The sequence below is a fragment of the Streptomyces sp. SKN60 genome, from assembly GCF_026236535.1.
In the GTDB taxonomy this organism is placed as follows: Bacteria; Actinomycetota; Actinomycetes; order Streptomycetales; family Streptomycetaceae; genus Streptomyces.
This window is the reverse complement of sequence record NZ_JAHTMW010000026.1, coordinates 1-57,671: the sequence shown is the minus strand read 5'-3', so window position 1 is coordinate 57,671 and position 57,671 is coordinate 1. Positions and strand designations below refer to the sequence as shown.

The following is a 57,671-nucleotide window of genomic DNA, read 5'->3' as shown; positions in this document are numbered from 1 at the left end:
GAACGGACTGGACCTGCTCACAGACGTCGAGGCATTTCCCGAGGAACGCGTCCGCCTGTACGGCATGGCTCTCAAAGCGTATGCGCTGACCTGCAAGGGCCAGACAACTCGCGCCACGCGACTGGCAGAACACGCCTACGCAGAGCATGTTCAGGCCGACACGCGCATCGTCAACCAACACTCCCTCTCGCAGATCGGCCCGCTCAGCTACGCCTACCAAGAGCTGGGCGAACTGCGGCGCGCCCGACAGGTCGCAGAACAAGGATTCACCACAGCGCTGCAGATCCGGGCCTGGCAGCCAGCCCCCGGACCGGCGAGCATGCTCGGACGTACCCTATGGCTCGCCGGCTACGCGACGGAGGCCCGGCGCGCCTACGCCGAGTGCGTCGCTCTGATCCGGGACAGGCACGCAATACCCGCGCTGATGCGACTCGCCACGTCGGGGCTGGCCGCATCTTCCGCGCTGCTGGGAGACCTGGACACCGCCGAGTCCACCCTGGAGGACATGGCCAAGCACCCGGACATAGCGTTCTTTCCAGGGGAAGACCGCCTGGGACATGCCTGGCTGCTGGCCGCCCGAGGCCGTCTCGCCGAGGCCCGGAACATCTTGGCCGCTGCAGCCCAGACCGCCTACCAGACTGGCAGCCTTGCCTCGGAGGCGCTGCTGCTGACCGACGTGGCCCGTCTTGGCGGCGCCAAAGACGTCCAGCACCGACTCAACGAAATCGCCGAGCAATGCGACGGAGCGTTTGCCCCGGCCCGGGCACATCTTGCGGCCGCGCTGGCCGCCGACGACCCCGATCAGTTGCTGGCCGCCGCCGATGAGATGGAGGCCATAGGAGCGGACCTGATAGCCGCCGAGGCCGCAACCCAAGCGGCCAGAGCATGGCAACGCACCGGGCACGCCCGCAAGGCCGCCGCCGCAACCCAGCAGGCCCAAGCCTGTGCCGCACGCTGCCCCGGCGTCCGCACTCCACTGCTGACCATCGCCCAGACCGCTGCCGCGCTCACCGCCCGCGAGAAGGAGATCGCCCTCCTCGCCGCTGCCGGCACCGCCAGCAAGGACATCGCCAACACCCTCCACCTGTCGGTCCGCACCGTCGACAACCACCTCCAGCACGCCTACACGAAACTCGGCGTGACCACCCGCCGCGAACTCGCACACGCACTCGGCACAACACCCACCCGCCGCCCTGTGTAGATTGCCGCATCCGCCCGACAGCGAACACCCCGGCAATGGCGCTGCCCCGCTCCCGACATGATGGGGTCACTGCCGGACGTGCGTGTCCCGGATATCTCGGTGGAGGGCTGACAGGCGGTCCTTGATCTTGCGGCGGAGAAAGAGGTGTTCGACGTCTCAACTCTTCAGCGCAGGAGCCTCGTTGGTGCCCTGTCCTGCCGTACTCGACCTGCCGCATGCCCTGGTCGAGCGTGGTGTTCATGCGCATCGTCACCCGTGAGGGTGACCGACGCTGCAGGCTCCCGTCCCACCGGCGAGCTCTCGGCGGTCTGGTCCACGTTCGCCGGCACGAGACGCTCGCGCGGATCGCTGCCGGCTTCGACACATCTGTCGGCACTGCCCACGCCTACGTCACGGCCGTCGTCGATCACCTGTCCCGAAGGGCGCCCGGCCTCCTGCGGGTCCTGCGCGAGACGGATCTCGATCACGTCCTGCTCGACGGGACACTCGCCGAGTGCGACCGCGTCGGCGACAGCCGGGCCGACTTCTCCCAGGAGCACCGCCGCCACGGCGTGAACGTGCAGGTCGTCGCCGATCCCTCGGGCAAGCTGCTGTGGAACTCGCCCGCGCTGCCCGGCCGCACCCATGATCTGACCGCGGCCCGCACCCACCGCATCCTCCGGATCTGCGAACGCCAGGCGTTCTTGCGCTCGTCGACCGCGCCTACATCGGCGCCGGCCCCTGGGTGACCACGCCGATCAGACGGCTACCCGGCCGGGACCTCACCACGACCCAGCAGACGATCAACCGGGCCCTGTCAGCGGCACGAGCACCGGTCGAACGAAGCATCCCGCGACTGAAGTCCTGGCAGATCCTCCGCCGGACCCGCTGCAGCCCCAACCGCATGACCGTCATCGCCGGCGCCGTCCTCACCCTGGAACGGCAACGCCGAAAACGCTCACTGATCGGGGTGCGGCGATTTGATCGGATGCGCCGAGTTCTCACCGCCGTGGGGGGCCTTCGCTGGGGCGGGATCGGCGTTGATGAGTATCGATGACTCTCATCGTTCGGGACCGGCGACATTTATGTTCCCGGTGTAGCGCCCGCAAGGGGTGGCTCTTCTCGGAGGGAGGCGGCGAGTGGTGGCGATGACGTGGACGCGTTCGGGCCTGCGCCGGGGGCTGCTGGGCGTGATGGTGCTGGCTGTTGTGGCCGGTGGCGCAGCGGCTTGCTCCCAGGAGCGGGCCGCCCATCCCGGCAATGGTCGCGGTTCCGGCTCGGCTTCGTTGGCGCCTGTGCGTCCGCCGGTGCCCGAGCCTGTGGTCTCGGCTGCAGTGATGCCCCGTGTGGATGGCGAGCGCGGCAAGAACCCCCGGCTGGTCCTTCCCTCCAGCGCGCCCGGGGACACGTTCGTGGTGAACGTCGTCACCGCCGCCGGCGGTCCGGTGATCAAGGACGGAGACACGGTCACCGCCCAGTACTTGGCGAAGGTGTGGAAGGGCGGCAAGACCGTGCTGGACTCGCGTGCTTCCGGCGTGGGGCCGCAGGTTTTCGTCGCTGGCTCGCACGTCCTGTTGCCCGCCGTCGACAAGGCTCTCAATGGCCGTCGCCAAGGCGACCGGCTCCTGGTGGTCGTCCCGCCCGGCGAAGCCTACGCCACCGACCGCCTCAGTCAGGCCGGCGTCACTGCCAACGACACCGTCGTCTTCGTACTCGACATCGAAAAGGTTGAGGCCACCCCCACCAACTCCGCGCCCGCCACCCCCCAGCCCCCCCCTCAGGAACTGAGAGGGCGGTAAGTGACGTGCTGCCCGTTTCACGCTTGCAGCTGGGACTGTCGGGCTGGTGGTGGCCTCTCCGAGCGGCTATGGCCGTGGGTGGGTGAACAGCCTGCTCGGGCTCGATCAGGATCCCGCGTTCGACCAGCCGGTTGAGCTTCAGCCGGAGTGTTGACGTTGCTGGGCGTGATCTCCAGATCCATCGCCTCGCAGACTCCGGCAGCTTCGCGGCCGGCGCGCGCCGGCGGGGACGGATCAGGCAGCGCCAGCAGGGTCTTGCGGGTGATACGGACCTCCTCGGCGACCTGGTCGAACTCCTCCGATTACGCGGTGAGTTCCGCGATGCGTCCCCGGGGGGCCTCGGCCTGCGCGAAGAAATCGCGCTCTCGCTCCTTCGAAAGGGGGCTTTGTGGCTTACAGGTAAGAGATGTCAAAATTTCACATTTGTCTATTGAAGGGAATGCACTATGAGTGCGAGTAGAAGGCGATGGCGGTGGTCGGTGTTCCGGCCGTTGTCGGTTGTAAGTGCCGGGGTGCTTTTGGCTGGTGCTGTGCCGGGATTGGCGCTGGCGGTCGAGGACGCGGCTTCCGGTCCTCCGGTGTTGCCCAAGCCGTTGCCGGTTCCGGCCGATGCGCCGGCGGCTGCCTCGAAGGCAGGGGTGTTGCCGAGTTCGGCGGGTGTGTCGCCGCAGGGCCAGTTCACCTACAACATTCCGCTGGATGTTCCCAAGGGGCGGGCCGGTGTCGAGCCCCATCTGGCGCTGGGGTATTCCAGCGGTGGTGGGGACGGCGTGTTCGGTCTGGGCTGGTCCCTGGCGGGTATGGGTTCGGCCATAAGTCGCTGTGGCGCGAACATCGACACGGAAGGCACCCGCAGCGGGGTGCATTTCGACAAGAATGACCGCTTCTGCCTGGACGGGATGAAGCTGAAGAAGACCGGCCCTGTCGAGCCGGGGGGGTCGAACGATTATGGCGGCGACAAGACGGGGTATGTCACTGAGGAAGAATCGTTCTCGAAGATCGAATCCCTGAATTCCTCGGGGGATCTTGATCAGGGACCGGATACTTTCCTGGTATACACCAAGGATGGCCGGATTCGGACCTACAAGGCCCGCACCGCCATCCGTACCAGCGAGTCCGTGCGCCTGGCGTTTAAAACGCCGACATCGCTCGGTGAGCAGCGTGAAGCCTGCACGGGGGCTGCAGACGAAAATGCTCCTTACCATTGTGTTTTTACGGAGCTTAATGGGCAGAACGATTTGCGGAAGGCGGATGCTGGAGCTCTGAGTACGCCACGGATTTCGTGGGTGCTGGAGAGTGAGGAGGACCGCTCGGGCAACGGAGTGCGGTACAACTATTCGACCCTTCCGAACACTGCGGCCAGCGGCAACGAGTTTGTTCTGTCGAACATCCAGTACACCTTTGGGCCGGGGCAGACTGCTCAGCGGACAGTGGCGTTCGAGTACGAGGAGCGTGCGGACAAGACGTCCTCGTTCGTCTCGGGTGTCCAACTCAATCAGACTCAGCGGGTGAAGGCGATCAAGATGATCGCACCGAACCCGGGGGCCCCGTCACTGGTGCGCCAGTACAAGCTGAAGTACCTGGGGATCGGCACGGACTCGGAGAACCGGCAGCGCAGTCTGTTGTCGTCGGTGCAGGAGTGCGGCACGAAGGACGGATGTCTGCCGGCCAAGCAGTTCACGTGGTCTCCGTCCGCGCGGCCCAGCTTCACCACCGCCGACCTGGGTGCGGTGTCTCAGAGCACCGACAAGGACGCGATCGCTCCGGCCGGGGCGCGGGTGCAGGACCTGGACGGGGACGGCACGCAGGACTTGGTGTTCACCGGTGGGGGCGGCACGGGTGCTGTGGCCACCGCACGGCTGGGCCACCGGGACCAGGCCGGCCAGGTGACCGCCCTCGGCGACGCCTACCAGCTGACCGGGCACGGGGACTGGCCTGCTCTGCCGCCGAACCTGACCTTGCAGCGGCCCATTGACATCGACGGGAACGGCAAGACCGAGTACATGGCGCTGTCCGCCGGCCTGGACGGCGTGCACTCGGTGATCCTGCGCTGGGACGACAGCGCCCACCAGTTCGTGAGCACCGGACTCGAGTTCCCGTTCGCCAGCACCGAGAACCAGGGCCAGTTCGCCGACCTCAACGGCGACGGACTGCTGGACTACATCGCCATGAAGGGTGCCGCGGACACCGACAAGTTCACCTATGGCGTGCGCCTGAACCAGGGCGGCACCTTCGGCCCCGAGACCACCACGGGCCAGCTCCCCGGCGGCTGCGCCACACGGGTGGCCGACCTCGACGGAGACGGCCGCAGTGACCTGCTCGTAGACCCCAAACGACAGCTCGCTCGGACCCCGGCCTTCTCCATATTCGGCGGGGCCCAGTCGCAGTTCTACTGTGGCATGCCGTACGTAACCCCCAATTCGCTCATCAATGAGGACGGCAGGGCAGATTTCTCTGGGGCTACCTCCCAGGCGCTGTCTGCGGACGACCAGGGTGTGGTTCACGTCCGGAGTGATCTCGGGGCCGCTGAGACGAAGGACGAGGGGCCGGGCTGGAGGCTGCCGGTCGTCGGTCACCAGCGCGAGGGATTTCTCTCTCGCGCGCACCCTAGGGATGGCAGCATTGTATTCCCGAATATTTTCCTCGACGATCTCTACTTCAATGCACTGTACGACCACGAGAGCTTCCTCGGCGATTTCAACGGTGATGGCCTGAAGGATGAGCTGCTGGTGGACACCGAGCGGGCGTCCGACAGCGATCCCGCCCCGGGTGTACCGGCGAAGTTCGTCGATCAGACCACGATCATGTGGAACACCGGTAATGGTCTGCGGTGGGACGGCACGGTCGTGGATCTGCCGCATGATGTGCTGGCCGATATCCGGATCGCTGACATGAACGGTGACGGGCGGGACGACATCGTCTCGTTCTACAACACCAACCTGTTCCGCCAGGCAGACGATTCCGCAAGCTGTTTTCCCGAGACCTCTTTCAACAGTAATAGCGGTGCTGCCCCCAAGCCCCTCCCTCGTATGGACTACCACTGTCCGTATGAGGGGGTGACGGTCGGCACGGGCGGGCAGGACCGGATCAGCCTGCTGTACGCCAAGGGCGACGGCTCGTTCGTGACGGAGACGATGTCGACGTCGGCGGGTGTCCCGGACGCGAACCAGGGCCGCAAGTTCTCGCAGATCGGTGATTTCACCGGTGACGGCCGGCCGGACATCGTGAAGAACGATGGCCATCTGCAGGTGATGAAGCAGACGGCCGGGGTTCTGGTGGACCGGATTGTGTCGGTGCGCGACGAGAATGCCGCGTGGGACGAGGTCGGCCCGGTGTCGTACAGCACCGAGTGGACCGATCACCCGGAGAAGACGGACGGCGGCCCGTGCGCCGCGCCGCTGGTGTGCATCCGCACGGGTATGCCGGTAGTGCGGAAGGTCGAGTCCCGGACAGGGTCGTTCACCAAGGACGACAAGCCGGTGACGACGCTGTATGCGTACGCCGATCCGGTCTCGCACATCAGGCAGGGATTCCTGGGGTTCGGCCGGGTCATCACCTGGTCTCCGGACCAGCCGAGTGAGACGGTCACGACGTATGACCACAGCTCGCAGTACCTGAGCCACTACCCGTTGTCTTTCCGGCCCAAGGTGACCACCACGGTCACGCCGATACTGTCGTCGGCTGACGCCGCTGGGCACCCGGCCACCGCCAAGGCACGGGTCACCCGCACCACCAATAACGACGAGGTCCGCATCCTCCACGATGGCAAGAACTTCGCCGTGCTCCCGCATGACAGTCATGTGCAGGAATGGGACCAGCAGGTCAGCCTGCACTGGCAGGAGAACCTTTCCGGCATCGATGCGATCACGCACATCGGCGGGGTCCCGGACGACAATCCGGCATCGGTGGACCGCAGCGTCGACAGCGAGGTGCTGTCTGACGATTACGGCAACCAGACAGACACGAGCAGCTACACCACCGGTGGCGCTTTCACTCACACGCACACTGACTACGACCTGTCGGACCAGCGCAAGACAGACTGGCTGACCGGGCTGCCGACTCAGCAGGTCGCGGCTGCCGTGGAGGGTGCAAAGTCGCGGCTGGAAGCCGCGAACACCAGCTGCGGCTCCAGCGGATCGGCTACTGGACCGGCGATCACCTGCCGTACCACGGGCTACGAGTTCGACGGCAAGGGCCGGCTGACGGTGGTCGAGCAGCAGAAGAACGACACCGACGACCAGGTGCGGTCCAAGACGACATTCACCCTGGACCCCCAGCTCGGTGTGCCGACCATGGCAACCACCTGGGTGCCGGACCGCCCGGACCGTCCGGCCCGGGTGGACCGCGTGGATCACATCGAGTACGCCCCGGTCTTCCCCGGCCAGCCGGACGAGAAGATCTACGCCTCGCAGACCTGGTCGGAGCACGAGAACGCCGCGACCCGGCCGTCGCAGTGGCGGGCTGTTCACCCCGGCCTCGGGGTGACGGTGGCGACCGAGGACGTCAACGGGGTCACCACGTCGGCGAAGACCGACGATCTGGGACGAGTCATCGAGTCCAGCGGTGACGGCCGCCAGACCGTCACCACCTCCTACAACGCCTACCTGGTACCGGACACCGACAACGTACTGCGCACCAACGGTGTTCAGGTGAAGACCCTGACGGGCCCGAACAAGATTCCGTCCTCAGCCGTCAGTGACCGGGCCGGCCGGACGCGGATCGCCACCACCACCGGATTCGACGGCACACCGATCAGCAGCACCATCGACTACGACCACCTCGGCCGTCCCACCAAGGCATCCCGGCCATTCGCCGCTTCAGGCAGCGCCAGCAACTACACCACCACCGCCTACGACACCCTCGACCGGCCGCTGAAGGTCACCAACCCCGACAGCACCACCTCGACGAGCAGCTACGAGCGCACTGCTGAAACCGACGTGATCACCGCCACGGACGAGCGCGGCAACAAGACCAGGGCCACCAGCGACGTCAACGGCCGCCTCACGTCCTCGGACACCCTCTACAAAGCAAAGCCCGCGGATACCGAGCTCACAGCTGCCAGCACTACGTATCACTATGCGCCGTTCGGTCTGGTGGACAAGGTGACGGATGACAAGGGCAATGTCACGTCGACGGTGTTCGATGTGCTGGGACGCCCGGTCAAGTCGGTTGATCCGGACCGGGGTACTACCTCCAGCACGTATTACGGCGACGGATTGGTCGACACCCTCACTCATGAGGGGACCGGGAACAAGAGCACTTTCGGTTACGACGACCTGGGCCGCACCACTTCCCGGGAGGACTTGGACGCCGCGGGCAAGAAGGTCACCAGTTTCGTGTGGGATGCCGCGCACGGCATCGGCAAGATGCTGAAGGCCACCAGCCCGGACGGCATCGAGACCCTGTTCGGCTACGACAACCTGTCCCGCCCGAACAACACCCTGATCACCGACAACTCCACCGGTGGCAACGGCGCCACCTACGAAACCGTCAACACCTACGACAGCGCCGGCCGTCCCGACAAGCTCTTCTACCCCAACGCGCCGGGCAGGCCCCGTTTCACCCTGCAGTCCACCTACAACAGCAACGACTACCCCGTCGACGTCAACGACATCTCCGTCGACCCGGCCAAGCCCGTCACGCTCGCTCACACCGGGCAGCGCAACAACGACGGTGCCCTGACCGCCGGCAACCTCGGCGCCAACGTCCGCGTGACCAACACCTACGACCCCGCCACCGGCCGGCGCACTGATCAGTTCGTCAGCAACACCGTCAGCAACGCCACCCTGCAGAAGCTGCACTACACCTATTACGACAACGGCCTGGTCAAGACCCGAGACCAGGACGACACCAGCGGCAAGCGCAACGAGGCCTACCGCTACGACGAGTTCAACCGCCTCACCGGCTGGGACCTCACCAACAACACCGCCGCGAAGTCCACCACCGCCTACACCCTCGACACCATCGGCAACCTCACCGGCGTCGCCAACAGCACCGGCATCGCCCCCACCGAGGACCGCAACTACGGCAGCGCCTCAAGCGGCGCCGCAACCCGCAACGTCGGCCCCCACGCCCTCGGCGACAGCGACAGCCCCGATCCCGCCACCGGCGCGGAGTCCTACACGTATGACAAGCAGGGCCGGATGACCCAGGCCGACACCGAGAGCGGCACCCTGCGCAAGGTCACCTACACCGCGTTCGACCTGCCCAGGACCATCGTCGACATGGCCGGCAAGACCACCACCTTCGCCTACGACGCGTTCGGCACCCGTATCAAGAAGACCGGTCCCGACGGCACCACCCTCACCGTCCCCGGCCTCTTCGACAAGCGCACCGACCCCGCCGGCAAGACCACCTACACCTACTACATCGCCGGCGTCGGCCAGGCCGTCCACGACGGCACCACGACCAAGACCGAATACACCCTCACCGACCAGCTCGGCTCCACCGGCACCGTCCTCGACGCCGCCGGCAACAAGACCCAGGCCTTCTTCTACGACCCCTACGGCAAGCAGACCAACCCCGACGGCACCAAATACACCGGCACCACCCCCACCCAGACCCACCGCTTCACCGGCCAGGAACACGACGACAACCTCCGCCTCATCAACATGAACGGACGCGTCTACGACCCCTACGCCAAAACCTTCCTCACCACCGACCCCGTCACCGCCAACCACGCCTACGCCTACGTCAACTCCAACCCCACCAACTACACCGACCCCACCGGACACGACCCCATCCAGCCGGGCGAGTACGGCTGCTCCTTCAATTGTGGTGACACCACCGGCTACCCGATCCTTACGGCACCTGAAACCCCTGAGCTCGCCGACGTCCCCTTTAGCGGGCCACCGCAGGCCACGATCTGCGGCGTCGGCCAAAGCGGTTGGTGCACCCAGGCCAATAACGCCGGATCCGACGAAACCGGAATCACCCCGATAGCGGGCGACATCCGCGGCATGGCTGCCGACGACCTCTACGGAGGTGCCGAAGGCGCTGGCCCTATCCCCATCGACACTTTCACAGACGAGGAAATGGCAAACCTCGCAAGCACTAATCAATTGGTGGCACCTATCCGCAACGTCGCACAAACGCTCCTACTCGGTGAACTCGAAGCCGCCCTCAAGTCCACTCAGGCTTACCAGTCACTCCAGAAATCTCTTGGTGAACTCCTCGACGAGTTCAACAGTTACAACGGCTACACGCCTGAATCCGGATTTGCGCCTAGCCGCCTCGATCCGACCGGCCTCGTCGAAAACGCGGCAGGAACTGAAGTAAACTTCACGTTTGGTGAAATCAACTGCGCCCACTGTGCTATTGCCGGCGACGCCACGCTGGCTGGAAATCCAGCCATGGCTCTCGGTGATAAGTTCCATGTCCCGTGGACCGGTGCCGATGCAATTGACGCCTACGCGCTGAGCGTGGGCGAGACCGGCATAGCGATGCCCTATGAAAACATTGGTGACATTTTCCTGGCTATGCAGTACCACGGCCCTGGCGCCAGAGCGATCATTCAGGGGGAGTGGCTTGGAATTGCAAGCGACCTCCGGGGTGCCCACGTCTGGAATATCGTCAACGATGCTGGCGATATCAATTTCTGGGACTTCCAGGAAATAGCCAATCACGGCGGAATGGATCCGCTTAACCATTTCGGAGCCGATAAATATTACCTGACGATCACGCACCGCCCCAGGAGGTACTAAGCGCCATTGTTTCAGATTCTCAAAACTCGGACAGTAGATTCAGTGAAGGTCAAATGATCAGCGGGCCTCTTCGCCTGGTTCGCTGACTAGGCAGCGAACCAGGCCCCCTGACAGGCGGGGCTCTCGGGCCGTGCGACGAGAAGTCTGACTCTCGGCGTTACGGCCCGAGGGCCCCGCCTGGTCATCTCGTATCGTGTCCCGCCGACTTGCCGCTGAAGAAGCACAAACAGAGAAGTATCTTGCAGCCTGTTGATAATGAGAAGCTTGCATTCGGAGGAGTGGAGTAAGGAGGAAGAATACGCACCGGTAGGAGTATCCTCCCCCTGAAAAAATGAGACGAGTGAGTTTGTTGAGCGGTTGGTGCCGGACCGTTTGTGGGACCGACCCGCCCGCAGGGTGGCGGTTGGCGTCGAAGCCATGGAGATCGCGAATTCTTGGCCGCCAGCGTGTTCGTGGCCACGTCAGGCTGCGCGGTGGCTGCAGGCCGCGCGGATCCGCCGCCAGGCAAGCACTGCTGTTACCGGGTTGTCTTCCCACCACCGGCAGGTCCGAGCCGCCAACAGCCGACAGCCGGCAGACGAGCCCCGACGGCCCAACTGCCCTAACTGCGCCCGTACAACGGGGAACTGCAGGGCCAGATGTACTCGGTACTGAGCAGGAAGCCCGGCACTTCCCGCAGGGTGGCTGGGCGGGACCCGTCGATACTGGCGCGCTGATCACTCACTTGGCGGGCACGAATCCTCTGGGGAAGGTGTGACTCCGCGACTCCGGAGGCATCGAGGTGTGATGGGCGGCGTCCATCAGGCGTGGAGCAGGACACGGAAAGGCCCCCGCGCGATGCGAATCGCGCGGGGGTCAGCGGCTATTCGGCTTCGGGCCGAGGGATTACCGGTCTTCCAAATGGGCGCGGGTCAGGTTCGAGGTCGCCTGGACCAGGGCATAGTCGTCCTCAATCATCAACGGTGAGTACCGCCCCCGTTGCGTCAATGGCATCGAAGACCCGATGGGCCCAGGCGTCCGTGTCCGGCTGATTGGCAGTGACCCGAGCCGGGTGGGAGCGGTGCGGCCCATTCAGGTCCGGTGGAACCGCGGACCCCGAAGCTCAGCCAGTGCTCGTTTCCCCCGAGGGGAAGGAGGGGGATCGCCCATCGGTGTCACAGAAGAACTCGATGCCGAAGGCCGCTTCGAGGCCGGCCCGCAGGGCCTCCGCGAGGGTAACCCCAGGGACCTGCGACCCCCGGAAGCCGGCGTAGACCTTATATTCATTCCAGATGATCAGCCGCAGCTCACGTCGAAGGTCTTGTAGCAGCAGTATCCGATCAGTCGCACCTGGGCGAAGTCGCGCATCGCCCTCCAGGTGCGCAAGAACGTGTCGAGACTTCTTGGCCTCGGCCACGACTCACCTACATCCTCACCTCCTCGGAGATCGTTTACGGGACAGGCCTTAGACAAGCCCATCATCGCAGTCGCAAGGCATCTCTTCGTTCCTGGATCGGTCCTGCGTGAACATCAGCCGGTGGATCCGAGCTGAAGCTGAGAATCACCACAGTGAACGCCTCCGGGCGCGGGCGGACCGTCTCCGTCTACAGAGAGGCTGTTGATCTATATCTGAAGGATTCGCAGGGCACGTAGGAGTCTGTCGAGGATCGCGCGCCTTTCGCTGAACTCAGGTGCGGGAAACGCCATCGGGATTCAATCCAGACCAGCCAAGGCTGCTTTAGCCACCTGCAGACTCGTTTGCTTCATCGTGGGTGAGAGGACGTGCACTTGCAGGACTTCGTCTCCCTTGCGTATCAACGTAACTCCATCTTTGGACGCTGCATCGTCAGCGATTCCAGCAACTTTGTCAAGTCCGAGTGTGGCGGGATTGAAGAATTCCTTTCCGTGCCACGTTGCAAGATCGAGCGTTCCGGTGCCGACTACGCTCCCGTCAGGAAATTCATAAGTGCACGACTTGCCGCGAAACTGATCCGTCGGTCCTTTCGCTTTGACTACGGCACTCCCCAAGATGGCGGACAACTCGGCTTCGGGGACCAGTCTGCAAGGATCGCGAGGTGAATCATTGCTCTCAACGCTTCCCGCGGACGACGCCGGCCCCCTGCTGTCTATATGAGCGGGAGATGGTCGAGGACTCGGCGCATGACCTTCGCATCCTACGGAAACCAGAACGATCAAACCGACACATGTGCTCGCTCGGATCGAGCGTTGGAAAATACTCATACACACACTCAAGTGAAGAATTTGACTGCAATCGTGAGTATTTACTGCTCATGGATGCGGTGGCTGTAGTTCCGGTTCAGCGGCTTGCGGGGCCCAAGGTTGATGCGTTCTCAGGCTTCAAGATCGGTTGGAGGACGTGGTTGGTTCTGACCGGTAGTGGTCGGTCGCGGCGGTGATGTTCGTCCGGTCGGCCTGGTGGACGAGGCCGATGGCGAGGTTGCGGAGTGCTGCCATCGCGCGGTGCCGGTGCGGACATTTCGTCGTGCGGCTGGTGCGGCAGCGCTTGACCTCGATGGCCTGCGCGGCGTGGGGGAGGAGGGACGGGCTGGACGGTGCACACCTTGAGCCGGCGGATCTCGCGTCGGCCATGGCCCTGTTCGGGGGTGTGGTGCTGCAGCGGGACCTCGCGCCAGGGCGGATGCCGGAAGCTGTCGGCGGAGCTTCTTCTGGTTGCCCTTGACAACCAGGATGCAGTGGGGCGCTGATCCCCACCGACCGCATCAAGGCCGACGAGCCGTACTACTCGAACACCGGAAGCACGGGATGACGTGCAGGTCGTCGCCTGCCCGGACGGCACCCCGCTCTGGTTCTCGCACGCGACACCCGGCCGCACCACACCCACGACCCTGACCGCGGCTCGCGCCCACGGCATCGTCCAGGCGCGCCTGACCCGGCAGATCCTTGTGCTCGCGGACCGGGCCTACCGGGGCGCCGGCGCCACCGTGCGCACTCCCTACTACCACCACGGCATTCAGCCGGCGCACTACCAGCAGTTCACCCGGGATCACGCCCGGCTGAGGGCTTCGGGGGAACGCACCCTCGCGCAGCTCAAGCGGTGGCGCGTCCTGCGGCGGGCGCGGTGTTCCACCCGCCGTATCGGCACCATCAGCCAAGCCGTCCACAGGTTGCTGACCTGAGACTATTCCGGATGAAAGAGGTTCAGTGACAGGCAGTTACAGAGCCGACACGCCCCAAGAACTGGTATTTGAGTGGGTAATACTTATTGCGCGAGGGGTGGCGTGTGAGGAAAAATTCCATCGACTGTGCAGGAAGCGCCTACACAATCGCAGTACCCAGATATCGAATATTTGCCAATTCCAGTCGATGGTGCAATTCTTTTGACGTGCTTCACCTGCCGAGCCGGTTCTACGCATTTCACAGGCCCAATAGTGGTCGCGGCTTCCAATGCCGAATTTTCTGCCATCACGCAGCGCCCTTCAGTTAAGGTCTCGCTTCTTTCGCCGACCCTGTCGGAGCGTGGGACGTGATCGGAGATTTCCTGGAATTGACCTCGGCCCAGCTCGCCGTTTGGATCGGGCAGTACATGCGGCCCGAAAGTCCTTCGTACAACCACGGTATGGTCCGCTTGATCGAAGGGCCGCTGGATATCGACCGATTCGAGAGCGCCGTGCATGCCACGGTTCATGATGCCGAAGCGCTCAAGGTCGCTTTCGTCCTGGACGGCGACCGTATTGTCCAGGCGAGGAATGCCGTTCCTGCGCCCCCTCTGCAGATAATTGACATGCGCGGGGAAAGGGATCCTTTTGACGCGGCGACCCGGTGGTGCCAGCGGAATATGGGCACCTGTGCAGACCTAGCTCGGGGACCTCTTTTCGAGCACTCCCTTTTCCTGCTGGGGGCGTGCCGTTATTTGTGGTTCCAGAGGTTTCATCACATCCTCCTCGACGGCTTCGGCGAGCATCTCATAGCTGACCGGGTGGCCCAAACATATTCGACCAACGACGGCGACGCTAAGCCTTCTGGCTTCGGTTCGCTTGCATGCGTGGTGAACGATGAAAAGGCCTATCTGGATTCTCGACAGTGCACAGATGACCGAGAATTCTGGCTGGAGCGCCTGGCTCTCCGCGCTGACGCGCCTGTTTTGTCCGGGCGCTGCATCCCCCCGTCAGGGGTGCTGCGCCGCAGATCTGGCACGGTTGATGTCCGGGAGCTTGCGGCAAGGGGGCGGCGGGCTGGAGGATCATGGGCGCATGCGGCGCTGGCCAGCGTCGCGCAGCTCGTGGGCCGAGTCTCAGGAGCGGACGAAGTCATCCTCGGTGTCCCAGTACTGCCGCGTCCTGCGGACCCCTCGGTGGCTCAAGTGCCCAGCATGCGGATCAATTTCGTGGCACTCCCGGTGCCGTGCCATGACGGGCTCGATCTCGCTGCGATGACTCAGGAAGTCGTGCGGGAGATGCGGGACAACCGTGCTCACCGCCGGTATCCGATCGAGCGGCTGAAGCGAGATATGGACCTCGTCAGGACCGGCCGGAGGCTTTACGGACCGGTGGTCAACCTCATGCCCTACGCCCGGGACGTCGAATTCACCGGATGCCAAACCACAACGCGTGATCTGAGCAGGGGCACCAAGCTCCTCGAGGACATCGGAGTCCACATGTTCGCGCGTACTGATCGGCGCATCGAGATGAGTCTGGAAGCTAACGCGGAGGCTTGCTCAGATGGCGAACTCGATCAGCACTTCAACCAAGTAATAGAGAGCATGAACATGTTGGGACGCCTGTGATGTCAGTTTTCGACGGACACTATGACGGGACGCAGCCCCTCACAGAGATCTTTGACCATTGGTGTGGGCGGACTCCGGAGGCGTACGCCGTCCGCAGCAGCGGCCACGTGCTGACGTATGCGGAACTGGACCAGTGGGCCGAGTCGTTCTGCGCCCACCTTCTTCAGCGCGGAATCCGTCCGGGCGATCGGGTCGCGGTCTACGGTCCACGCTGCGCCGAGGGCATTGTGGCGTTCCTGGGTGTCCTGAAGGCCGGGGCCGTCTTCGTCCCGATTGACGAGAACCATCCAGCGGCCCGGGTAGTGACCATGGTCGAAGGGTCTGGTGCCTGCCTGATCTTCACGCTGCCGGGAAGTAAGAACCCGCCTGAAGAAGCCGCCGAGTTCCCGCCCGAGCGGAACGGCTCCGTCCTGCGGGCAGCGGTGCCGACAGCGAGTGGCGATGACCTGGCCTACGTGATGTTCACTTCAGGCTCCACAGGCCACCCCAAGGCTGTGGGCGTGCGACAGCGCAGCGTGTCGCGGCTAGTGGTCGACACCGACTACATCGAATTCCGGCCCGGGGACCGAGTCCTGCACGCGACATCTCCGTCTTTCGACGTGTCGATCTTCGACATCTGGGGGGCACTGCTCAACGGCGGATGCCTTGTGATCGCGGAGCCGAGCCGGGTCCTGTCCCCTGGATATCTGCATGATCTGATCCGGTCCCAGTCGATCGACGTGGCCTTCCTTCCGACCGCGGTGTTCCACCACCTGGCCGGTGAGGCACCGGAGACCTTCCGTGAGCTGCGTGACCTCGTGGTGGCGGGAGAGGTCCTCGACCCGGAACTGGTGCGCAGAGTCCTGTCGTGCGGTCCGCCTGACCGCTTGATCAATGCGTACGGACCGACCGAGAATGCTGTGTTCACCACGGCTTTCGACGCGCGTGAACTTGCGGCGGACGCCACCATGGTGCCGATCGGCCGGCCGATTGCCCGGACCACGTGCTATGTGCTCCGGGACGACGACACTCCTGCTGCCGTGGGCGAGGTGGGCGAGCTGGTCACCGGCGGGGATGGTGTGGCGGCTGGCTATCTGAACGATGCGGGGCTGACGGCTGAGCGTTTTGTTCCAGACCTGTACGGCCCGGATCCTGCCGCTCGGCTCTATCGGACCGGCGATCTGGCACTGCTCCGGCAAGACGGGATCCTCGAATTCCACGGCCGGCGGGACGGCCAGGTCAAGGTGCAGGGTTACCGGGTCGAGCTCGGCGAGATCGAGGCCGCTTTGATGCGGCATCCGTGCGTGCTCGAAGCGTCTGTCGTATGTGCCGCGGGATCGCTGGCGGCCTTCCTGGTGACGGAGGCGGAACCCGACGAGGCCGCGCTGCGGCGGGATCTGGCCAGGGTCCTGCCCTGGTACATGGTTCCCGAGATTTTCACACGCCTTGACCGGTTGCCGCTGAGCCCGCACGGAAAGGTCGATCGCACCGAGCTTGCGCGGATCGCCGCCGAAGGGCAGCCGCGCGTCGCGTCCGGAGCCGGGGCTGCGGAACAGATCAGCGCCATCTGGGCCGGGGTGCTGCAGGCTCATGGGCATGACGGTCCGGTCGATCCCGACAGCACGTTGTTCGCGCTTGGCGGGACATCCTTCGACGTTGTGCGTGTCCACTCGCGCGTGGTGACAGCTCTGGACCTGCCGGAGCTGCTTGCCCATGAAGTGTTCACGTACCCCACGCTTCGCGAATTCACCGCCCACGTCACCACTTTGCTCGCTCAGCGGGCCGGAAAGTAAAGCGAAATGACTGCTCAATCGATCGCCATCATCGGCATGGCCGGACGTTTCCCGCAGGATCTCGACGTCCGAGGTCTGTGGACGCGACTCCTCGAGGGCGGGGAGTCGGTGCGCCGGTTCGCAACGGAAGAACTCGTCGCGGCGGGTGTCCCGGACGCCGTGGCGGCCGACCCACGCTACGTGGCGTGGGGAGCCGACCTGCCGGGGGCAGACCGGTTCGACGCCGGATTCTTCGGCATTCCGTCGGGCGAGGCCCGCTTGATCGACCCGCAGCAGCGGATCTTTCTCGAGTGCGCGTGGACGGCGCTCGAGGACGCCGCTGTCCTTCCCACCGATCACGGCGGCCGGATCGGCGTCTTCGGCAGTGTCGGGGCCACCAGGTATCTGAAGCATCTTGATCACGAGAGCTCCTTCCCCGTGCGGGTCGGCACTGGCCCTGACTACCTGGCGACCCGGGTCTCGTTCCGGCTGGACCTGCGTGGTCCGAGCATGACCGTGCAGAGCGCGTGCTCGAGCAGCCTGGCTGCGGTCGACGCCGCCTGCCAGGCGCTGATCACCTCTCGTTGTGACGTTGCGCTGGCCGGCGGAGTCAGCCTGCGCTCTGCCCAGGGCGCCGGCTACCTGTACGAGGAGGGCGGGGCCTTCTCGCGGGACGGGCACTGCCGTCCGTTCGATGCCCGGGCTTCGGGCATGGTACCGGGCAACGGATGCGGAATCGTGGTCCTCAAGCGGCTGGCGGACGCCTTGGCAGACGGCGACCACATCTACGCCGTGATCGCTGCCTCAGGCACCAACAACGACGGCGCCCACAAGATGGGATATCTTGCACCCAGCGTCGCTGGACAGGCCCAACTCATCCGCCAGTGCCTGGACCGATCGGGTGTCGCACCTGAAGACGTCGGCTACATAGAGGCCCACGGCACCGGCACCCACCTCGGCGACCCGATCGAGGTCGCCGCCCTGCGCAGCGTCTACGACGCGCGAACAGCATCCGCTGAGAAATGCGGCCTGGGTAGCGTCAAGGCAAACATCGGCCACCTGGACGCTGCTGCCGGCGTCACCGGGTTGATCAAGACGGCGCTGATCCTTCGGCACCAGATCATCCCCCCGCAGATCAACTTCGACACGCCCAACCCGGGACTGCGGCTTGCTGATTCGCCGTTCACCATTCACACCGAGGCCTACCGGCCCGCCGCACCGCTGCGGGCGGCCGCGGTGAACTCCCTGGGACTGGGCGGAACCAACGCGCACTGTGTGCTCACCGCCCCACCGGCCACGCAGACCCGGATGAAGGCGGAGTCCGGTCCCGAGCGGGTTCTCCTCACTGTGTCGGCCAAGTCGCCGACTGCGCTGTCGGCCACGGCCGCCGGTCTCGGCCGACACCTGCAGAACACCCCGGACATTGACCTCTCGGCCGTCGGCCACACGCTACGCACGGGACGCACCCCGATGCCCTACCGGGCCGCGTTCCTGTGCCGGGACCGCGACGAGGCGGCTGAAGTCCTCTTGGCTGCCGGGGCAGAGCCCGTGGCGGACCGCGCTGTGACGGACCGGGCCGTGTTCATGTTCGCGGGGGCAGGGAGCCAGTACCCCGGCATGGGGCGCGGGCTCTACGCGGCAGATCCGGTGTTCCGCGCGGAGATCGACCGCTGCGAGGCCATCCTGAAGGGGACCGTCGGCCTTGACCTCCAGGCGGCCCTGGACGGCACCGGCCAAGAAGGCGTCCCCCATGTCTTCGCGGCCATCGTGGCAACCGAGTACGCGATGGCCCGCACGCTCATCTCGTATGGCGTGCGCCCAGCGGCGCTCATCGGGCACAGTCTCGGAGAGTATGTCGCGGCGTGCCTGGCAGGCGTGTTCCGGCTGGAGGACGTCCTCCCCCTTGTCGTGGAGCGGGAACGCCTGATGCTCAGCGCCGCTGGCACTGGCGCGATGCTCGGTGTGCCCCTCGACGAATTGTCGGCCCGCCAGTTCCTCACTCCTGGGCTCTCCCTGGCCGCGGTGAACGGGCCGAGTCACTGCACGCTCTCCGGGCCTGCCGGGGAGATCGAGGCCCTGGCTGCCACGCTGGCCCGTGACGGCATCGACAGCCACCAGGTTCGCCTCTCCATGGGAGCGCACTCGGCGCTGCTCGACCCCGTGCTGGACACCTTTGCGGAGGCCGTTGCCGAGATCACACTCGGCGAACCAGATATTCCCTTCATTTCCTGCCTCACCGGAACCTGGATTACTTCGGAGCAGGCCCTCAGCCCCCGCTATTGGGCCGACCAGATGCGGTCCACGGTGCGGTTCGCCAGCGGAATCGAACGTCTCGGCGAAGAGCTGGCGCCGCTGCTGATCGAGGTCGGCCCCGGCAACGCCCTGACCACAGTGGTCGGCCGTGCGGCCGGCGCCCGGCCGACCATGCGCCACCCGAACTCCACTCAATCCGACGTCGCCTTCCTTCACGAGGCCCTCGGCGACCTCTGGCAGCGCGGCGCGGACGTCGACTGGCACGCCATGAATGCGGACGGCCGCCCGCAGACCGTGCCGCTGCCCGGCTACGCCTTCCAGCGGGAGCGCTACTGGACAGAGGCGGAACCCGCCCCGGCCCCAGTCGATCCCGACCCGATGCGCTGGACGGCATCGCACCTGTACGAGGCGTTTCCCTCGGACCGTCGGCTCCAGGAGCTCGCGGAAGCCACCATGATGTCGGCCGATACCCTGCAGCAGCTGGACCGGCTCTGCCTCCTGCATGTGTGCAAGTTCCTTTGTGACAGCGGTGTCACGGCAGCCGAAGGGTCTGTCCACAGCCTGGCCGACCTGACCGCACGACTGTGCCCTGCGCCCAAGTACCAGAAGTTCTTCCGCGCGCTCCTGGGTATCCTCGAGGACAGTGGGGTCGCCGTCATCGAAGGCGGGCTCCTACGCTTCGTCGTCGACGCCGGATCACTCGAGGACGCCTGGCCGGGCCATCAGCGATTCGTGGCAGCTCATCCAGAACTCGAGTATCTGCTCGAAATGTTGGACCGATGTGTCCGCTCCTTGGGCCCGGTGTTCCAGGGAGAGATCGAAGGCCTCCAGGCGGCACTGCCGGACGGCAAGGACACGCTCCACCAGCAGGCCTCGCGCACCCGGCGGATCAACTCCCTGGCCGCCCATTTCGACCTTGTCGCCACAACCGTGGCCCGGCTGGTTCGCGAGGCCGGCGGAAGAACGGTCCGGATCCTCGAGATCGGCGCCGGACGCGGGTACATCAGCAAGGCCGTCATCGACGCGCTCCCCGACCCGTCCACGGTGGAATACCACTTCACCGACATCGGCAGATCGTTCGTCCTCGACGCCCAGAAGCAGGCTCAAGAAGACGGCCTTGGCTGCATGCGGTTCGGCACACTCGACATCAGCGAAGACCCGGCAGCCCAGGGATACGATCCTGGAACATTCGACATCATCCTGGCCTTCAACGTTCTCCACGCGACCAGAGACCTGCGAGTCTCCCTGCGCAACACCCAGAGGCTCCTGACCCAGGACGGCCTGCTGTTCCTTGTCGAGATCTCTCAGCTCGACCGCGCATCACTCCTGACCACCGGATTCTTCGACGGATGGTGGTATTACGACGACGGAATCCGCGTCGACTCACCGCTACTGCCGCCCCGCGAATGGGCCGACCTCTTCGCCAAGGAGGGGTTCCGGGACCTGGCCACCTTTCCCGCCGACCCCGACACACCGCCGTTCGCCGACCACTGCGTGATCGTAGGCAAACGGCCCCTGGAGTCGCACCACGACACCTCCTCTCCCGCCGCTACGCAGGACATCGCCCCCTACCCCGCCAGGACAGCATCCTCACCGTCCTTCAACCGAAGGCCTGACCTCACCGTCGCCTACGCCCCAGCCCACGATTCGGCGGAGCAGCAGATCGCGGAGATCTGGAAGGAAGCCCTCGGGCTCGACCGTGTGGGCCGGCACGACAACTTCTTCGACCTTGGAGGCGAATCCCTCCTCGCACTGCAGATCATCGCGGAAATCAACGCGCGAACCGGGGCCGCGCTTGCCCTGAAGACCCTGTGGCAAAATCCCACTGTCGCCGGGCTCTCCGCCGCGATCCTCGCCGGAGAAGGCGCGAAGTGTTGACGAGGCTGGCAATTCGCGATGCCCCACTCCGAGGCCACACCATCGCAGTGTGACGAGTCGGGCAAGCCCGTGCCCCCGAAGCGGAATACGGATTGAGGGTGGACTGCAGCCCGGACGGCCGCGACTCGCATGGCTGTCCGGGCTGCTTGGCTGACTCCGAAAGCGGAGGCTCCCGCAACTCAGCCGGGTCGGCCTGGGAGCCGGTAGGCGTTCGGACGTGTCGCAACGTTGCCGGTCAATCCGGAGCACTGCGAACGGCCCGACCAGGGCGAGTCAACGACTGACATGCCACCGAGCACGGGGCCACCTGACACAGGGACCCGGCCGGACCGCCTCGCCACTTTGCGTGGCAGGTGTCGGATGTATGGGGAGAGAGATTAAGTACGATGCCTGAGCAGTCATGGACCGCTGTGCTTCGGCCCGCAGAGGGTATCCGCTGGGGCCGGGTCATTGCCCTGGCTCACTCCGGAGCTGGGCCCAACGCACTGTTGCCGTTGTTGCGGCGACTCCCTGCCGGGCTGGAGGTTGTCGGCGTCACCCTGCCAGGTCGGGAGCGCCGGTTCGGCGAGGGCCTCGATGCCCTAGATGACCCCGGGGCCGCGGTGGCTGCCGTGCTTGAGGAAATGCGTGCAGCAGCACCGCTGCCCACCGTCTTCTTCGGTCACAGCATGGGCGCCTCGTTCGCGGCAGCACTGGCCCTGGCCGCGCAGGAGATGTGCCAGGGACTCGTTTTGAGCGCCCAGCCCACGCCGGAGTCGCGCGCCGGACAGAACGAAGACTGGACGGAGGAGAAACTACTCGACATCCTCAAGCTGGGCGGCGGCACTCCAGATGAGATCCTCGGCCACCGAGAGCTGCGTGAGCACCTGCTGGCCGTCCTGCGCTGCGATCTGAGGCTGAGCCAGCGGCTGGCGGTCGGGACAGCCGGACGGAAATTTCCGGTCGCCCCGGTCGTGATGGGCGGCGCGGATGACGAACTCGTGCCGCGGGGGGAACTGGACCTGTGGTCCGTGCACACCGGTATCCGCCCTCGGCTCTTCCCAGGCGGGCACTTCTACCTTCTGGACGAGGCCAACATGGACTCGGTCGCTGCCGAAATCGCTGCCGGCTTCCCGGTACAAGCCCGAGCAGGGCGCCCTGCTCGCCTTGCTGTCGTCGACTCGCACGGACCCGGTTAGGGGAGAAGCGCAACGAGGCCGCCAGGAGGCTGAACTCCCCGGCCGCAGCCGTGGGGGACACAATGGGTCCCCTCGATTTCGCCTCCGTCGTGTCCGTCCTCGCCTGCCGTGCACGGCCGGCACCCGTACCACCCGGGCTCTGCACCGCTGCTGGCGACCGGCGCGCTGGTCACTGTCGCCGAGGTGACGGCCTCGGCGGGCTGCATCTGCGTCGTCCGGCGGGTCGCGGACGGCGGGGCAAGGGTGTTTGGATCACCCTCCCCCTCCGTGACGAAGGATGCTGTGACGAGGACGACGATGTCCTTCACGACGAACCGAGCAAGAGACTGCGACTGAGCTCTTTCAGAGCGGCCACCAATCGGGTGACGGGCTGACGTCCGCGACGCACAAGGCTTCCGTGCCGTTGAGAGAGGTGTTCGACGTCTCAACTCTTCAGCGCAGGAGCCTCGTTGGTTCCCTGTCCTGCCGCACTCGACCTGCCGCACGCTGTGGTCGAGTGGCTGTCCATGTTCATCGTCACCCGTGAGGGTGACCGACGCTTCAAGCCGCCGCCTCACCGGCGAGCTCTCGGCGGTCTGGTCCACGTTCGCCGGCACGAGACGCTCGCGCGGATCGCTGCCGGCTTCGACACATCTGTCGGCACTGCCCACGCCTACGTCACGGCCGTCGTCGATCACCTGTCCCGAAGGGCGCCCGGCCTCCTGCGGGTCCTGCGCGAGACGGATCTCGATCACGTCCTGCTCGACGGGACACTCGCCGAGTGCGACCGCGTCGGCGACAGCCGGGCCGACTTCTCCCAGGAGCACCGCCGCCACGGCGTGAACGTGCAGGTCGTCGCCGATCCCTCGGGCAAGCTGCTGTGGAACTCGCCCGCGCTGCCCGGCCGCACCCATGATCTGACCGCGGCCCGCACCCACCGCATCCTCCGGATCTGCGAACGCCAGGCGTTCTTGTCCTCGTCGACCGCGCCTACATCGGCGCCGGCCCCTGGGTGACCACGCCGATCAGACGGCTACCCGGCCGGGACCTCACCACGACCCAGCAGACGATCAACCGGGCCCTGTCAGCGGCACGAGCACCGGTCGAACGAAGCATCCCGCGACTGAAGTCCTGGCGAATCTTCCGCAGAGCCCGCTGCAACCCCAACCACATGACCGTCATCGCCGCAGCCATCCTCACCCTGGAGCGGCAACGCTGAAAACGCTCACTGATCGGGTGACGGCCGGGGGATGTGACGCGTGAGGCCCCCGGGCGTTGAGCGGGATGTCTTACATCCGTTGCTCGTAACCTCGGGGGCCTCGTGGTTTCTTATCCTGCCTTACTCGATGTCCCGCACATGCCCTGGTGGAGTGGGTCACGACGCTTATCGTCACCCAGGAGGGTGACCGCTGATGCCGACTGTCACCGTCAACGCGCCCTGGTCGCACTGGTGTGTCTGCGGAAGAACGACACTCTGCGGCAGCTCGCGGCGGGCTTCGGTATTAGCCAAGGACGTTGTCAGGCAGCGGAAAGCGCAGTGATGCCGTCGGCCTGGTAGGAAGCTGTGCCACCCGTGATCCGCTCGACGCCGTTCTTGTCCAGGCGCTTCTCAACGGGGTGGACGCGGACCCGGAAACCGACCAGTTCAACCGGCTGGGGGAGACCGATGGCCTCACCGGGATCCGTGTACGAGATCATGTTGACCTTGAGGACCTCGTTCTCGAGACGGCCGAAGTGCTCGAAGGTGGCAGCGACTTGGATCTCCCACTTGGGGACTCCATCCTTGGTCGTGTCCTGCTTGTCGCTGGCACCGTAAGCCATTCTCGGGGCCGAGCTCAGGAAGATCACAGCCTTGAAGGTCTGCTCCTGGTCGACATAGAACGTGCCGGGCATATCAGTTCTTCCCATCTGCTTTGTAGTGTGATTTGACGTGGCTTCGTGAGACGGTCAGCCGGTGACGACGATCCCGTTGTCGACGCGTACGGACACGCGTGCCAGTGGCTTGGTGGCAGGCCCGGCCACGGGATTGCCTGTGGCGGCGTCGAAGCGGCTGCCGTGGCAAGGGCAATGGATCTCGCCCTTGGCGACCTGGGCCACGGTGCAGCCCTGGTGAGTGCAGATGGCGGAGAAGGCCTTGATGTCATCGCCGCCTCCCCGAACCAGCACGACCTTGGCGTGATCGACCACCAACCCACCGTCCTTGGGAACTTCGTCAAGACGCGCCAGGTTCTTGGCAGCGGCCTCGGCGGCCTCTTGAACGGCACTGCCGCCGCCCTGCTTGCCTCCGCAGCCAGAGAGCGTGGCGCCTGCGGCACCGGCGGCGAAGGCGACAAGCCCCGTCACGACCAGGCGTCGGCCAGGAGCTGCGGAGAGACCGTCGGTGGGATTGTCGTGCGCGGAGGGCAATGGGTTCTCCAATCAATGGGGCGCAGGATCCGAAATCTCTGCTGATGCCCCTCTGAGGGTGCCGGATGTGGCGTAGCCCGATGGTTGCGACGAGGCTCAGGCGCAGCGGAGAGCATTCGCTACTCAAATTGAGGCCTGATGTGCAGTTTCTCTGGACCACGCGATCACAGCTCAGCGGCCGGCGCCGAACCGGCCACGTTGCCCCAAGCCCCTGTGCAGGGTCTCCGAGGCGTGGCGCGGACCGGATCGGGCGCGATCAGTGTGTCGGGCTTGTGCCCTTTCCAGGGGCGTCGGAGAAGCTCAGACGCCCCTGGACGTGCCCGGTATCGGGAAGCCTGCGCGCGTGTTGCCCCTCTCTGCTGGGAGAGCCCTGTGGAGCAGCGGAGTGTCGGACCCGTCCCCCTCCTCCACATCCGAAGAGGTTTCTCTCCGCGGCTGCCGGAGCGCATGGGCGATGCCCGTGACGCCTCAAGAACGGCAGGCTCCTCGCCACGGCTCGGGGATCGGCCGAGGCAGGCGCAACGCTGTGTATGCCCAAGGTGAACGGCACCGTCACAAACATGCCCCATCCATCCGTGCTGCACGGAGTGGTCATCGCGAAGAGCGGACGGATACCGCTCTCTCCGCCGGCGCTGCGTCGACATCCACTTGCCCTAGATGGAGGGGGCGAATCGCTTGAGGTGCCCGACTGCACGGCGCGTCCCGCTTCCGTGCATCAGCCGCTGGGATGCCCACCCCGTGCGTGAAGGATTGGCCCTGGACCAGCCCCCTTGGACACCCACGCACACGAGGGGTGACGCAAAGGCGTGAGCAGGGCGGATCAGGCGATGCTCCTCTCCTGCCCCGGGAGAGGAGCATCGGGATGTCCAGCGCCTCTTCGCATGCGTTGAGCAGCCATTCCTCATGCGAATCATTGAAGACCGCTGGATGGTCGTGGTCATGCAAGATGCCATTTCTTCGTACTCGCGTCGATTGATGCTCAGAGCTGCTCCGGTGGTGCTGACCTCGATGCTGCTGGTGTCGGGATGTACCTCTGGTGATCCGGCGACTGAGGGGAGAGCCGCGGCAAGCGCCGCGCCGTCGGCGAAGCCGTTGCCGCCGTTGCCGAGGGCGGTGGCGTCTGCGGGGGCGATGCCAGTGGTCACAGGCGGGTTCGGCAGGGAGCCGCAGGTGCGTATCCCGAAGTCGGCACCGTCGGACAAGCTCGTGGTGCGTGCCGTGACCGCGGGGAACGGTCCTCTGATCCGCAAGGGGGATGTTGTAGCTGCGGACTACACCGCAACGGTATGGAAGTCCGGACGCAAGCTGATGTCCTCCTACGGCGAGGGCGGTGAGCCGCAGGTGTTCGTGGCCGGCGACGGGACGCTGCTGCGGGCTTTGGACGCGAACATCGTCGGGCAGAAGGTGGGCAGCCGGGTGCTGGCCATCCTGCCTCCGGGGCGCGCGTTCGGCCTGGACCGCCTCCAGTCACTCGGATTGACGGACAAGGACAGCGTCGCCTTCGTGCTGGATCTGAAGCAGGCAACCTCCCCGACCACCGCGGTGGTCGGGAAGCAGATGCCGGTCCCGGACGGACTGCCGCAGGTTCGGGCGAACAACTCCACCGAGGTGAAGATCGCGGTGCCGGCGGGGCCTCCGCCCAAGGGGCTGGTTTCGCGCGTGTTGGTCCAGGGCAGTGGGCCGCAGGTGAAACGCGGTCAGCGGGTGGTGTTGCGTTACGCAGGCGCGACCTGGAAGGAGAATCAGGGCAAGAACACGGCAAAGCTGTTCGCCTCCGCCTGGCCGGGCGAGCAGCCCTTCGCGATCCGGCTCGGTACCGGGGAGAGCATCAAGGGCTGGGATCAGGCTCTGGTCGGCCAAAGGGCGGGCACTCGTCTGCTGCTCGTCATCCCACCCGCCCTTGGCTACGGTCCCACCGGCCACGGCCCGGTTCCGAGGAACGCCACCCTTGTCTACGCCGTCGACATCCTCCTCACCCTGTGACCTGAGGCCAATCCCGCTCACGCTGGTCGTCATGGTGTTTCCGGCGTCTGAACACCGAACCAGCCAATGGCGTTGCACATCCCGTGATCAAGAACCGTCAGCGCGCGCTAACACCGCTCACGATCAACACACCTCCGGGTGCCCGACAGATGATTCTCGGTGACCGCGAGCGCGGCGGCCATGATGCTGAGCTGCGGATTGACCTCGGGGCAGCTCGGAAGAAGTGAACCGTCGACCACCAGGACTCCGTGGACTCCGCGAAGCCGACCGCACGAGTCGGCCGGTGCCGTCTGCGGATCGGCGCCGGCGGCGACGGTGCCGGTGGGGTGGAACGCCGACAGGTGCAGCTGGCGGGCGCTCACGGTAGCCAACAGCGTGTCGAGGCTCTCCATACTGCGGGCACGGGGGGCCGTGGGGATTCCGGTGAGGACTTCCTCGGCGCCTGCGGCGAAGAGCAGTCGGCCCATCGCATGTACGGCGGTCAGAAGCTGATTGGCGTCGCGGGGGTCAAGGTCGTAGCGCAGCAGTGTGCGATGCCGTCCGAGAACACGGCCCGAGGGCCTGTCGGCGATCATCGCGCCGAGGGTGGCGAGATGGTTGGCACCCTCCATCTCCTGCCGCAATTCCCGCCCGATGCCGGGCAGGACGAAGCTGCCCATACCAGGAGGGGTGGCCGTCGCTTCGATCAGCACACCGTCACCGTGAAGCTCCTCCACCCCCACGCTCTGCAGAACGCCCTGCCACGCGATCACGGGTTCGGCAAAGCGGCCGGCGACGCTGGTTGCCGGGTGAACACTCAGATTGCGGCCCAGCCGGGGATGCCGACCAAGGCCAGAGCGCCGCAGCAGCGGGGGTGACTCCAGTGCGCCCGCCGCGATGACCACCAGTGGACTGAGTATTTCGAGCTCGCTGCCGTCCAGGCGCCGCACCAGCACCCCGCAGGCTCGTGCGCCGCCGGGCCGGTCGTCTTCAGTGAGGAGCCGTAGCACCCGGGCACCGGTGACGATGCGGGCGCCGGCCGCGCAAGCATCGGGCAGCACGGAGAGCTGCACGCTCTGCTTCGCGCCGGTGGGACAACCCACGACGCACTGGCACGAGCCCCGGCAGCCGGGTGCGTTGCGGCGCAGCGGGGCTGCCCGCCAGCCCAGGCGCTCCGCCCCGGTCAGGGTGAGCAGTCCGTTGTTGCCGATGGCATCGAGGGGCTGGGGCGCCACTCGCACGGTGCGTTCGACCTCGTCGAGATACGGGCCGAAGGATTCGGCGAGCGCGAAGCCGTGGGTGGCCCGCCATCGCTTGAGGACGTGGTCCGGGGTGCGGTAGCAGGTACCGGAGTTGACCACGGTCGTGCCGCCCACCGCCCGCCCCGTCGGCAGCAGCAGCGGCGGCCTGCCGAGGGCGATGGTCGCCCCTCCGCCCCGGTACAGCTCGGCGAACCGGTCCAGGGGCGCCCGACGCCCGAAGGAAGCGGTGCTGTGGTGCTCGCCCTCTTCCAGTACGACCACCCGCATTCCGGCACGGGCCAACGTTCGTGCGGCCATGGCGCCGCCGGCACCGGAGCCGACCACCACCGCATCGGCGGTGGAACGCGAGGGCCAGTGGACAGCAGGCGTGCAGTCCAGCGGCGGATCGGCGGGCGGAGCGAACGCCGCCTTCTCCACGCCTGCTTGGTGAACCATCCGCTCGGTGCCGGCCGCGAGAAGCACCGGCACCTTGATCACATCCAGCAGCGGGAGGAGACCCCGGCGACCGGCGAGTGCCGCCAGAACCCCTTCGCGCTTTGCTGCGCTCAGGGCTGACAGCCGCCGACCCGTGCGGGCCACGGCAAACGCGTCCACGGCGGCCGCGGCTGCGTGGATACCCGCCCGTGCGGGCAGAGGCATGGAACCGAGCATGCCCGCAAGACGCCCCGGCACGGAGGCGGTCCAGGGCTGTGTGCCGTCGTCGGCGAGAAGGGCGGCCACAAGTCCGGCGATGCTCCGGCCCTCGGGAGCGGTGATGTTCATCGTCCACCGACCTCGGCGTGCGCGGTTGCAGCGAGGGCCCACCGCGCCTCCGGCCGCCAGTGCCCCCACCATCGTTCCAGCGTGACGACCGCGTCAGCGGACTCGCTGTTGTGGCAGACCGCCGTGGCGCCGTCGGGATCCCCGTATTCCAACGACAGCGTGCGATCCTCGGGCAGGGTCACTTCGACGCGGATACGGCGCAGTCCGGCCCGGCCTGTCACCCGCCACACAGGCAGCCCGATGTCCGCGCGGAACCGGCCGAGCCCTGCCCATCCGACCGCGCTGCGCTCGGCACGGCGGGGCCAGGTGCTGCCGTCCTTGCGGAGCTGTAGGAAGACCAGGGGCGGAAGCTTGCTGAGCCCTGGACGCATGGAGACGGCAGCGACGATCTCCAGCACGTCTCCACCGCCGAGGTCGGCGTGCAGCCACGCCCAACGGCGGGCGTTGCCCTGCCCGTAGATGCGAGCACTCGCTCCTGGCGCCTCGTCGAGACTGAGCTCCTTCGTGCCGTACGAGACGGTTCCGCTGTACGCAGAGCGGGCCGCGGGGAGCATATGTGTGGCGGGCAGCAACGGCCGCCGCCAAGACCAGCGGGGGAACGTGTACAGGGGGCCGTCCTGTGCCTTCTCCGTGAGCGCCCAGGTGAAGCCGCCCGCAGACCCGCTGAGACGGCCAGCTGCGGCCGCGACAACGGGTGCCGACGCGGACTCCTCAAGCGTGCCCTTCCACAGGTCGGGTCCGAAGCGCGTGTGCTCGACCGGCTCGTCCTTGGGGAAGACCGCGATCCACCCGTGCGTGAATGCGGGCGAGCCGTCCGTAGGGGCGACGAGTTCGTGGTGCAGCCACACGCCATTGCCGGTCTTAGGGTCGGTCAGTGTCGTGTACCAGACCTCGGTACGTCCCGGGGCGCCGTCCCATCGGGGAGCCAGGTGCTCCTCGGCGTTGCGGGGGAAACGGAAGCTCGCGAGGAAGGGCAGCAGCGCGGTCTTCACCGGGAAGCGCAGGATGCCGGTGCCGACCCGCTCGTCACCCGCGTACAGCGTGTAGGGCAGCACCGTCATCGATCTCAGTGGCCGGCGCGGCGAGATGGATTTCCAGCCGTCGAGCAAGACCCGGCGACCGTGCAGTGTGAAGGTGAGCCGGTAGCGGATCCTGCGGCGGGCGATCGGTGAGATCTCCAGCTCGCCCTCTGCGCCCGGGTCGTCGCTCCAACCAGCGATACGGACCCGGCCGGAGAGTCGGGCCTGGGTGGTTCGGTGGGGGAGCAGTACCTGCCCGGCGTGCACCTGCAGGTCGAGCTGGATGCGACGGTCCTGGTCCTCACCGTTCAGCCGAACGGTGCCGAGCATCGTCTCCGTAAAGGCCGTGCCACGGGCGCTCACTTCGCCGCCTCGGAATCCCGGCTCTTCGCCAGCCTCTTGAGGTCGTCGAGCATGACGCGCTCGGTGGCGGTCAGATAGGCATCGGCAGCGGCATGTGCCCGCTGAGCGTCCGCCGAGACCACGGCGTCGACCACCTGGGCGAGCCGGTCGAAAGCCACCTGCGCGTCGGTGAAGGGCCCCGCAAGAACCGAACGCACAGGCAGGTAGGCGTTGAAAAGGGTATTGGTCAAAAGGACGTAGACCCGGTTGCCGGTGGCCCGGGCCAACGCCCGGTGCACCTCCACATCGGCCAGCTGCACGGCGTCGGCCCCCTCGGCCTCCCGAACGCCGATCAACAAGCTCCGCAGCTCATCCAGCTGAGAGCTGGTGGCCTTGTCCGCCGCACGCGAGGCGATCAACGCACCGATACTGCGCCGCACTTCGAAGACCTCGCTCAGCCACTTGGGGCTGTGCCGGACCAGCGCCGGCAGCAGATCGGCACCACCCAGCCCGGCGTAGTCCCGAACCCGGGTACCGACACCGTGCCGGGTCTCGAGCAGCCCGGACTGGGCGAGTCGGCTGAAGGCGTGCTTGAGCGTGGTGCGTGTGACGCCGTAGCTGTTCGCGAATTCCCGTTCGGGCGGCAGATAGCTGCCCGCAGGGAGGCGCCCGGCGAAGATGTCTTCCCGCAGCCGCTCCTCCAGGACATCGACAATCGTCTGGCGCGGCAGTGTTTCCACCATTCCAACCTCCCCATCGGTTTACTGGCTGAGCCACTCAACCACTGGGTTGGAGCGGAGGCAAGAGCCCCGCCGAAGCCCCCTGACACCTGCGGCACCGTTCCTGCCATCTGCATTGAACGTGGTCGTGTGGTGGGACTGCGATCTACGCCCGCTGGCAGGCTCAACACGCCAAGACCAGCATCCACAGGGGAGTACGCCCTACTCATTTCTTCACCGCCCGCGCCGTCTGTGATGACTGTGGATGCGGGGCACAGCAGGTGACCCACGCCCGCTGCGCGCCGCCTCAGCAGGGCCGCGCCGGTGCGCCTGGCGCACAGACGCCCGGCATCGCCGATGTGGGCAGGCGGCCTCCTTGCCTGCTGTGAGCAGGGCCACGGGAACCCGGGTGGGCGACATGGCAGAGGCAGGTATGGATCCAGGATTTCGAGCCCGGCTACGGGCCGGTGACGAGGGTGCCTTCGGCACGTTGTTTCATGACCATGCCACCTCCGTGTACAACCATTGCTTCCGGCTGACCGGCGACTGGTCCGCCGCGGAGGACTGCACCTCGCTGGTGTTTCTCGAGGCCTGGAGGCTGCGCTCCAAGATCCAGCCCGAGGGAGGCGGCCTGCTGCCATGGCTACTGGGCATCGCCACGAACGTGGTCCACCGCAGGCGCCGGGTCGCCCGCCGCCACAGGGCCCTGCTCGACAGACTGCCTGCGCCGGGGCTGCTGCCCGATTTCGCCGATGAGCTGGTCGGCCGCATGGAGGACCAGCAGAAGATCGAGGCGATGCGCCAGGCGCTGGACTGGCTGCCTCGGACCGACCGGGAAGTCCTGGCACTGTGCGTATGGGCCGGCCTGGACTATGCCGCAGCGGCACAGGCCCTCGGCATCGCCGTCGGCACAGTGCGCTCCCGTCTCTCGCGTGCCCGTCGCCGCCTCGACGAACTCACTGAGAAAGATCTCCGCGCAAACAAGGAACCCGCGCCTGTGACCTGGCAGCTAACAGGTGACCGCAACACCGCGGTCCGGCCAGATGAAGGGAAGTCGCGATGACGCCAGGCCACGATGACAGCGACCTGCGGGCACTGCGCCGGATGCTGCCGGTGCCCGCAGAGCGGGACTTCCCGCCCGGCCGTCGGCACCAGCGTGAGGAACACCTCATGAGTAGTTGGCTCCAGATGGCCCGCCAGGACAGCAAGAAGACGAGCAGCAGGCTCCCGTCCCCGGCGCCGAGCCGACGGGGACTCGCCCTGGTCGGCACCGCCGCCGCGGTCGGGGCACTCGCGCTCGGCGTGACAGTTCTCCTGCCCGGGACCAGCAGCACTCCAGCTTTGGCCGCCACCCCCGAACTGCTGACCTACGTACAAGACGCCCCCGCCCAGGACGCGGCGAAGCTCCTTGAGCGGCTCGCAGACACCGCCGCCCGCCAGCCTGACACGACCGTGAGCGGCACCGAGCACTTCAAAAACCGCGGCTGGTACCTCAACACCAGTGTCGGCGAGAGGACCGTCTCCGCCGTCGTGCCGACGGAATCCGAACTGTGGGTCAACCCGGACGGCTCCGTGCACTCCACCAGGCGCGCCGGCGCGCCCGAGTTCCCCAGCAAGGAAGCCCGCACGTACTGGAAGGAACAGGGGGGCTGGCCCACCGGCCCCAGCAAGCCGGAGGTCAACGACGTGCCCGCCGGCTCCTGGGCGCGGGAGGGCCGCCCGCCGACCGATGCCAAGGCGCTGAAGACCTGGCTCAAGCAGGGCCATCCGGAGGAGAACGGCCCTGCCGTTACCCTGATGGCGATCACAGACCTGCTGCACGAGCGCGTCCTCTCAGCCCCGGAACGGGCCGCGGTGCTGCGCGTGCTGGCCGACGTTCCTGGGATCACCTACCAGGGCACCACCACCGACCGGGCAGGCCGGACCGGCAAGGCGTTCTCTCTCGACAGCGACCACGGTGGCCTGCCCACTCGGCAGACCCTGATCGTCGACCCGGCCAGCGGACGGATCCTCGATGACGAAGAGGTGCTCACGAAGTCCGCCGGCAAGCTCGGCGTCCCCGTTCCCTCAGTGATCTCCTACACCGTCTACCTGGCGGCCGATACCCAACCCGCTCCGACGCGGGCCGGCCGGCCCCGGCTGCGGCCTTCCCAGGTTCCCTCCAGTGTGGGCACTCACGAGCCTGGAATGCACAGGGACGGCCGGTCTCCCAGGCCCGCCGTCGTGCGCTGAGGTAGCCGTCCCGAACCAGGGTGCGAGTGGCTGGTGGTGGAACATCGGGAGCGGTCGGTTGATGATCAAGGTGTCTGACCTCATCAGTCAACAACTTCCGATGTCGTCACGTCGATCACCGCGCTATGCCGAGCGGGCCGAACGCGCAGCTCGGTGTGGCCGAGACCGGGTCCCCGAGGGGGGCGCTCGTATTCGGCGTTGGTCCCGTGCGGCGACAGCATGTGTATGAAGTTTGAGGGTGGATCGCGACAGGACGGGCCACGTAAAGTCCGGCCTGCAAGCCGGTTGGGGTGGCGTATCAGATCATGGCCATGGACGGACCGACAAATATGGACCTTCTTCCCTTTTCCGCCGCTCACGCAGTCGCGGTGGCGAACTGGCCGACTTCCGGCAGCGAGGTCTTCATGTGGTGCGGGCAGCAGAAGTTCCCCGTGCCCACGCAGACGGTCGCTGACTGGCAGCGGGATGACGACGTGCAGGCTCATGTCCTCGTCGAGGACTGCAGGCTTGTCGGCTACGGAGAGCTGTGGTTCGACGCTGAGGAAGATGAGGTTGAGCTCGCCCGGATCATTGTGGCCCCCGGAAGCCGCATGAAGGGACTCGGCCGGGTGCTGGTACGAGGACTTCTCGCACAGGCTCTCGGCGCAGGTTATCGCGACGTCTTCATGCGCGTGCATCCACACAACGAGACAGCCCTGCGCTGCTATCGGGGCGCCGGGTTTGTGCCAGTCGATGTCGGCCTCGCTCAGAGCTGGAATGCGGATCAGCCCGTCAACTATGTCTGGCTTCAGCATGAGGCCGAAGTCCAGGGTGAGCGTGATCGGGCAGCACCAGTGCGGGGCCGCGTCGGATAGGAAAGCTGGACTTCCGGCCCTCCTGCTCGATCACTGACGGGGTGCGTGACCCTTGCGGGCGGCGTCACTCTCGGGACCGGGCCGGATATGTCGCCACCCGCCAGGCCGGATCGGACCGGAACACATGTCGATCAACTGGTGCCGGTCCAGCCCGCTGAAGCGGGAGCCACTGAAACCTGTGACAGACAGCGGACGATGGGCCACGGCTCCGCCAAGGAGGCGTGTGGTGAGGATCACCGAGACACCAGGGGGCTGGCGGACAAGACAAGGCATGGATTTTTCTTTGCACGCCCGGATCCGGGCAGGAGACCCTGAGGCGTTCAGGGAGATATTCAAAGATCATGCGCAGATGGTGTATCGCCATGCGGTGCGGGTGAGCGGTGACTGGGCAGTGGCCCAGGACATCGTCTCGCTGACGTTCCTGGAGGCGTGGCGGCTTCGCGGCAAGCTGCGGGACGAGGGAGAAACCCCGCGGCCCTGGCTGATGGGTATAGCGACGAACGTACTGCGCAACACGACGCGCGCCGCGCGGCGCCATGACCGCGCTGTGGCCCGTATGCCGGCGAGGGAGACCGTGCCCGACTTCGCCGACGAGCTGATCGGCCGGATCGCGGATGCCGAGCAACTTGCCGCGGCACAGGCGGTGCTGGCGCAACTTCGTCAGTCGGAGCGGGACGTGTTCACGCTGTGCGTGTGGTCCGGACTCAGCTATCCAGAGGCGGCACAGGCCCTGAGAGTTCCGGTGGGAACGGTCCGTTCACGGCTCGCCCGTGCCCGGTCGAGATTGCGCAAGCTCGCAGAGGAAGAACTGAAGAAGAGGCGGGCTGACCGAGAAAAGACGGAACCGGCGGCAAGCGGCGGACAAGTACGGGGTGGCCGCACCGTAGCGGCCCGGTCGAACAAGGAGAAGAACCGATGATCTTCAATCCGTGGCGGCGGCAGGAACCGCTGGATCACACGGAGCTGGCCCGGCTTCTGCCGGCACCCGGCGATCCGGTTCTTTCGGAAGACCGCCAACACCTGCTTGAGGACTTCCTGATGAGCAACGTCACACAAGACGCTCGCCCCGCCCGTCCACGTCGCCGCCTGGCAGTGCGGTTGGCGGCCCCCGTAGCCCTGGCCGCTTGCCTGGCCGGAACCGTGCTCGCCGTCCACCAGACCACCCCGCCCACGGCATTCCCCGTCACCGCCACCGACCGTGCCGCGACGGGTAACCTTCCCCAGCAGATCTCCACCGTGGCCTACACCCTGAACCGCGACCGGCGGGGAACCGTCAAGGTCACCATTCGCGAAGCCGGTACGCAGCCCGACCTGCCCCAGCTCCAGCGCGATCTGGAGCGCATGGGCGTGCCGGCCCGCGTCTACAGAGACGACCCCACCTGCCCGCTGGACAAGGGCGAGGACCCTGAACTCGGCTACGCCACCTTGAAGGCCATCGGTTTCCACCATCGCAACGGTGCGATCACCGCCTCCATCCACCCCAGCCAGATCCCAGCAGGCACCCACCTGGAGATTCTCTTCCCCAGGCCGGCCAAGGGCTACGCCGACGCTTTCGCGTTCGGCCTGCGCACGGGCAAGGCACCCGACTGCCGACACGCATTCGTGTCCGACGACGAACTCCCGACCCCCACGGCGACATTCGAAGGAGAGATCATTCCCGGACACCGCAACTGACGGCCCGTCATCCGCGCCGGACGGGGACGCAAAGCCGCAGCGGCGGGAGCCGGGTGGACGATGCTGGAGAGCCGTACGCGGGTGAGCCGCGCGTACGGCGTGAAGCAGCGGGGACTGGAAACGGAGCAGCTGCCACCGTGCCAGTCCCCGACCCTGCTGAGCGCCTCCCGGGCGTGGCAGTCTCAGGCTCAACTCCCGGGCACGGGGACCCCATTCGCTGTCGTGAGTCCCTGTGCGGTCAGGTTCTGCAGGATGTGTTCACTGGCGCGTTCGGCGAGCGCTGCGACGGTGAGTGCGGGGTTGACCGTCAGTGCCGCCGGGACCGCGGAGGCGTCGGTGATGTAGAGACTGGGATGGTCACGTAGTTCGTGCGTGAGGGTGAGCGCGGACGTGGCGGGGTCGTCACCGAGCCGGCAGCTTCCGAGGGGGTGTGTGGTGAGCGCGCCGCCGGGCTGCTCGGCCCAGGGCTCCACGGTTGCGATGCCGTCGGTTTCGAGGATGTCCCGTAGGGCGTGGTCGGCGCTCGCCCAGCCGGCGCGAGTGCCCTCACCGGGCGCGTATCGGAAGCTGCCGATGCCCAGTCCGGGGCCGACCCGGAGAAACGAGCCGGTGGGCGGTGGTGCGGAGAACATGCCTTCGCCGTCGTCCTCGGTCATGGCGAGGACGGTCAGCCAGCTGCGCCAGGCGGCCCTGAGGTTCTTCTTCTCGGCGCCGTACCAGCGGTGCGTGCCCGCAGTGGTGGCGAGCATGTTGGTGAGGGCGGGGAAGGCTAGTTGCTGCAGGCTGAAACGTTGGTGTTCGGGCCGGTCGGCGTCCAGGTAGTCGAAGGTCATGGCGGTGATGCCCTTGCCGATGTGGTGGGCGTCGTAGGTCTTGTCGGCGGTGCGGTGCAGACCGAGAACAGTGCCTGCCGCGGCTTCGTCGACAATGGCGACGCTGACGCGGTCGCCGTTGCCGGAGAGGTGCCGTCCCACTGCGGCCGGGATACCGCCGAGCAGCGGCGCGGAACGCTTGAGGATGACCGGGGTGGCGAGCGCCCCGGCGGCAAGGACGACGACACGGGCTTCGATGCAGCCGGCGCCGGTGGGCAGCCGGTAGTCATCGGCGTCGAGGGTGGTGTAGGTGACGCGGTAGCGGTAGCCAGGCGTCAGCGCGGGGGAGAGGGCCTGCACTTCGTGCAGCGGGCGGATGACGGCGCCGTGCGCCTCGGCGGCGGGCAGATAGTTCAGGAGCATGGAGCGTTTGGCGTCGAAACGGCAGCCGTTGAGCATCCAGTTGCAGTCGGTGCACGAGGACAGGTCGACGGCCAGGGGGACGGGGTTGGCGGTGTGGCCGGTGTGGTGGCAGGCGGCGGCGAAAAGGCCTCCCGCGTAGGAGACGTCGTTCCATGTCTGCGTGCTGACCGGCAGAGCTTGCTCGACCCGGTCGTAGTAGGGGTCGAGAGCTACGCGGGTGAGAGCGGCGGGCCACAGGCGGCGGCCGGTGCCGCCGCTGCGGTCGAAGGCGAAGCTGGGGGCGCGCAGTGAGGCGGCGAAGTAGACGACGCTGGATCCGCCGACGCAGTTGCCGGCCACGCCGGTCAGGCCGTCGCCCTGGATGACGTCCACGATCCGGCTGACGGAGCTCAACTGCAGGTCGTGCGTGAAGTCGGCCGCCCCCAGTCGCGGCCCCCGCTCGAGGACCACGACCCGCGCCCCGGCGGCAGCGGCGTAGTAGGCGGGGATCGCTCCGCCGAACCCGGAACCTATGACCACGACGTCGCACAGGGCGGTGCTCACGGTGGGCTCCCCTCTGCAGTGGTGTGCGGATGGACGGCGGCCAGGACACGCCGGTAGGAGTGATCGGGGTAGCGCCACAGGCCATCGGGCCCGGGCGGCGGGAAGCCGAGGAAGAGCAGCCCGGGGTGTCCCTCGGCGATGGCCTGGCGGGTGGAGAGGTGGGCCGCCGCATCGAAGGCGAGGCTGGACAGCAGCGCCATGACGCTCCATAGCTGCCGGTCCACATCGGAGGGCTGGAAGAGGTCCGACACCACAGCTGTTCTGCGGCTGTAGGAGAGCGCGACGAAAGCGGGCAGCCACGGCGGGAGCCAGATGCCGCGCGTGACGGCGTACGAGGCGGCGCGGGTGTTCAGCACCGTGGCGATGCCCGGCAGCACAGGCGCCAGGGCGAGGGCCGGATGCAGCAGAAGATCGGTGAAGCCGGCGTCGGCGCCGCCCGGGCCTGGCGCGGCGCCCGCGACGGCGGTGTCCCCTGCATAGCGTTTGGTGCCCGGGATCAGGGTGTCAGTGAACGCGTCCAGGGTGTCGCGCGTCCACGCGTCGACGACTGTCGCGCGAGCGCTCGGCATGCCGAGCGCCGAGAGCACCGTCGAGGCGAGGATCGTCTGCAGCAGGCGGCGTCGGTTCATCACGCCTGCCAGGAGCACCATGCGCTGTACGGCAGTTCGGTGGACAGCCCGGTTTCACCGTGCTCCGTACCGTATCTGGCCAAGGCGTCGGCGAGACTCGGGTGGCTGTCGCGCAGCGCGATGACGACGTCGCCGATGCCCACGGACTGTCCGTTGATGCGGAAGTTGGTGAGCCTGGCCGCGGCGGTCTGCGCCCGCTTGTCGAACCAATAGCTGCCGTCCCAGGCGACCAGAGCGGTCGCGCCCTGCGTGGTCTGCACACTCCAGTGGTCGGTCTGCCAGTAACGGCAGGCGGCCAGTGCGACGGCGAACCGCGCAGGTTCTGCCAGCAGGAACTCCAGAGCGCCGCCGTCGTCGAAGGTGATGTCGCGCTTCAGGTAGTCCACACACAGCGGGTCTTCCAGCCACAGCCACCAAGGCGGGGTCTCACCCTCGCCGAAGTGATGCACCTGGCAGCCGGGACGGAACGGCGGATCGGTGTAGCCGCCGGAGGAGGCCTGCGCGGCGGGAGAGAACAGCACGACGGGCAGCAGCACCGCTGCCAGCACGGTCAGGACACGACGCACGACGCCTCCGGTTCGCTGGGGGAGAGGGGGGAAAGTCTCGTTGTTCGCGGGGCGGCCTGGCTGCAGAGCGAACGGCGCGGGTAGGAGGAGTTCGGTGTTGCGCACGGCCGGCCCTCCGCGCCGAGCGGCGCCCTCCGTGCCTGGACAGAACTACTAGTCGTTGACCGCCAGTTCCTGTGCGAGAGCCGTCACGGCGGCGGCACCCAGCGCTTCTCCTCCAAGGAATGTGCGGCGAGAGAGCGGCATGCTCGCTCCCCTCCCTGCGAAGTGGACGAGTGGCTCATCCAGTAGAGAACCGCGGTGCAGACGAGACGTCAAGCCTTAGAGCGTGGCTGCATCCTCTCGGCCTTGAACAGGCCAGTAGATGCCCTGTCGGGCACACGAGTAGCAACTACTCAACCAACTGCCCCTGAGAGGTGATCAACTAGAGGAGCGCCGAAGGGATTCACCCTTCTCGGCGTGAGGAAGGGCTCTCCACGATGGAACGCGTGCCGCAGCCCTGCTGACGGCTTCAACCCCCCGTGCTGATCAGCATCCCTGCCTTCGCCTCCTATCCATCAGGGGGCGAAGGCAAATTCCTCCAAGGCCAACCGTCTGTATCGCTCCGTGGACTGGATGCCGCGCCTTCCGGGCTTGTAACGCGATCACGACCTGGCAATCTCTTACACCCGCCGCCGTCGCAGCCGCAGGTCAGCAGGGTGTGGAGAGGTTGCGCGATTCGCTGACGCGGGGTGAAGCAGCGCGTCCTGCGCATGATGGACCAGGGCTTGAACCGGGCGCAGGCCCATTCGCCGGGGCGTTAGGGCGGACGTAGCCGCGCCTGAACTGCTGGTACTGCGCGGGCTGTTCACTGTGGTGGTTCGAGAGTTCGGAACGCGGCGCCGGCGTCCTGGTAGGCGCGGTCGGCGATGAGGATCAGCCGTGAGGCATGCCTGGAGGGGGCACGGTCGGGCGTCGCACGGGACAGTCACAGGGGTGTGCCATCCGGGAGGGCGACGACCTCCGCGTTCATGCCGTGAGTCTCGTGCTTTGGGGAGTAGTACGCAGCGGCCCGCGGCGATGTGGTCGGTGGGGATGAGGATCCCGTCGATGATGACGAAGTTACCCCGTCCGGCCCCGCCAGAGCTACGCGCAGACCTGGCGCTCATGCGGCGAGGACGTCCAAGGTCTCGTCAAAGGAGTGCCAAGTGGTGGCTGCGATATTGCGAACGTAGGCGGGCCGGGGTGCACGATCTCGGGGGAATGAGAGGTCCTAACGAAGGCGTTTCGCTGTGACGGCGAGTGATCAGGCAGGTAGCGAGGCTTAGGAAGGCTTCGTGGGTATCGTCGCGTCGTTCCCAGTGGATGCGGAGCCGGCGGAAGCCGTGGAGCCAGGCGATGGTCCGTTCCACGGCACAGCGGTGGATGCCGAGAGGCCGGAGCCGTGCGGCCCGCCGCGGGAGGGGGGGCGATCAGCGGTTTGACGCCGGTTGCCCAGACCAGGCGGCGGTCCTTGTCGTAGCTGCGGTCGGCCAGAAGTATGTCGGGCCGCCGGCGTGGCCGGCTGAGCAGACCGGTGACCGGCGCCATGCGCAGTCGGCTGGGCTGGGACCACTCTTGGGCCCCGTCGCGTGGCCCTGACGTGGGAGGAGTCGATCACCGCCCGCGACCAGTCCAGTCTTCTTCTCGACCCGCAGCTTCTTCAGCAGCACCAGGTGCAGCTGGTTCCATACACCGGTCTCGTTCCACGCGGCCAGACGCCGCCAGCAGGTCATCCCGGGCCCAAGCTCAGTTCCTGGGGGCAGGTACTCCCCGCTGGATCGAGGTCGGCGTTGACCAGTTCTTAGGGGTTGAGCTCGGGCGAGTACGGGGGCGCGGGAAGTGCAGCTCGACGGCGTCGGGGTGGGCGGAGTGGCCGTCGACCACGAGATGAACCCCTTGCGGTCGAAGCGGCCGGCCAGCCGGTCCAGGAAACGGCACATCACCTTGGCGGTGAAGCTCTCGGTGAAGACCGTGAAGTGCATCCGGCCCTTGGCGCTGATCGCCGACATCGCGTTCACCGAGAACCGGTTCCCGCTCCGCCGCACGACAGGTGTCTTCCCCTTTTCGCCCCAGGTGCGGCTGGCGACTTTCACCCACCCGCACAGGATGAGGAAGGTTCAGTGAGACCGATGACGGCATGCGGACGGATGTGAGAGCCGGGCCCACGCATGCTCTCGATCAGTCCAGCTTGTCGAGCATGACTGCTGTGGCCGGTTGAAGACCCCGGATTGCTGCGATCGATTCAGAGGATAGCTGTCGACAGGGTCGTTTCATGAGTCGCTGGCCTTCTCTCTCAGAGCCGTGGCCTCACGCTTGGCGGATTTACCGCTCCGCGGACGGGCACCACCCATCGAATATCGCTCCCAGCCCGTCAGTCCTCCCCAGACTCCATCGGAAATGGCATGTTCAAGTGCCAAATTCATGCACTCGCGAACTACCTGACACTTTGCGCAGACCATTTTCGCCTCCTTTTCCCAACCGCGCGGGGCGTGTCCTTCCACTGAGGCGAAGAACGTGTCTGGATCAACACCAGGAGCCGCACAAGCGGCCTTCTCTTGCCATCCCTTGCCCATCCTCAACTCCTCCGTTGAGTCATCCCGCGACCTCGCTCTTGAGGGCGGTAGGAGTCAAGGTTCCGGCGCTTCACCTTCGGGCGGCATGAGTCGTCCCTACTCATCTAAGGCATCTTTTGTAGGGTCGGCCTGAAGCATGCCGGCGCGCGGGAGGCATCGGTGCGTAGACCATCGGCTGGCTTCCCGCGGATGGGAGGCTCTATCGGAACCGAGGATGCTCTGCAGCACTGCGAGGTGGGCCCCACCGGGGGAAGTGGACCCGTTTCGGTCGGAGACTAGGCCCGGATGCCAGGGGTGACAGCAATATTGTCACTGGGGGCTGCAAAGCCGATGCCGCGCCGCACGGCCGCACGGAAAGTCGAGACTCAGCCGCTTTGCGTGGGGCACTCGCACAGTGCGCTCGATCACCTCACGGTACTACGCCATCTGCCGCGTGTACCGCAGTAGATCATCCCCCGCGACTCGACCTGGGTGAGCCAGGGCTCTTCCCCAGGTGCTGTACCTGCTGGGCTTATGAGATGCACCGATCTCTTCATATTCATCACAACCACGTCCGTTGGTTTCGGACAAGGCAATCGGCTGGGGTCCCTAGGTGAATGCTCCCCGTGCCTTTTGTCTCATGCTTGATGCAGCTCAACCGTGGCCTGAGTAGGAGCTGCCTATCTCGACGAGCATGGCTGGACCTCCAGGAAGGTCCTCGGTCCAGAAGGCCCTGCGGATGGGCGCGTGCTGTCCGGGGTGCTCGGCAGCCCTACCTCTCGTGGCTGACGTCCAGCAGCTCCTGGGCGTACCGAGTCTCCTTCGGTTCACGCTTGGCCGGCGCCGCAGGGGATGACAGGCCTGTTGGGCAGGCGCGTGCCGAACCTCCAGACGTGCCGCAGCGGCCTGGAGTGCGCCTTGGGGGATCTTCGAGGAGGCCGGGGCCTCGGGACCGGTGGAGCTCAAGATCAATACGCCGGGTGAAGGATCGATTACTTAACCCAGCGGTGGTGGGGAGATGGTGAGGTGGGGGGCAACGGTGAATAGCACCCTGCGAGAGGTGCTCTTGCGCCGCTTACGCGGAGGGGAGCCGATGATGAGTAGTGATTACCTGGCCTTCATGTCGGGGGTGTTCGTTTCTTCGGTCAAGAGCACACCGCAGTGCAAAGATCGGAGTTTGGAAATGTCTGTTCGCCGCCGCCTGGTTCCCATGGCCACACTGGCCGCCACCACTGCTGCTGTCCTGGCCGTTCCTGTCACTGCTGCCCACGCGGCCACCACCCCGCCCGCCAAGGTCGTGGGCGGCAGCATGAACATCTTCATCTCTGATGAGGACAGCCCCGACCCGGACGACGAGCAGTCGTTCAGCGTCGCGCTCGGTGCCAGAACCCTCCAGTTCGGCACCAGCACCGAATGGGTTGTCACCCGCTGTGTGGACGAGGTCAGGGTTGTCACTGTCATCGATGCCTCGTATCGAAACAACCTGGAGAACGGGGTTCAGGTGCCTCGGGTGTTCGCCCAGGCCCGCTCAAGCCTGTTCGAGGGGGCCAGCTGCAGCACGACCGACTGGGACGGGTTCGGTGGAGCGAACGACAAGGTGGTGTCTACGTCGGGTACTCCCTTTAATTACACCGTCGTCAACTCCTCGGATGAATACGACTTCGGTACTCCTACCAGCGCCCGTGACTTCGCTCAGGTCAGCTTCACCGTCAACGCCAAGTAGGACACGCAGGTTCTAATCGGTCAGGAATTGTTGGTTCTAAAGTGGTGGCATGGCCTCGAGGCTCAGCCGAATCACGGAGTCGATTTTCTCAAGGTCAAACTCCTTCCGCCACTTTAGACTGAGATAGAGAGGTTCCCCCTCAGCCCGCAGGGTTGAGGGGGTGCCCGTTTTTCTTCGGGGGCGAGTCCTCGAAGTTGAGCGGTGAGCGTCGTTGGTATCCGCAACGCACCCCGGGGTGGAGCAGCTGACGGTCAGGACGGATGAGGTGACCTTGCGGACGTGTCACTTGATGAAGGGCGGAAGCTGGTCACGATTTGTCGACGCGGTTCTCCATCTACTTGCCCTCGAAGGCGATGGGCCGAAGTGGGTCAGTCGTGGTTCCGTGCTGGACTTTCCGGTCTACTGGATGGACTTGGGCCACAAGCTGGCGTTGGAGCCATCACCGGGTCGGGAAACGAGTGCTCACGATGCCAGTTGTTGACATCCCGGTAGGTCGGTGAGCCTTTTCAACTTGGCCGAACCGGAGACACTTTGACGTAGTGGACCCGGGAGCCGCCCCTCGCCACGCCTCAGCCAGGGGCTTCAGTAGGTCGTCGAGGTGCCGGATGCCTGGGCCGCTCGTGCCCCTCCTCTTCGTCGACATCTACGTAAGGCCATCTGTAGCACGAACGCGATCGAGATCTTCAACGCCCGCTTCCGCAAGGCTGTCCGAGCCCGCGGACGCCTCTCCAACGAGGCTGTCGCCTCAAGAGCATTGACACGGCACTGATGAAGGGCGGCAAGCGGTGGACCATGCCCTGGAAGGCACCCCTGAACGCCTTCCAGGTCGCTTTCAAGCGCCGCCTGACCTCGAGCAACACCTGACACCTCAACAGCCAAGATCTGCCGTTGCTTTGACGTCCCCAGACGTGTTGCCCGGGTGAGTTGCAGCTACTCAACTTCCCGGCCCATTGGCACTGGCAGTTCCGGCGATTGCCATGTATTGGAAGGTATCCGGCGCCGATCGCATTGGCCGGGAACGAAAGCGAGCTATGGTCGCTGGGGTGTCGGACTCAGTCAGCACAAGAGCGGCTGGCTCTTGATCGACAGCCCAGGTTCGAGCCCATGGCGGTGTGCCGCGTTCAGGGTGCCTTGAGCGATACGGCCGGCCGACTCGTAGGTGCGATGCGTCAGATGACCTATGCCGGTTCGGCATGCGTGCTGATAGATCAGGGGGTAATGAATGGAAGGCCACAGCGGGCCGCCTGTGCAGGTCGGCGGGATGCCGCAGGGGGACGATTGGGAGCTCCCTGGCTACACGCACGGCCGCGAACTGGGTACCGGTGCCACGGGTCGTGTTGTTCTCGCCCGGCACGATGCCACCGGCATACCGGTGGCCATCAAATACATGAACGGTGAGACCAAGACGGCCGATCACGGGCGCATGCGTGCCGAGGCCGAACTGCTCGGCGCGTTGGATTCGCCGCATGTCACCAGGCTCCATGAGTACGTCGAGGGACCGCGCGGCGCGGCCATAGTGATGGAGCTGGTGGAGGGGCTCTCGCTGCGCGATCTGCTCCACGCCGAGGGGGCCACCGCGCCCGAGGCGGCGCTGACCGTGCTCAAGGCTCGCTGCTCGGTTTGGCAGCCGCCCACGCGGTGGGCGTGGTTCACCGGGACTACAAACCCGGCAACGTGTTGGTGACCACTGACGGTACGTCCAAACTGGTCGACTTCGGCATCGCGGTACGCGCCGGCGAGAGCGGCGATATCGCTGGCACTCCCGCCTACATGGCTCCTGAGCAGTGGGCCGGGGAGCCAGCTTCTCCGGCTGGCGATGTGTACGCCGCGACGGCGACCTTCTTTGAGTGCCTGACCGCTGCGAGACCGTATGCTGGAACGACGCTGGTGGAACTGGCCGTCGCGCACACCGAGGCGGCCATCCCCGAAAACCTGGCGCCCGAGGCCTTGCGGCCGCTGATCCGTTCCGGACTGGCGAAGACGCCGCAGCAGCGGCCCGCGGACGCGGCCGCGCTGGTCGCCGAGCTCGAAGCGGTGGCCGGCGCGACCTATGGTCCGGACTGGGAGGAACGCGGGAAGGGCCAGCTTGCCGCCCTGGTGGCACTGCTGCCGCTGCTGCTACCTTCCGGGAGCGGGCAGGCTTCCGGCGCCACCTCGCTGGCCACGACCGAGCTCGGAGGGCCGGGCGGATCAGGCGGTCCTTCGGTTCCGGCCGGGCGTGGACCGCGGTTCACGCCGCAGGCGAAGGGGATCGGGGCCGCGGCCGCCGGCGTGGTGCTGCTCGGCGGCGTCCTGGCAGGGCTCTCGATGGCCGGGGCAGATAAGGCGACCGGCACCGCCGGGGACGCCGGGCCACGGCCGACGACCAGCCATTGGCCCATTCCCGATGTCGGTCCGACCGGCGCAGTGGGCGCGTCGCAGACAAGGACGCCCTCGATCTCAGCTTCACCAGCTGCTTCGGCGTCCGTCCCGGTGCCGCCCACATCAGTGCCGCCCACATCAGGGTCGGCGACGATTGGCACGCCGCAGCCGAGCGCGAGCGTCACGGCCAAGCCCGCTCCAGCCACGGCAGCACCTGCCACGTCCTCCCAACCGCCCGGCACCTCACAGGCTCCGCTACGAGTGGACGCGATCTCGATGACGGTGGCCTGCGACGGCCGCTACGCCTCGCAGGCCGAGGGTTCGGTGACCACTAACGGAGCCGCCGCAGGCACGCTGACCGTGATCTGGACCGACGAGATGGGCCGTCAGGTCGGCGTGAAGCAGCTGGTCCTCCCGGAAAACCAGACGAGTGTGCCATTCAGTTTCTCCCAGCCGTTCGACTCCGCCGAAATGCTGACCGCCCGGGCAGCCACTTCCCCATCCGCGGCACGCGGGCAGAACAGCACCAGTAGCGTTTTTTCCTTCACATGTGACCCGCCTCGGTGACCGGAACCGCACGATGAACAACCGACATCCCAACGGCGACACCGCAGGGCCCGCGCAACCATCGCCGCGGGACACCATCCGGCTCCGCCAGCCGACCGATCCCGAGGAGAGATCCGCACCCGTACCGCCAAGGGACCGCTTGACCGACCGCACCACATGCCTTCACCCGACAGCAGCATGCGATCAGACGGACACGACACAGGCGACCTCACGAAATGCCGGGCCCAGAGACGAGACCCTCCGCCTGCGCCCGGTGGCCACCCCCGCTCCCGTACCAACCGCCGACACCGAGACGATCAGACGGTCCCACCCGGAAGCCACACCCCAGCCTCAAACCTTCGAGGATGCGACCCTCCTCGACCCCGAGGCCTGGCCGACACCCGAGCCGCCCAGCCCCGCCCAGCAGGACGAGCTGCACCGGTCCGGCCCTGGGATCCCACCGCATGCCTCGGCAGTGTGGCACGGCGCGAACACCCTCCCGCCGCCAACCGAGCCACCGCGCCGCGAACGTGGGCGGCTGTGGCTGCTTCCGCTGCTGATCGTGCTTGCAGTGCTCGCGGCCCTCGCCTGGCAGCACAGCGGCCGGCCGACCACCGTGACCGCGGTGACCGTCCAGACCGACAGCGGCGGCCCGCCCTGCAACGGCACCGCCGTGATCACCGGCACGCTGGAGACCGACGGCGGCCCTGGCGACGTCACCTATCGTTGGCGCCGCAGTGACGGCACCGACTCCGGAACGCTCACCCAGCGCGTGCCGAGCGGCCACCGTACGACCGATGTCGTGCTGCGCTGGACCTTCCGGGGACACGGCGCCATGACTGCCACCGCCACCCTCGAGATCCTCACACCCACCCCGGTCTCGAAAGCCACCTCCTTCCCGTACATCTGTCGGTGAGACCGGGCGGCTGTCAACGGCCATGTAGTTCGGCGCTGATCCACCTTTTGTGTCCGGTGACATGTCGTCACAACCGGCTGGAGGGATGGCCGTTCGTGTGGCGCAGCGTGTTCTCGACGTTCTCCGCGGCGTTCCCTCATCTGTCGTCTGTGATGGTGGACGAGGTCAGAGCCGATGGCAGCGGGATGGTCCCTCACGGCGCGATCGGTGACGGGTGAGGCGGTGTCCGGACTGCGGCGCTGTGTCCGGCCGTGTCCATGGTGGCTACCGGCAGTGCCTTGCCGACCTCGCGGAGGCCGGGCGGAGGTCGTGATCGAACTGCTAGTGCGACGGTTTCGCTGCCCGGCCGCAGAGTGAGGTTGCCGCACGTTCGCCGAGTAGGTGGTCGGGCTCACCGAGCGATTTCGCGCGACGCACCCCCCTCCTGCGCTGCTCGCTGAAGAAGATCGCACTGGCGCTCGCCTTTCGAGGTGATCGCCGCGCTGATCGCGCTGGCCGGGGCACGGCTGGGCGACCGGGAGCTGTATGCGTGCACCGGCCCGGCCGCCGCGACCGGCATCCCCAGCCTGCCCACCCGGGCACCGCCCTGTCACCGCACGCGCCCGACAGCCGCCGGTTTCACTCAGGCTGCCGCGCAGCGGTACTTCCTGCGCGACCTGGCCAGCGCCGCGCCCGCGCTGCCTCCGTACCCGCTCGCGGACGGCACTGTCATGGCCGAACCTTCCGGGTAGTGTCTCGAACTCACCGACATCGACGGCCAGCCGCTTACGAGCGCGACCCTGCTCGCCCACCAACCGGGCGACGTCGCCCGTGCCCGTAAAGATCTCCCGCCCAGCTCCTGGTATTTGACATCCAGTAGGTGGGCCGGCCGGTCATCCAGCTGCCCTACACCTCGCGGCAGGACCTCCTCGACGCCCTCGCCCTGGCCGACCCCACATCAGGGCAAACCAGCCAGTTCCCTTCCCGTCGACCGATGGCGACGCCGACGGCGGAGGGCCTTGCCGTCGGGTGGTGCTGTTCTCGTTGTGAACATCATTTCCACGTCGGTCGCCGAAGTGCCCCCTGGACTGCCGGTCGGTTGGTTCTACGGGCAGGGTGTGGGGGATGCAGCGCAGCAGCCGTGTGAGTTGGTGCGGGATGTTGCGAACGGTCAGGGTGGTGCCTTGTGCGCGGGCGGTCTTCTGTGCGGTGATGAGGGCGCTGAGGCCGGCGCAGTCGCAGAATGCGAGCCGGTCCAGGTCGACGGTGACCTGTTCGTGCTGGCGGATGGCATCGAGGAGTGCCTCGCGGATGCGGGGTGCGGTGGCGATGTCGAGTTCGCCAGTCACGTACGCGACGGCCTGGCGGCTGTCTTGGATCATGAGGACATGAGCGTTCATCTCAGGCCTCCCTGCGCGGGGTGGTGCCGTGGGAGAGCTGCGTCAGCCGAAGAGGTCGCGGACGCGCAGGGTGAGGATCTTGCGTCGGCGCTGCGGGCCGTTCAGGCCGTCAGGAGCCGTGAGGGTGGCGGGGGGTTTCCACTGGGCGTGGTACGCGTTCCAGAAGTCGTTCCACGCATCGGTTTCGGTGGGGCCGTGCCCGGTGACGCGGGTGCCGGGGCAGGTGACGGTGTAGCCGTCGGGGGTCAGCTGAACGGACACGCCGGTGTTCGCCATGGCCACCACCTCCGTGTGGGGCGTGCCGGGTGATACTGCCCTTCAGTGTGCCGACCTTCACCGCCACATACCAGCCCAAACCAGTTTCGACGGCAAACGGCGCGACGTCACGCGTAAAGGGCTCCTTCTTGGCTGATGCGGCTGTGACTGATCAGCCGAGAATCGAGTCCTGGTCCGCCGCCGCGCGGACGACTCCATCGCCCGAGCCCTCGCCAAGATCGTCCGCTCGGACCTGATCGTCGTCGACGACATCGGGCTGCTGCCCGTCTCCGAGGACGCTGCCGAAGGCTTCTACCTCCTGGTGGATGCCGCCTATCAACGACGCTCGATCGCGGTCTCGAGCAACCCTCCGGATTCGACGAGATCATGCCCAAGGCCCTGGCCACCGTCGGCCGGCTCCTCCAGCATGCCCACGTCACCGTCACTCAGGGTGACTCTTCCCGCTTCTCCGAGGCCACCACTGGCCAGGGAGTGAAGCCCTTCAGCTGATCCACACCGACCGAGGGCGGGGAGAGATATCTGGCCGCCACCGGGGAGGTTCCGCTGGCCGTCAGCGGGGAGAACTGCATGGCCGCTAACAAGGTCTGGGTCGACGGCGGCTACCGCCAGCAGCTCGTCGAGCATGCCGCCACCCGCGGCATCGACATCCGATCCCGAAACCCTCCCGGCCCGCTCCGAAGGCATGATCCACCTCGCGATGATCAACCTCACGGCCCGCCGCCTCACCGGCGAGAACACCATCTCCTGGCGCGACCCGAAGAAGGCCGCCAAACAAACCCATTCCGGGATGAAATATCAGGCAAAAGCGACCTCTGAGTAGAAATTACTCAAAGCCACAGTGCAGGACTGTGTTCCCCTCAAGGGAAGGCCGGAGGAACTGACCGGGACGTTAAGCGAGTAAGTGGATCATGGTGATGCGAAATCAGAGGGCACAGCTGGAGGCGTCGGCCGGTGGGCCGCCTTCCGCGGCTGGCGGCAGCGTGAGTGACTGGAGGCGCCGGGCAGCCTGCGCCGACCCGGCTGTCGACCCGAACCTCTTCTTCAGTCACGATGTGGGGACGCCGGGCCTCAACTGGGCTCAGTCTGCCAAGCAGGTATGCGCCCGCTGTCCCGTGGACAAATTCTGCCTGCAGGTCGCATTGCAGAGCCGCGAGCGTGTGGGAGTGTGGGGAGGTAAGACTTCATCAGAGCGCCGCAGGATGGCAGCCGAAGGCCACAGCACTGCCAATGCCACAGAGTGGCAACTGGCGGACCTCTCAGAGGGGAAATTGCTACTCAACGACGCGCAGTGGGCCCGGATCGAGCCGCTGCTTCCCGCCCCCAAACCATCTCGGGGTGGCCGGTGGCGTCCTCACCGTCAGGTGATCGAAGCGATCGCTTGGAAGTACCACACCGGCGCTAGCTGGCGCGCTCTGCCAGCATCCTTCGGCTCGTGGAGTGGTGTCATCAAACGGCACCACCGATGGCTCGCCGACGGAACCTGGGACCGTATTCGGCAGGCGCTGCTCACGCAGGCCGATCCCACCGATGAACTGAGCTGGCTGCAGCTCGCCGTGGGCTGTGACGAGCCCGCTGCGTCGTGACGGACACCATCGGTGTGCTGGTCAGGCTGCTCTACGGAACCCACACCGTCCAGACCCGGCCCCGCACGCCTACCTGCGCTGGTGGAACAAGAACGCCCGCACCCTGAAGTCCTGGCCGCTCAACGACGCGAGCGCGCCCGTATCCGCAGTGAGAAGGCATCCGCTGGGCAGGCGCCGGCGCGCTGAAGCAGCCTGACGTCACCGGCGGAGCAAGCGGGTCGCCCTCATCGTGCCGCTCGGCGGTGATCGTCGGGACACCGTATGTGCCGTCGGATGCCCAGTGCACGGCCCGCACCCGGACAGCGAGTCGCGCGTCGGCCGCCTACCGTGCGGCCCGGTCCGCAGCCGTTCGGCGCCAGTAGTACAAGCTCGAACGGGCGATGCCGCGGATGGTGCACAGCCGCTTCACGCCGAAGCGGTTCACCCACGTGTCTCCCCGGCGAAATACTTCGCCGCCTTCCGCAGGATCTCGCGTTCCTTCTCCAGCTCGCGGACCTTCTTGCGCAGAGCGGCGTTCCCCGCCCCCAGTGGTGTGGGCGGCTCCGTCAGCACCCCCGCCCGGCATTCCCGGGACCGACTCGCTCCGGCCGCCCGGACCAGTTCCGCAGCGTCTCGGGTTAGCCCCCATCTTCGGGGTCTACACCGCCATCGGCGCCGAGCCGCACATGCTCGACAACATTCGCGACCTCTGGCCGAAGCTCTGGCCCTACATCTCCGACGACACCCGCTTCTGGGTTGGCACCCGCCTCGGACGCTTCCTTGCCGATGCCGACCATGCGCAGGCCGCCCTTGCCCGCCAGCTCATCGACCTTGCCCAGGGTGGCAGTCACCTCCCCGGGGCGGTCAAGGTCTCGGAGATGGCCGAGGTGATCGAGGAGCTCATGGACGTGCACCTTGCCATGAACAACTTCTACAACGAACCGCGAGTAGCCCGGCGGCTCGCCGAACTCGTGGGACAGCACGGGTCTGTCCCCGCCGACCTTGTTCGCCAGTACGTCAAGACCGTGGTCACGGTGTTCCTCGCCAACGGCAACGGTGCGGTGTTCGCGGCCGACCCGATACACCTCGACCTGATCGGCCGATTCGACCCGCAGCAGGCGTCACTCGCCCTCCGGTCGTTCGCCAACGCGGAGATCTAAAGCCAGCTGCAGCGTCCTCTGTCTCGGAGGAAGGGGGACGAACTTCTGGACGTGCTCGACGTCAAGATCACCGGACGGCGGAGCGGGAACTCCTCCAGGCGATTCGCGAGTTCCCGGGCACCCCGGACAAGCTCCGCCTGGCCTCCGGCATCAAGCGCTACCTCGACGCAGTGCCCAACTGGGCTCAGAACCCCCAGAACGGCCGCGAACCGCTGCAGACTGCCGGTCATAACAGTCCTGCCGCGGGCGGCCAGCGACAACGCCGCGATGGAGAGCTTCTTCGCGCTGCTGCAGAAGAACGTCCTCGACCGACGCACCTGGGCCACCCGCCAGGAGTTGCGGATCGCGATCGTCACCTGGATCGAGCGGACCTGGCCGAGTGGGTAACCATGCTCATCGTCACCGGCGAGGGTGACCGCCGCTGCAAACTCTCACTTCACCAGTGGGCCCTCGTCGGCCTGGCCTACCTCCGCCGGCACGACACCCTCGCTCAGATCGCCGCAGACTTTGGTATATCCGTCGGGTACTGCCGGCGCCTGTGTCCCGCAGCCGTCGACCACCTGTCCCGCCGAGCCCTCCGGACTGCTGCGGATCCTGCGGGAGACCGATCCTGATTATGTACTGCTCGACGGCACGCTCGCAGAGTGCGATCGCGTAGGTGACAGCCGGGCCGACTTCTCCCACAAGCATCGCCGCCACGGGGTGAACCTGTACGTGATGACCCGGGTCCGTGCCCGACTTCCTGAGAGCGAACTTCAACCCAGACCACTGGCGCACCATCCAGTCCGACCGGACCAAGACCGCCAGCAGCCTTCAAAGCCACCCCTGGCTGCACCACTGGGCAGTGCCATACCTGTCCCGTGCCGCGTCATACGCGGAGCGCCAATGCGAGGAGCCGCCGACTCGTTGACGCGGCCGCAATCGAGCGAACTGCGACGGCCCTGTATGAACGCGGGCGGTCCACGCCGCAGCTGGCGCGGATGTGCTCGGGCTGGAGGCAAAGAGGCCTACGACGGTCCCAGTCCGGACGACGAGCACTATGACAGGAACGCTCGACTGCGCCCTCCGGACCCGGACCCCACCAGCGCCGCCGCAAACGTAACGATGGGCGTGCGGCTGCCTCTGGGGTTCGACTCGGACTGGCTCCAGATGATCGACACGCTGTCGAACGGGGGGCAAGATGCAATCGCTGCCTACAAGACCGCCGCCCACTGGGCTTCCGGCACGGTCACGCTGACCGCCCACCCGTAGTCGCTCGCGAACTTCTGTGCCCCGCCAGATACCTCGACCTGACGGCCTGTGCCCAAGCAGCAAGCGGACAGCCGTCCACGCCCACACGCTCTGCCTGACCCTCGGAAAGCCCACGCCACGACGACGAACTCCCGTCAACGCTCATGCCACCGCGGGCGGCTTGTCGCTCGTCCCTTGCCGCGCTCGACGCTGCGCACCCTGCCGCCTCCGGGCGGCCCCGGGACGACGGGCGACGTCCACACGCCCCCGTCCCCGCTGCTTTACGCGCCGTTGTCGAGAAGGGCATGGCACAGCTTTGCACTTCATGCGCGGGGGGCTCTCGACCACGCAGTTCGGTGCACAGGCGAATCCGCTCACCCCAGTTTCCAGGTGGCCTGCTCTTCCGTGGAGGAGAGGGTCCAGCCCATTAGCATCCCTGTCGCGACCAGGCGCTCGAACTCGTGAAGGAGGCTGCTCGCCGCGAGTCCGCAGAGGCGAGCCACGTGGTCGGTGTCGGCAGAGCCGTTGCGTCGAGACGGACCGGTGAGCGCGTGAAGGCCCACCGACAGTAGCTGCCCCCTCGGCCCGAGCCCGCGAGCGCGGGCCTGACGTGCTGTGCGCAGAGCCCAGTCGGCTGCCTGTCGGCGCACGGCGGAGCTCGGCATGCCGGTCACCGAGTCGGTGAGCCGACCCGTGTGGAGCGAGTCGGTGGATAGAGCGGGGGTGACGAACCGGCTGTCCGCGAGTTCCTTCCATGCGCTGCTCATGGATCCGTGGCCCATGCCGTGGACGAGTCCATTTCGCAGGCGGACAGCGCCTGAGGAGCTGGCGCGCAAGACGGTCTGGAGGGCGAGGAGCCGGGCCTCGGGAGTGGCGTGAAGGGGTAGGGACGCTGCCAGATAGCTGAGCATCTGCCCGGCCAGCAGGGCACTGGCATTGACGTCGCACGGTCGGCGGTGACGTACCGGAACGCGGCGGGATAGTGGTGAAGGGCGCGTGAGCCTGGTCTCCGGTACGACTGACGCATCTGGCATGGCATGGGCGCACGCTGTGCAGGCGTCCGTGAGCCGCCACAGCCGGCCTCCGTGCCGGCGCGCGAGGACCAGCAGGACGGGGCCGGCGCAGCCGCGGTGGCGCGGATGCCAGTAGCAGCCTCGTTCGTGGCATTGGCATGTCCTCAAGTGCGGGGGGAGGGGGCAAGAGCGGGCATGCTGCGCGAGGTGCGCCAAGGCAGCGGCTCGCGCGGAGCGTCCCTGGAGTGCTCGTGGCGCCGAGGAGCACTGGGGGCAGACGAGAAGTGGCCCCTGGGGGAGGGGGCGCAACTCGACAACCCACGTACGCGGCGCCGCAGCGCGCATGGTGCACAGCCTCATCGGGCCCTTGACTCCTTTCCGTCACCGGGCCGAGCCAGGCCGGAGGGGCCTTGCCGGGAAGAGGGTGACGGCCGCACACCGTAGTGCAGACCTCTGCCCTGCGGGGCGACCTCCGCACCCTCGTAAATAGGGCAGAGGTCTGCACTGACAGGTTTGGCGTCGGAGTCGTCGGATGGTCGGGTGACGATCTTGCCGCCCGAGCCGAACTTCGAAGCGCTCCGCCTTCGGCTCGTGCGGCTGAGGGGCGAGCGCGGCTGGTCCTACGACGACCTCGCCGAACGGACTGGCAAATCCAGGCGCACGCTCATTGAAATCGAGCAGGGCCGCACTATCGGGTCACTCGACACCTGGCACGCCCTCGGCCATGCCTTCGGCGTCCCTTTCGAGGATCTCTTCGCTGCTCTCTGTGAGGAGCACGAGCCGCCAGGCACTGCAGACTAGCCCCCAACTTCCACCGTGAAGGACCACTCGAACCGGTCAGCGATCCAGAACGAAATTTCGGACCATCGGGCGTGTGTTCCTGCCTGTTGGGCCGGTCAGGCGAATGTGCGGCGACGGTCGCCGCAGTCCCGGTGTGTCACCTGGAACCTTCACGCCCATGCACTCCACCCGCACCACTGGACGCCACTGGGACGGCACGCCCAAGACGCAAGGCCGCCGACGATCCCTGACTGTCGCACGCGATAGTCCCAGCCGTCTGCTCCGCATCGCCCAGTCCTCCCACTGCCGCGACTGCGGCAACCCAGTTAACTGGCACACCACCAGCAACCGACGGGCCATCCCGCTTCACCCCTTCGAACTGCCGACCGCCATCGTCCCCGAGTCGCACCGCTGGCACCTCGCCTCGGGCATCGCCTACCCCGCCGGCGACGGCGGCCCCTGGTGCCGCCTCGCACACCTCGCACTGTGCCCGGCCCGTGTCACCCCCGATGCAGTGTCACCCGCCCTGGACGACATCAGACGACGCCTCGCACTCAACACCCGCCGCCTCATTGATGCCGGCCTCCTCACCCCAGGAGGCCACCCCGAGACCGAACCCCACCCCGATGACCCGTACCCGTGCACGCCCGCGCGCCCCGTCGTCCAACTCCTCTATGGCCGCTACATCGCCAGCGCCTCCATCGATGACATTCAGTGCGTCGCCCAGACCGTACGCCGCACCCGCTGCACCAACCCGGTCCTCGCCCCCGGCGCCACCCCAGGACGCTGGACCCTCATGCCATCCACACCTCACCGCCGCAGCACCCAACAACTCGGCCTGCCCGCAACCGACATCGCCGTCTACGACCTGAGTCACCTCCCCTACAGCGAGCAGGTCCGCTGGCGCACACAACGCTGCCCCACCCACGCGACCATCAACGCCGCACCCGACCTCGCCCTCGCCGACTGGGAGCTCCTCGACCCGCTGCTTCACCACCAGTTCCTTGCCACCCGGCTGCCACAAGGCACCCGACGACACAGCTGAGACCACACCGCCCAAGAACCCCAGACGTCGCACCCCACCCCACCCTGCCCAGCGTTGCCCGATCCGGAGCACACCCCACGTTGTTCACGCCCACCGACGAACAGACCCAAGCAGCCGACCACTTCCACGCCGGAGACCACATGGCACTCCAGGCCGGCGCCGGCACCGGAAAGACCTCCACCCTCGCCCTCCTCGCCTCCGGAACGAAGCGCCGCGGCCGCTACCTCGCCTACAACCGCGCCATCGCCCAGGAAGCCGCCGCCCGCTTCCCGTCCACCGTCATCTGCAAAACCGCCCACTCCCTCGCCTACGCCGCCCTCGGCCACCGCTACGCACGCCGCCTCGGCGCACCCCGCCGCCCCGCCTGGCAGACCGGTCAGGACCTCGGCATCACCAAGCCGGCCCGCGTCGCCGAGCACACCCTTATGCCCGCCACCCTGTCGAACGCCGTCCTGCGTACCGTGACCCGCTTCTGCCATTCCGCGGACGCGGTTCTCACCCGCCGCCATGTCCCGCCCCTGCGCGGCCTCGACAACCCCGAACACCACCGAGAGCTCGCCGACCTCGTCCTGCCCTACGCCGAAAAGGCGTGGGCCGACCTGCAGCACCCCGACGACGGAGCCGTCCGCTTCGACCCCGACCACTTCCTCAAGATCTGGTCACTGACCAACCCGAAAATCCACGCCGACTTCCTCTTCCTCGACGAAGCCCAGGACACCAACCCCGTCGTCGAGCACATCTTCAACAGCCAGCGCGACCACGCCCAGCTCGTCATGGTCGGCGACTCCGCACAAGCCATCTACCACTGGCGCGGAGCCAAAGATGTCATGACCGGATTCGACGGAACCCACCTCACCCTCTCCCGCTCCTTCCGCTTCGGACCCGTCCTCGCCACAGAAGCCAACCGCTGGCTCACCATCGCCGAAGCACCCCTGCGACTCACCGGCAGCAACAGCACACCCACCGACCTCGGCCCCCTTACCGCCCCTGACGCGATTTTGTGCCGCACCAACGTCGGCGCCATGAAGCACGTGATGACACTCCTGTCAGCCAGCGCCCGGGTCGCCCTCGTCGGCGGAGGCGAAAGCCTCCGCTCCCTCGCTCTCGCCGCCCGCCAGCTCCAAGGAGGACGCTCTACCAGCCATCCCGAACTCGTCCTCTTCCCCACGTGGGGAGCAGTCCAGGACTACGCCGCATACGACCCCTCCGGGCGTGACTTGCAGCCTCTGGTTGACCTCGTCGACACACACGGCACCAACGCCATTCTGAACGCCGTCAGCCACCTCACCCAGGAATCGCATGCGCACGTCACCATCTCCACCGCCCACAAAGCCAAAGGCCGAGAATGGGCACGGGTGAAGATCGGCGACGATTTCCCCCCGCCCAGGGACACTGACGAGCAGGATGCCCACGGCAAGCCGATTCCAGGGCCTATCGACCCGGGCGAAGCCCGCCTCGCCTACGTGGCCGTCACACGCGCACGCCACCACCTCGACATCGGCGGCTTGGCCTGGCTCGACGATCACCCAGCCGGAAGCCCCTGAACGCCCCACCGCCGACAGCCCAGTGGATTCCGGCGCTCGGACTCGCCGTCGGGACCCGCCGCCGGGGCCCGACTGAGCTGCCGCAGCGAGTTCAGCGGATCAGACGATGATCGGTTTCCTGCCTGCTCAGGCCCGGGGCGGCCACAGGTGGCCGAGAGCAACCTGGCGACTTAGCGTGAAGACACTGCGGGCGCAGAGACCATCCAGCCCGCGACAGTGGTACCTCACGGAGGCGAAAATGTCTGAGCGCACCGATCGCGCCGCACGGTTCCTCGACGCCTACAACAACCGCGACTGGGACACCATGAAGGACCTGTGCGCCGAGAACGTCACGTACTACGACAACGCCCTCGGCGCCGGCGGAGCCCGCCGGGACGACCTGATCAACTTCTGGAAGTCCTGGACCGAGGCCCTCTCGGACGAGCGGGTCTTCGACATCGACTACATGGAGGACGAGGCCAAGGGCATCGTCATCACACCCCTCACCTTCCAGGGCACCCACGACGGTGTCGACTATCTGCCCGGTCTGAAGGCCAACGGCAAACAGTCCGCCATCCGGTGCTGCACCATCTGGCGGTTCGACGCCGACAACAAGATCACCAGTCACGAGTACTTCTGGGACCTCTGCGCCCCGCTCGTGGAACTGGGACACCTTCCGCAGCCGTTCCTGCGTGAAAACCTGGGGACTGCGACGCAGATTCCCCCGAAGGTCGGTGCTCACTACTGATCCCGGCATCTGAGCGCAGTCGAGAGACAGCTCAGGCGAGTTGCGGCGCAGGAAGTCCGGTGGAGCTGATTGCTGCGGATTCGTTTCTACTGGGGTCTGTCAATCGAACGGTGTAACGAGGGTGTTCGGGGTTACTGACGGGCTGCGGAGAGCCGGCCGTCGAAGG

37 protein-coding genes and 12 pseudogenes (1 of these 49 running past the window's edge) are annotated in these 57,671 nt (G+C 66.6%); 36 read left to right on the top strand and 13 right to left on the bottom strand.

Going from position 1 to position 57,671, the window contains the following annotated elements; translation table 11 throughout:
* The 12 genes and pseudogenes from KV205_RS31735 to KV205_RS31675 form a co-directional block, all read left to right on the top strand.
* Nucleotides 1-1,201: the end of a LuxR C-terminal-related transcriptional regulator gene (locus KV205_RS31735; protein ID WP_265868275.1), read on the top strand. Its footprint begins 1,460 nt before the window's first position; 1,201 of the gene's 2,661 nt are visible here — the last part of the coding sequence; the start codon falls outside the window, past its left edge; it ends in the stop codon at nucleotides 1,199-1,201.
* A 181-nt stretch (nucleotides 1,202-1,382) separates the two neighbouring features.
* Nucleotides 1,383-2,129 (top strand): annotated as a pseudogene (locus tag KV205_RS31730) (transposase family protein); the annotation flags it as partial.
* Nucleotides 2,130-2,328: 199 nt separating this feature from the next.
* Nucleotides 2,329-2,979 (top strand): FKBP-type peptidyl-prolyl cis-trans isomerase, encoded by a 651-nt coding sequence (locus KV205_RS31725; protein ID WP_265868302.1) that lies wholly within the window; start codon nucleotides 2,329-2,331, stop codon nucleotides 2,977-2,979.
* A gap of 539 nt (nucleotides 2,980-3,518) precedes the next feature.
* Complete coding sequence (locus KV205_RS31720) at nucleotides 3,519-10,682, top strand: RHS repeat-associated core domain-containing protein (protein ID WP_265868274.1); 7,164 nt, start codon at nucleotides 3,519-3,521, stop codon at nucleotides 10,680-10,682.
* A gap of 1,767 nt (nucleotides 10,683-12,449) precedes the next feature.
* Nucleotides 12,450-12,740 (top strand): hypothetical protein, encoded by a 291-nt coding sequence (locus KV205_RS31710; RefSeq protein ID WP_265868272.1) that lies wholly within the window; start codon nucleotides 12,450-12,452, stop codon nucleotides 12,738-12,740.
* A gap of 637 nt (nucleotides 12,741-13,377) precedes the next feature.
* Nucleotides 13,378-13,819, top strand: a pseudogene (locus KV205_RS31705) (transposase family protein); the annotation flags it as partial.
* Nucleotides 13,820-14,166: 347 nt separating this feature from the next.
* Nucleotides 14,167-15,426: a condensation domain-containing protein gene (locus KV205_RS31700; protein ID WP_265868271.1), complete on the top strand. Its 1,260-nt coding sequence runs from the start codon at nucleotides 14,167-14,169 to the stop codon at nucleotides 15,424-15,426.
* On the top strand, nucleotides 15,426-17,198 hold the full coding sequence (locus tag KV205_RS31695) for a non-ribosomal peptide synthetase (RefSeq protein ID WP_265868270.1): 1,773 nt from the start codon (nucleotides 15,426-15,428) through the stop codon (nucleotides 17,196-17,198). The genes KV205_RS31700 and KV205_RS31695 overlap by 1 nt, the downstream gene beginning before the upstream one ends.
* 6 nt (nucleotides 17,199-17,204) lie before the next feature.
* On the top strand, nucleotides 17,205-21,308 hold the full coding sequence (locus KV205_RS31690; RefSeq protein WP_265868268.1) for a type I polyketide synthase: 4,104 nt from the start codon (nucleotides 17,205-17,207) through the stop codon (nucleotides 21,306-21,308).
* A 386-nt stretch (nucleotides 21,309-21,694) separates the two neighbouring features.
* Nucleotides 21,695-22,486: a thioesterase II family protein gene (locus KV205_RS31685; RefSeq protein ID WP_265868267.1), complete on the top strand. Its 792-nt coding sequence runs from the start codon at nucleotides 21,695-21,697 to the stop codon at nucleotides 22,484-22,486.
* 449 nt (nucleotides 22,487-22,935) lie between these two features.
* A pseudogene (locus KV205_RS31680) lies at nucleotides 22,936-23,684 on the top strand (transposase family protein).
* Between the two features lie 102 nt (nucleotides 23,685-23,786).
* Nucleotides 23,787-24,005: pseudogene (locus KV205_RS31675) on the top strand (transposase family protein); the annotation flags it as partial.
* Here the strand turns inward: KV205_RS31675 and KV205_RS31670 are convergent.
* Nucleotides 23,984-24,358, bottom strand: a complete 375-nt coding sequence (locus KV205_RS31670; RefSeq protein ID WP_265868266.1) for a hypothetical protein — start codon at nucleotides 24,356-24,358, stop codon at nucleotides 23,984-23,986. The pseudogene KV205_RS31675 and the gene KV205_RS31670 sit on opposite strands and share 22 nt — an antisense overlap.
* A gap of 54 nt (nucleotides 24,359-24,412) precedes the next feature.
* A complete protein-coding gene (locus KV205_RS31665; RefSeq protein ID WP_265868264.1) occupies nucleotides 24,413-24,871 on the bottom strand; it encodes a Rieske (2Fe-2S) protein in 459 nt (152 codons plus the stop codon).
* 903 nt (nucleotides 24,872-25,774) lie between these two features.
* Between KV205_RS31665 and KV205_RS31660 the strand changes: the two genes are divergently transcribed.
* On the top strand, nucleotides 25,775-26,854 hold the full coding sequence (locus KV205_RS31660; protein ID WP_265868263.1) for an FKBP-type peptidyl-prolyl cis-trans isomerase: 1,080 nt from the start codon (nucleotides 25,775-25,777) through the stop codon (nucleotides 26,852-26,854).
* Between the two features lie 107 nt (nucleotides 26,855-26,961).
* Here the strand turns inward: KV205_RS31660 and KV205_RS31655 are convergent, their stop codons facing one another.
* The 3 genes from KV205_RS31655 to KV205_RS31645 are packed head-to-tail and all read right to left on the bottom strand — an operon-like array spanning nucleotide 26,962 to nucleotide 30,961.
* Nucleotides 26,962-28,857 carry a GMC family oxidoreductase gene (locus KV205_RS31655; RefSeq protein WP_265868262.1) on the bottom strand — a complete coding sequence of 632 codons (1,896 nt, stop codon included), beginning with the start codon at nucleotides 28,855-28,857 and terminating at the stop codon, nucleotides 26,962-26,964.
* Nucleotides 28,854-30,239 (bottom strand): hypothetical protein, encoded by a 1,386-nt coding sequence (locus tag KV205_RS31650; protein ID WP_265868261.1) that lies wholly within the window; start codon nucleotides 30,237-30,239, stop codon nucleotides 28,854-28,856. Before KV205_RS31650 ends, KV205_RS31655 begins: the two co-directional genes overlap by 4 nt.
* On the bottom strand, nucleotides 30,236-30,961 hold the full coding sequence (locus KV205_RS31645) for a FadR/GntR family transcriptional regulator (RefSeq protein ID WP_265868260.1): 726 nt from the start codon (nucleotides 30,959-30,961) through the stop codon (nucleotides 30,236-30,238). The genes KV205_RS31650 and KV205_RS31645 overlap by 4 nt, the downstream gene beginning before the upstream one ends.
* Before the next feature lie 394 nt (nucleotides 30,962-31,355).
* Between KV205_RS31645 and KV205_RS31640 the strand changes: the two genes are divergently transcribed.
* From KV205_RS31640 to KV205_RS31620, 5 genes are all read left to right on the top strand, one after another.
* Nucleotides 31,356-32,000: an RNA polymerase sigma factor gene (locus tag KV205_RS31640; RefSeq protein ID WP_265868259.1), complete on the top strand. Its 645-nt coding sequence runs from the start codon at nucleotides 31,356-31,358 to the stop codon at nucleotides 31,998-32,000.
* Entirely contained in the window at nucleotides 31,997-33,169 is a 1,173-nt protein-coding gene (locus KV205_RS31635; RefSeq protein ID WP_265868258.1) for a CU044_5270 family protein, read from the top strand. The genes KV205_RS31640 and KV205_RS31635 overlap by 4 nt, the downstream gene beginning before the upstream one ends.
* Before the next feature lie 290 nt (nucleotides 33,170-33,459).
* Nucleotides 33,460-34,023 carry a GNAT family N-acetyltransferase gene (locus KV205_RS31630; protein WP_265868257.1) on the top strand — a complete coding sequence of 188 codons (564 nt, stop codon included), beginning with the start codon at nucleotides 33,460-33,462 and terminating at the stop codon, nucleotides 34,021-34,023.
* A gap of 271 nt (nucleotides 34,024-34,294) precedes the next feature.
* The gene (locus KV205_RS31625; RefSeq protein ID WP_265868301.1) at nucleotides 34,295-34,942 is read left to right on the top strand and encodes an RNA polymerase sigma factor; all 648 of its coding nucleotides are present in this window, start codon (nucleotides 34,295-34,297) and stop codon (nucleotides 34,940-34,942) included.
* Nucleotides 34,939-35,697: a hypothetical protein gene (locus KV205_RS31620; protein WP_265868255.1), complete on the top strand. Its 759-nt coding sequence runs from the start codon at nucleotides 34,939-34,941 to the stop codon at nucleotides 35,695-35,697. The genes KV205_RS31625 and KV205_RS31620 overlap by 4 nt, the downstream gene beginning before the upstream one ends.
* 188 nt (nucleotides 35,698-35,885) lie before the next feature.
* Here the strand turns inward: KV205_RS31620 and KV205_RS31615 are convergent, their stop codons facing one another.
* The 6 genes and pseudogenes from KV205_RS31615 to KV205_RS31590 all read right to left on the bottom strand — a co-directional run bounded on the left by KV205_RS31615 (nucleotide 35,886) and on the right by KV205_RS31590 (nucleotide 41,264).
* Nucleotides 35,886-37,475, bottom strand: a complete 1,590-nt coding sequence (locus KV205_RS31615; protein WP_265868253.1) for a GMC family oxidoreductase — start codon at nucleotides 37,473-37,475, stop codon at nucleotides 35,886-35,888.
* Entirely contained in the window at nucleotides 37,472-38,125 is a 654-nt protein-coding gene (locus tag KV205_RS31610; RefSeq protein WP_265868252.1) for a DUF5987 family protein, read from the bottom strand. The genes KV205_RS31615 and KV205_RS31610 overlap by 4 nt, the downstream gene beginning before the upstream one ends.
* A complete protein-coding gene (locus KV205_RS31605; protein WP_265868251.1) occupies nucleotides 38,104-38,775 on the bottom strand; it encodes a hypothetical protein in 672 nt (223 codons plus the stop codon). Before KV205_RS31605 ends, KV205_RS31610 begins: the two co-directional genes overlap by 22 nt.
* Before the next feature lie 1,169 nt (nucleotides 38,776-39,944).
* Nucleotides 39,945-40,086: pseudogene (locus KV205_RS31600) on the bottom strand (transposase); the annotation flags it as partial.
* A 409-nt stretch (nucleotides 40,087-40,495) separates the two neighbouring features.
* Nucleotides 40,496-40,781 (bottom strand): annotated as a pseudogene (locus KV205_RS31595) (transposase); the annotation flags it as partial.
* A 180-nt stretch (nucleotides 40,782-40,961) separates the two neighbouring features.
* Nucleotides 40,962-41,264 carry a WhiB family transcriptional regulator gene (locus KV205_RS31590; RefSeq protein ID WP_265868249.1) on the bottom strand — a complete coding sequence of 101 codons (303 nt, stop codon included), beginning with the start codon at nucleotides 41,262-41,264 and terminating at the stop codon, nucleotides 40,962-40,964.
* Between the two features lie 1,018 nt (nucleotides 41,265-42,282).
* Here KV205_RS31590 and KV205_RS31585 point away from each other — a divergent pair.
* The 6 genes from KV205_RS31585 (at nucleotide 42,283) to KV205_RS31565 (ending at nucleotide 47,520) form a co-directional block, all read left to right on the top strand.
* Nucleotides 42,283-42,966, top strand: coding sequence for a hypothetical protein (locus tag KV205_RS31585; protein ID WP_265868248.1), 684 nt, complete (start codon nucleotides 42,283-42,285; stop codon nucleotides 42,964-42,966).
* A 598-nt stretch (nucleotides 42,967-43,564) separates the two neighbouring features.
* On the top strand, nucleotides 43,565-43,735 hold the full coding sequence (locus KV205_RS36465; protein WP_308404119.1) for a transposase: 171 nt from the start codon (nucleotides 43,565-43,567) through the stop codon (nucleotides 43,733-43,735).
* A gap of 453 nt (nucleotides 43,736-44,188) precedes the next feature.
* Nucleotides 44,189-44,650 carry a protein kinase gene (locus KV205_RS31580; RefSeq protein ID WP_265868247.1) on the top strand — a complete coding sequence of 154 codons (462 nt, stop codon included), beginning with the start codon at nucleotides 44,189-44,191 and terminating at the stop codon, nucleotides 44,648-44,650.
* Entirely contained in the window at nucleotides 44,605-45,894 is a 1,290-nt protein-coding gene (locus KV205_RS31575; RefSeq protein ID WP_308404121.1) for a serine/threonine-protein kinase, read from the top strand. Before KV205_RS31580 ends, KV205_RS31575 begins: the two co-directional genes overlap by 46 nt.
* A 541-nt stretch (nucleotides 45,895-46,435) precedes the next feature.
* Nucleotides 46,436-46,789, top strand: coding sequence for a hypothetical protein (locus KV205_RS31570; protein ID WP_265868246.1), 354 nt, complete (start codon nucleotides 46,436-46,438; stop codon nucleotides 46,787-46,789).
* A gap of 470 nt (nucleotides 46,790-47,259) precedes the next feature.
* Nucleotides 47,260-47,520: a hypothetical protein gene (locus KV205_RS31565; protein WP_265868245.1), complete on the top strand. Its 261-nt coding sequence runs from the start codon at nucleotides 47,260-47,262 to the stop codon at nucleotides 47,518-47,520.
* A gap of 141 nt (nucleotides 47,521-47,661) precedes the next feature.
* Here KV205_RS31565 and KV205_RS31560 read toward each other — a convergent pair whose 3' ends face one another.
* Complete coding sequence (locus KV205_RS31560; RefSeq protein WP_265868244.1) at nucleotides 47,662-48,168, bottom strand: STAS domain-containing protein; 507 nt, start codon at nucleotides 48,166-48,168, stop codon at nucleotides 47,662-47,664.
* A 42-nt stretch (nucleotides 48,169-48,210) separates the two neighbouring features.
* Nucleotides 48,211-48,444, bottom strand: coding sequence for a hypothetical protein (locus KV205_RS31555; protein WP_265868243.1), 234 nt, complete (start codon nucleotides 48,442-48,444; stop codon nucleotides 48,211-48,213).
* Between the two features lie 169 nt (nucleotides 48,445-48,613).
* Here KV205_RS31555 and KV205_RS31550 point away from each other — a divergent pair.
* From KV205_RS31550 to KV205_RS31500, 12 genes and pseudogenes are all read left to right on the top strand, one after another.
* Nucleotides 48,614-48,933 (top strand): annotated as a pseudogene (locus KV205_RS31550) (ATP-binding protein); the annotation flags it as partial.
* A gap of 90 nt (nucleotides 48,934-49,023) precedes the next feature.
* Nucleotides 49,024-49,264: pseudogene (locus KV205_RS31545) on the top strand (IS5/IS1182 family transposase); the annotation flags it as partial.
* An 88-nt stretch (nucleotides 49,265-49,352) separates the two neighbouring features.
* Nucleotides 49,353-49,634, top strand: a pseudogene (locus KV205_RS31540) (WhiB family transcriptional regulator); the annotation flags it as partial.
* A gap of 9 nt (nucleotides 49,635-49,643) precedes the next feature.
* On the top strand, nucleotides 49,644-50,027 hold the full coding sequence (locus tag KV205_RS31535) for a transposase (protein ID WP_265868299.1): 384 nt from the start codon (nucleotides 49,644-49,646) through the stop codon (nucleotides 50,025-50,027).
* A gap of 41 nt (nucleotides 50,028-50,068) precedes the next feature.
* Nucleotides 50,069-50,200 (top strand): annotated as a pseudogene (locus KV205_RS36615) (IS630 family transposase); the annotation flags it as partial.
* 492 nt (nucleotides 50,201-50,692) lie between these two features.
* The gene (locus tag KV205_RS31530; RefSeq protein ID WP_265868241.1) at nucleotides 50,693-51,166 is read left to right on the top strand and encodes a hypothetical protein; all 474 of its coding nucleotides are present in this window, start codon (nucleotides 50,693-50,695) and stop codon (nucleotides 51,164-51,166) included.
* Between the two features lie 246 nt (nucleotides 51,167-51,412).
* A pseudogene (locus KV205_RS31525) lies at nucleotides 51,413-51,541 on the top strand (IS3 family transposase); the annotation flags it as partial.
* Between the two features lie 14 nt (nucleotides 51,542-51,555).
* Nucleotides 51,556-51,907, top strand: a pseudogene (locus tag KV205_RS31520) (transposase family protein); the annotation flags it as partial.
* Between the two features lie 2,042 nt (nucleotides 51,908-53,949).
* Nucleotides 53,950-54,210, top strand: a complete 261-nt coding sequence (locus KV205_RS31515) for a helix-turn-helix transcriptional regulator (protein ID WP_265868238.1) — start codon at nucleotides 53,950-53,952, stop codon at nucleotides 54,208-54,210.
* Nucleotides 54,211-54,367: 157 nt separating this feature from the next.
* On the top strand, nucleotides 54,368-55,234 hold the full coding sequence (locus tag KV205_RS31510; protein WP_265868236.1) for a DUF6083 domain-containing protein: 867 nt from the start codon (nucleotides 54,368-54,370) through the stop codon (nucleotides 55,232-55,234).
* An 80-nt stretch (nucleotides 55,235-55,314) separates the two neighbouring features.
* Entirely contained in the window at nucleotides 55,315-56,778 is a 1,464-nt protein-coding gene (locus tag KV205_RS31505; protein ID WP_265868235.1) for a UvrD-helicase domain-containing protein, read from the top strand.
* A gap of 238 nt (nucleotides 56,779-57,016) precedes the next feature.
* Nucleotides 57,017-57,505: an ester cyclase gene (locus KV205_RS31500; RefSeq protein WP_265868233.1), complete on the top strand. Its 489-nt coding sequence runs from the start codon at nucleotides 57,017-57,019 to the stop codon at nucleotides 57,503-57,505.
* Nucleotides 57,506-57,671 lie beyond the last annotated feature (166 nt).

Coding starts and splice junctions, on each gene's coding strand:
- KV205_RS31635 (WP_265868258.1), top strand. CDS start 31,997: ATGACGCCAGGCCACGATGACAGCGACCTGCGGGCACTGCGCCGGATG.
- KV205_RS31555 (WP_265868243.1), bottom strand. CDS start 48,444: ATGGCGAACACCGGCGTGTCCGTTCAGCTGACCCCCGACGGCTACACC.
- KV205_RS31645 (WP_265868260.1), bottom strand. CDS start 30,961: ATGGTGGAAACACTGCCGCGCCAGACGATTGTCGATGTCCTGGAGGAG.
- KV205_RS31500 (WP_265868233.1), top strand. CDS start 57,017: ATGTCTGAGCGCACCGATCGCGCCGCACGGTTCCTCGACGCCTACAAC.
- KV205_RS31535 (WP_265868299.1), top strand. CDS start 49,644: ATGGCAGCCGAAGGCCACAGCACTGCCAATGCCACAGAGTGGCAACTG.
- KV205_RS31695 (WP_265868270.1), top strand. CDS start 15,426: ATGTCAGTTTTCGACGGACACTATGACGGGACGCAGCCCCTCACAGAG.
- KV205_RS31660 (WP_265868263.1), top strand. CDS start 25,775: ATGCGAATCATTGAAGACCGCTGGATGGTCGTGGTCATGCAAGATGCC.
- KV205_RS31725 (WP_265868302.1), top strand. CDS start 2,329: ATGACGTGGACGCGTTCGGGCCTGCGCCGGGGGCTGCTGGGCGTGATG.
- KV205_RS31580 (WP_265868247.1), top strand. CDS start 44,189: ATGGAAGGCCACAGCGGGCCGCCTGTGCAGGTCGGCGGGATGCCGCAG.
- KV205_RS31690 (WP_265868268.1), top strand. CDS start 17,205: ATGACTGCTCAATCGATCGCCATCATCGGCATGGCCGGACGTTTCCCG.
- KV205_RS31560 (WP_265868244.1), bottom strand. CDS start 48,168: ATGAACGCTCATGTCCTCATGATCCAAGACAGCCGCCAGGCCGTCGCG.
- KV205_RS31655 (WP_265868262.1), bottom strand. CDS start 28,857: ATGAACATCACCGCTCCCGAGGGCCGGAGCATCGCCGGACTTGTGGCC.
- KV205_RS31530 (WP_265868241.1), top strand. CDS start 50,693: ATGCTCGACAACATTCGCGACCTCTGGCCGAAGCTCTGGCCCTACATC.
- KV205_RS31685 (WP_265868267.1), top strand. CDS start 21,695: ATGCCTGAGCAGTCATGGACCGCTGTGCTTCGGCCCGCAGAGGGTATC.
- KV205_RS31620 (WP_265868255.1), top strand. CDS start 34,939: ATGATCTTCAATCCGTGGCGGCGGCAGGAACCGCTGGATCACACGGAG.
- KV205_RS31625 (WP_265868301.1), top strand. CDS start 34,295: ATGGATTTTTCTTTGCACGCCCGGATCCGGGCAGGAGACCCTGAGGCG.
- KV205_RS31610 (WP_265868252.1), bottom strand. CDS start 38,125: ATGGTGCTCCTGGCAGGCGTGATGAACCGACGCCGCCTGCTGCAGACG.
- KV205_RS31640 (WP_265868259.1), top strand. CDS start 31,356: ATGGCAGAGGCAGGTATGGATCCAGGATTTCGAGCCCGGCTACGGGCC.
- KV205_RS31510 (WP_265868236.1), top strand. CDS start 54,368: ATGCACTCCACCCGCACCACTGGACGCCACTGGGACGGCACGCCCAAG.
- KV205_RS31590 (WP_265868249.1), bottom strand. CDS start 41,264: ATGGGCAAGGGATGGCAAGAGAAGGCCGCTTGTGCGGCTCCTGGTGTT.
- KV205_RS31670 (WP_265868266.1), bottom strand. CDS start 24,358: ATGCCCGGCACGTTCTATGTCGACCAGGAGCAGACCTTCAAGGCTGTG.